The 57,671-nt window shown below is 53.5% G+C and carries 57 protein-coding genes and 1 tRNA gene (2 of these 58 cut by a window edge); 25 read left to right on the top strand and 33 right to left on the bottom strand.

Annotation, left to right across the window (positions count from 1 at the left end):
* Positions 1-301: the start of a sulfotransferase family protein gene (locus Q8A57_RS10980; RefSeq protein WP_305171155.1), read on the bottom strand. Its footprint begins 338 nt before the window's first position; the window shows 301 of its 639 coding nt (coding positions 1-301); the start codon lies at positions 299-301; its stop codon lies off the left edge, out of view.
* A 327-nt stretch (positions 302-628) separates the two neighbouring features.
* Between Q8A57_RS10980 and Q8A57_RS10975 the strand changes: the two genes are divergently transcribed.
* Positions 629-1,528: an SMP-30/gluconolactonase/LRE family protein gene (locus Q8A57_RS10975; protein WP_305171154.1), complete on the top strand. Its 900-nt coding sequence runs from the start codon at positions 629-631 to the stop codon at positions 1,526-1,528.
* Here the strand turns inward: Q8A57_RS10975 and Q8A57_RS10970 are convergent.
* Positions 1,522-2,070, bottom strand: coding sequence for a TetR/AcrR family transcriptional regulator (locus Q8A57_RS10970; protein ID WP_305171153.1), 549 nt, complete (start codon positions 2,068-2,070; stop codon positions 1,522-1,524). The two genes, Q8A57_RS10975 and Q8A57_RS10970, sit on opposite strands and share 7 nt — an antisense overlap.
* A 144-nt stretch (positions 2,071-2,214) precedes the next feature.
* Here Q8A57_RS10970 and Q8A57_RS10965 point away from each other — a divergent pair, with 144 nt between their 5' ends.
* Complete coding sequence (locus Q8A57_RS10965; RefSeq protein ID WP_305171152.1) at positions 2,215-2,625, top strand: VOC family protein; 411 nt, start codon at positions 2,215-2,217, stop codon at positions 2,623-2,625.
* A gap of 10 nt (positions 2,626-2,635) precedes the next feature.
* Complete coding sequence (locus tag Q8A57_RS10960) at positions 2,636-3,535, top strand: pyridoxamine 5'-phosphate oxidase family protein (RefSeq protein WP_305171151.1); 900 nt, start codon at positions 2,636-2,638, stop codon at positions 3,533-3,535.
* Between the two features lie 690 nt (positions 3,536-4,225).
* Here Q8A57_RS10960 and Q8A57_RS10955 read toward each other — a convergent pair.
* The 6 genes from Q8A57_RS10955 to Q8A57_RS10930 form a co-directional block, all read right to left on the bottom strand.
* Positions 4,226-4,846, bottom strand: coding sequence for a LysE family translocator (locus Q8A57_RS10955; RefSeq protein WP_305171150.1), 621 nt, complete (start codon positions 4,844-4,846; stop codon positions 4,226-4,228).
* 94 nt (positions 4,847-4,940) lie between these two features.
* On the bottom strand, positions 4,941-5,477 hold the full coding sequence (locus tag Q8A57_RS10950) for a hypothetical protein (protein ID WP_305171149.1): 537 nt from the start codon (positions 5,475-5,477) through the stop codon (positions 4,941-4,943).
* 413 nt (positions 5,478-5,890) lie between these two features.
* Positions 5,891-7,018 carry an NADH:flavin oxidoreductase gene (locus Q8A57_RS10945; protein WP_305171148.1) on the bottom strand — a complete coding sequence of 376 codons (1,128 nt, stop codon included), beginning with the start codon at positions 7,016-7,018 and terminating at the stop codon, positions 5,891-5,893.
* Between the two features lie 104 nt (positions 7,019-7,122).
* A complete protein-coding gene (locus Q8A57_RS10940) occupies positions 7,123-7,737 on the bottom strand; it encodes a TetR/AcrR family transcriptional regulator (RefSeq protein ID WP_305171147.1) in 615 nt (204 codons plus the stop codon).
* 92 nt (positions 7,738-7,829) lie between these two features.
* A complete protein-coding gene (locus tag Q8A57_RS10935) occupies positions 7,830-9,167 on the bottom strand; it encodes an APC family permease (protein WP_305171146.1) in 1,338 nt (445 codons plus the stop codon).
* A 27-nt stretch (positions 9,168-9,194) separates the two neighbouring features.
* Positions 9,195-9,572, bottom strand: a complete 378-nt coding sequence (locus Q8A57_RS10930; protein WP_439651677.1) for a YajD family HNH nuclease — start codon at positions 9,570-9,572, stop codon at positions 9,195-9,197.
* Positions 9,573-9,742: 170 nt separating this feature from the next.
* Here Q8A57_RS10930 and Q8A57_RS10925 point away from each other — a divergent pair, with 170 nt between their 5' ends.
* Positions 9,743-10,642, top strand: coding sequence for a hydroxymethylglutaryl-CoA lyase (locus Q8A57_RS10925; RefSeq protein WP_305171145.1), 900 nt, complete (start codon positions 9,743-9,745; stop codon positions 10,640-10,642).
* A gap of 6 nt (positions 10,643-10,648) precedes the next feature.
* Here Q8A57_RS10925 and Q8A57_RS10920 read toward each other — a convergent pair whose 3' ends face one another.
* On the bottom strand, positions 10,649-11,221 hold the full coding sequence (locus tag Q8A57_RS10920) for a phosphoribosyltransferase (protein WP_305171144.1): 573 nt from the start codon (positions 11,219-11,221) through the stop codon (positions 10,649-10,651).
* A gap of 115 nt (positions 11,222-11,336) precedes the next feature.
* Here Q8A57_RS10920 and Q8A57_RS10915 point away from each other — a divergent pair, with 115 nt between their 5' ends.
* The 5 genes from Q8A57_RS10915 to Q8A57_RS10895 all read left to right on the top strand — a co-directional run bounded on the left by Q8A57_RS10915 (position 11,337) and on the right by Q8A57_RS10895 (position 14,341).
* Positions 11,337-12,629 (top strand): glycerate kinase type-2 family protein, encoded by a 1,293-nt coding sequence (locus Q8A57_RS10915; protein ID WP_305171143.1) that lies wholly within the window; start codon positions 11,337-11,339, stop codon positions 12,627-12,629.
* Between the two features lie 81 nt (positions 12,630-12,710).
* On the top strand, positions 12,711-13,190 hold the full coding sequence (gene moaC / locus Q8A57_RS10910; RefSeq protein WP_305171165.1) for a cyclic pyranopterin monophosphate synthase MoaC: 480 nt from the start codon (positions 12,711-12,713) through the stop codon (positions 13,188-13,190).
* The gene (gene moaD / locus Q8A57_RS10905) at positions 13,187-13,435 is read left to right on the top strand and encodes a molybdopterin converting factor subunit 1 (protein ID WP_305171142.1); all 249 of its coding nucleotides are present in this window, start codon (positions 13,187-13,189) and stop codon (positions 13,433-13,435) included. Before moaC ends, moaD begins: the two co-directional genes overlap by 4 nt.
* A complete protein-coding gene (locus tag Q8A57_RS10900) occupies positions 13,432-13,890 on the top strand; it encodes a molybdenum cofactor biosynthesis protein MoaE (protein WP_305171141.1) in 459 nt (152 codons plus the stop codon). The genes moaD and Q8A57_RS10900 overlap by 4 nt, the downstream gene beginning before the upstream one ends.
* A 13-nt stretch (positions 13,891-13,903) precedes the next feature.
* Entirely contained in the window at positions 13,904-14,341 is a 438-nt protein-coding gene (locus Q8A57_RS10895; RefSeq protein WP_305171140.1) for an OsmC family protein, read from the top strand.
* On the opposite strand, the gene Q8A57_RS10890 is transcribed toward Q8A57_RS10895, so the two are convergent.
* The 12 genes from Q8A57_RS10890 to Q8A57_RS10835 all read right to left on the bottom strand — a co-directional run bounded on the left by Q8A57_RS10890 (position 14,342) and on the right by Q8A57_RS10835 (position 25,315).
* The gene (locus Q8A57_RS10890) at positions 14,342-15,724 is read right to left on the bottom strand and encodes an MBL fold metallo-hydrolase RNA specificity domain-containing protein (protein ID WP_305171139.1); all 1,383 of its coding nucleotides are present in this window, start codon (positions 15,722-15,724) and stop codon (positions 14,342-14,344) included.
* A gap of 115 nt (positions 15,725-15,839) precedes the next feature.
* On the bottom strand, positions 15,840-17,072 hold the full coding sequence (locus tag Q8A57_RS10885) for a molybdopterin molybdotransferase MoeA (protein ID WP_305171138.1): 1,233 nt from the start codon (positions 17,070-17,072) through the stop codon (positions 15,840-15,842).
* Positions 17,073-17,079: 7 nt separating this feature from the next.
* Entirely contained in the window at positions 17,080-17,616 is a 537-nt protein-coding gene (moaB, locus tag Q8A57_RS10880) for a molybdenum cofactor biosynthesis protein B (protein ID WP_305171137.1), read from the bottom strand.
* Positions 17,617-17,768: 152 nt separating this feature from the next.
* Positions 17,769-18,338 (bottom strand): carboxymuconolactone decarboxylase family protein, encoded by a 570-nt coding sequence (locus Q8A57_RS10875; RefSeq protein ID WP_305171136.1) that lies wholly within the window; start codon positions 18,336-18,338, stop codon positions 17,769-17,771.
* A gap of 89 nt (positions 18,339-18,427) precedes the next feature.
* Positions 18,428-19,015: a TetR/AcrR family transcriptional regulator gene (locus Q8A57_RS10870; RefSeq protein WP_305171135.1), complete on the bottom strand. Its 588-nt coding sequence runs from the start codon at positions 19,013-19,015 to the stop codon at positions 18,428-18,430.
* A gap of 70 nt (positions 19,016-19,085) precedes the next feature.
* Complete coding sequence (gene moaA, locus Q8A57_RS10865; protein WP_305171134.1) at positions 19,086-20,090, bottom strand: GTP 3',8-cyclase MoaA; 1,005 nt, start codon at positions 20,088-20,090, stop codon at positions 19,086-19,088.
* 79 nt (positions 20,091-20,169) lie between these two features.
* Complete coding sequence (locus Q8A57_RS10860) at positions 20,170-20,919, bottom strand: HesA/MoeB/ThiF family protein (RefSeq protein ID WP_305171133.1); 750 nt, start codon at positions 20,917-20,919, stop codon at positions 20,170-20,172.
* Positions 20,906-21,481, bottom strand: coding sequence for a molybdenum cofactor guanylyltransferase (mobA, locus tag Q8A57_RS10855; RefSeq protein WP_305171132.1), 576 nt, complete (start codon positions 21,479-21,481; stop codon positions 20,906-20,908). The genes Q8A57_RS10860 and mobA overlap by 14 nt, the downstream gene beginning before the upstream one ends.
* Before the next feature lie 120 nt (positions 21,482-21,601).
* On the bottom strand, positions 21,602-22,042 hold the full coding sequence (locus Q8A57_RS10850) for a c-type cytochrome (RefSeq protein WP_305171131.1): 441 nt from the start codon (positions 22,040-22,042) through the stop codon (positions 21,602-21,604).
* A gap of 110 nt (positions 22,043-22,152) precedes the next feature.
* Complete coding sequence (locus Q8A57_RS10845) at positions 22,153-23,106, bottom strand: alpha-L-glutamate ligase-like protein (RefSeq protein WP_305171130.1); 954 nt, start codon at positions 23,104-23,106, stop codon at positions 22,153-22,155.
* Entirely contained in the window at positions 23,103-24,629 is a 1,527-nt protein-coding gene (locus tag Q8A57_RS10840) for an inactive transglutaminase family protein (RefSeq protein ID WP_305171129.1), read from the bottom strand. Before Q8A57_RS10840 ends, Q8A57_RS10845 begins: the two co-directional genes overlap by 4 nt.
* Before the next feature lie 5 nt (positions 24,630-24,634).
* On the bottom strand, positions 24,635-25,315 hold the full coding sequence (locus Q8A57_RS10835) for an ATP-dependent zinc protease family protein (protein WP_305171128.1): 681 nt from the start codon (positions 25,313-25,315) through the stop codon (positions 24,635-24,637).
* Between the two features lie 323 nt (positions 25,316-25,638).
* On the opposite strand from Q8A57_RS10835, the gene Q8A57_RS10830 reads away from it, so the two are divergent.
* Positions 25,639-25,715: transfer RNA gene (locus tag Q8A57_RS10830), tRNA-Arg, on the top strand.
* Positions 25,716-26,027: 312 nt separating this feature from the next.
* On the opposite strand, the gene Q8A57_RS11155 is transcribed toward Q8A57_RS10830, so the two are convergent.
* On the bottom strand, positions 26,028-26,438 hold the full coding sequence (locus tag Q8A57_RS11155; protein WP_369427815.1) for a nucleotidyltransferase domain-containing protein: 411 nt from the start codon (positions 26,436-26,438) through the stop codon (positions 26,028-26,030).
* Positions 26,439-26,521: 83 nt separating this feature from the next.
* A complete protein-coding gene (locus tag Q8A57_RS10825) occupies positions 26,522-27,007 on the bottom strand; it encodes a DUF2059 domain-containing protein (RefSeq protein ID WP_305171127.1) in 486 nt (161 codons plus the stop codon).
* A gap of 262 nt (positions 27,008-27,269) precedes the next feature.
* Between Q8A57_RS10825 and Q8A57_RS10820 the strand changes: the two genes are divergently transcribed.
* The 8 genes from Q8A57_RS10820 (at position 27,270) to Q8A57_RS10785 (ending at position 39,172) form a co-directional block, all read left to right on the top strand.
* Positions 27,270-30,623, top strand: coding sequence for a transglutaminase family protein (locus tag Q8A57_RS10820; protein WP_305171126.1), 3,354 nt, complete (start codon positions 27,270-27,272; stop codon positions 30,621-30,623).
* Between the two features lie 2 nt (positions 30,624-30,625).
* Positions 30,626-33,031, top strand: coding sequence for a circularly permuted type 2 ATP-grasp protein (locus Q8A57_RS10815; protein ID WP_305171125.1), 2,406 nt, complete (start codon positions 30,626-30,628; stop codon positions 33,029-33,031).
* Positions 33,032-33,041: 10 nt separating this feature from the next.
* Positions 33,042-33,929, top strand: a complete 888-nt coding sequence (locus Q8A57_RS10810) for a transglutaminase family protein (RefSeq protein ID WP_305171124.1) — start codon at positions 33,042-33,044, stop codon at positions 33,927-33,929.
* Between the two features lie 237 nt (positions 33,930-34,166).
* Entirely contained in the window at positions 34,167-34,787 is a 621-nt protein-coding gene (locus Q8A57_RS10805) for a TetR/AcrR family transcriptional regulator (RefSeq protein WP_305171123.1), read from the top strand.
* 22 nt (positions 34,788-34,809) lie between these two features.
* Positions 34,810-35,430, top strand: a complete 621-nt coding sequence (gene cysC / locus Q8A57_RS10800) for an adenylyl-sulfate kinase (protein WP_305171122.1) — start codon at positions 34,810-34,812, stop codon at positions 35,428-35,430.
* A gap of 59 nt (positions 35,431-35,489) precedes the next feature.
* On the top strand, positions 35,490-36,680 hold the full coding sequence (gene sat, locus Q8A57_RS10795) for a sulfate adenylyltransferase (protein WP_305171121.1): 1,191 nt from the start codon (positions 35,490-35,492) through the stop codon (positions 36,678-36,680).
* 19 nt (positions 36,681-36,699) lie between these two features.
* A complete protein-coding gene (locus Q8A57_RS10790) occupies positions 36,700-37,665 on the top strand; it encodes a DHH family phosphoesterase (RefSeq protein ID WP_305171120.1) in 966 nt (321 codons plus the stop codon).
* A gap of 127 nt (positions 37,666-37,792) precedes the next feature.
* Positions 37,793-39,172 (top strand): FAD-binding oxidoreductase, encoded by a 1,380-nt coding sequence (locus Q8A57_RS10785; RefSeq protein WP_305171119.1) that lies wholly within the window; start codon positions 37,793-37,795, stop codon positions 39,170-39,172.
* A gap of 117 nt (positions 39,173-39,289) precedes the next feature.
* Here Q8A57_RS10785 and mce read toward each other — a convergent pair whose 3' ends face one another.
* The 5 genes from mce to scpA all read right to left on the bottom strand — a co-directional run bounded on the left by mce (position 39,290) and on the right by scpA (position 46,627).
* Positions 39,290-39,694, bottom strand: coding sequence for a methylmalonyl-CoA epimerase (mce, locus tag Q8A57_RS10780; RefSeq protein WP_305171118.1), 405 nt, complete (start codon positions 39,692-39,694; stop codon positions 39,290-39,292).
* Positions 39,695-39,729: 35 nt separating this feature from the next.
* A complete protein-coding gene (meaB, locus tag Q8A57_RS10775; RefSeq protein ID WP_305171117.1) occupies positions 39,730-40,701 on the bottom strand; it encodes a methylmalonyl Co-A mutase-associated GTPase MeaB in 972 nt (323 codons plus the stop codon).
* Positions 40,702-40,788: 87 nt separating this feature from the next.
* The gene (locus Q8A57_RS10770) at positions 40,789-42,777 is read right to left on the bottom strand and encodes an acetyl-CoA carboxylase biotin carboxylase subunit (protein ID WP_305171116.1); all 1,989 of its coding nucleotides are present in this window, start codon (positions 42,775-42,777) and stop codon (positions 40,789-40,791) included.
* A gap of 62 nt (positions 42,778-42,839) precedes the next feature.
* Entirely contained in the window at positions 42,840-44,372 is a 1,533-nt protein-coding gene (locus Q8A57_RS10765) for an acyl-CoA carboxylase subunit beta (protein WP_305171115.1), read from the bottom strand.
* 113 nt (positions 44,373-44,485) lie between these two features.
* Entirely contained in the window at positions 44,486-46,627 is a 2,142-nt protein-coding gene (gene scpA / locus Q8A57_RS10760; protein ID WP_305171114.1) for a methylmalonyl-CoA mutase, read from the bottom strand.
* A gap of 385 nt (positions 46,628-47,012) precedes the next feature.
* Between scpA and Q8A57_RS10755 the strand changes: the two genes are divergently transcribed.
* Positions 47,013-47,945 (top strand): AraC family transcriptional regulator, encoded by a 933-nt coding sequence (locus tag Q8A57_RS10755; protein ID WP_305171113.1) that lies wholly within the window; start codon positions 47,013-47,015, stop codon positions 47,943-47,945.
* 3 nt (positions 47,946-47,948) lie between these two features.
* On the opposite strand, the gene Q8A57_RS10750 is transcribed toward Q8A57_RS10755, so the two are convergent.
* Both Q8A57_RS10750 and Q8A57_RS11150 read right to left on the bottom strand, forming a co-directional pair.
* Positions 47,949-48,773: an SDR family NAD(P)-dependent oxidoreductase gene (locus tag Q8A57_RS10750; protein WP_305171112.1), complete on the bottom strand. Its 825-nt coding sequence runs from the start codon at positions 48,771-48,773 to the stop codon at positions 47,949-47,951.
* Positions 48,774-48,923: 150 nt separating this feature from the next.
* Positions 48,924-49,163, bottom strand: a complete 240-nt coding sequence (locus tag Q8A57_RS11150; protein ID WP_369427814.1) for a YdaS family helix-turn-helix protein — start codon at positions 49,161-49,163, stop codon at positions 48,924-48,926.
* Between the two features lie 111 nt (positions 49,164-49,274).
* Between Q8A57_RS11150 and Q8A57_RS10745 the strand changes: the two genes are divergently transcribed.
* The 6 genes from Q8A57_RS10745 (at position 49,275) to Q8A57_RS10720 (ending at position 55,141) form a co-directional block, all read left to right on the top strand.
* On the top strand, positions 49,275-49,586 hold the full coding sequence (locus Q8A57_RS10745; RefSeq protein WP_305171111.1) for a helix-turn-helix domain-containing protein: 312 nt from the start codon (positions 49,275-49,277) through the stop codon (positions 49,584-49,586).
* Between the two features lie 272 nt (positions 49,587-49,858).
* Entirely contained in the window at positions 49,859-51,322 is a 1,464-nt protein-coding gene (locus tag Q8A57_RS10740) for an NAD-dependent succinate-semialdehyde dehydrogenase (RefSeq protein WP_305171110.1), read from the top strand.
* A 49-nt stretch (positions 51,323-51,371) separates the two neighbouring features.
* Entirely contained in the window at positions 51,372-52,148 is a 777-nt protein-coding gene (locus Q8A57_RS10735; RefSeq protein WP_305171109.1) for an alpha/beta fold hydrolase, read from the top strand.
* A 795-nt stretch (positions 52,149-52,943) separates the two neighbouring features.
* Complete coding sequence (locus tag Q8A57_RS10730; RefSeq protein ID WP_305171108.1) at positions 52,944-53,540, top strand: hypothetical protein; 597 nt, start codon at positions 52,944-52,946, stop codon at positions 53,538-53,540.
* Between the two features lie 60 nt (positions 53,541-53,600).
* Positions 53,601-54,017, top strand: coding sequence for a VOC family protein (locus Q8A57_RS10725; protein ID WP_305171107.1), 417 nt, complete (start codon positions 53,601-53,603; stop codon positions 54,015-54,017).
* A gap of 290 nt (positions 54,018-54,307) precedes the next feature.
* Positions 54,308-55,141, top strand: a complete 834-nt coding sequence (locus Q8A57_RS10720) for a 23S rRNA (adenine(2030)-N(6))-methyltransferase RlmJ (RefSeq protein ID WP_305171106.1) — start codon at positions 54,308-54,310, stop codon at positions 55,139-55,141.
* Between the two features lie 21 nt (positions 55,142-55,162).
* On the opposite strand, the gene nhaA is transcribed toward Q8A57_RS10720, so the two are convergent.
* The 3 genes from nhaA to gcvP all read right to left on the bottom strand — a co-directional run.
* On the bottom strand, positions 55,163-56,368 hold the full coding sequence (gene nhaA, locus Q8A57_RS10715; protein WP_305171164.1) for a Na+/H+ antiporter NhaA: 1,206 nt from the start codon (positions 56,366-56,368) through the stop codon (positions 55,163-55,165).
* A 99-nt stretch (positions 56,369-56,467) separates the two neighbouring features.
* Positions 56,468-57,022 carry a lipocalin family protein gene (locus Q8A57_RS10710; RefSeq protein ID WP_305171105.1) on the bottom strand — a complete coding sequence of 185 codons (555 nt, stop codon included), beginning with the start codon at positions 57,020-57,022 and terminating at the stop codon, positions 56,468-56,470.
* Positions 57,023-57,584: 562 nt separating this feature from the next.
* Positions 57,585-57,671, bottom strand: partial view of an aminomethyl-transferring glycine dehydrogenase gene (gene gcvP / locus Q8A57_RS10705; protein WP_305171104.1) — the end only. The gene runs 2,769 nt beyond the window's last position; the window shows 87 of its 2,856 coding nt (coding positions 2,770-2,856); its start codon lies beyond the right edge, outside the window — the gene reads right to left on this strand; it ends in the stop codon at positions 57,585-57,587.

Genomic DNA, 57,671 nt, shown 5'->3' with positions numbered 1-57,671 from the left:
TTTCCCACCACAGTTCCGGAGGGCGCACACTCAACACCACTTTTGCCTCAGGGTAAAAGTCCGCCAGTTCTTTCCAGTAATGGGCACTGGGCCAGTCCACCGAGGCGCTATAGCCTTGAAAGACCTCGCTCCAATCCACTTTTTTACCCTTAGCCGCCCGTTCCCAGAAAAGTAACTGCCAGGGATTTTTGAACACTTCCTCCATATGATGGCAAGGCGACAGGCCCAATGTTTCCAGAGCTTTTTTCAGAGACATGGTGCCAGTGCGACCAAACCCGGCACCAATCACAGATAACGACATAGAACACTCCCGGTTGTTATTAGATAAATTCACAGCGCCCTGGAGCACCATCGTGGTAGGGTATTTTTGACCACCTCCCGTTAAAGTGACGACCATCCCTACTTGCCTGCTGTGTTGTAGGGGCAATCGCGACAGAGGTCTATGAAGCAAAGCTCATTACAGGCGCTTATTTTCGCTGCTATATTCATTTGATTGCCGATATCAACCCCTGGTCGAAGCGGAACCTATTAACTTGACTTAAACAGATCTGTTTACCTACTCTGATATGCGGTCTACAGACTTCTACTCTCTAACAATAATGACCTCATACAAAGACGAGGAGACATCATGAACCAAGCACGCAATCCGAAAGGACTTATCTGGCTATTACTTCTGGCGGTATCCTGGCCCTTGAATACCCTCGCCGGTGGCAATGAAACAACCGCCATTGTTGTTGAAGACGTAGGCTTTGCTACCCCGGAATCCGTTGAGTACTACGCCGATGAAGATGTCTACCTGGTGACCAATATCAATGGCAGCCCGTTTGATGCAGCCGGTAACGGCTTTATTTCAAAGATCAAACCCGATGGCACGGTAATTAACCTGAAATGGATTGATGGCGCGAAAGACGGCATCACCCTGCACTCCCCCAAAGGTGCCGCCATTGTCGACAACCTGCTGTTTGTCACTGATCGCAACCAGGTACAGATTTTTGAATTACCCAGCGGAACCCAGAAAGCCTCTGTCACCATTGAAAGCAGCGTGTTTCTTAACGGCATCACCCCCGCTGGCGATGGCAGTGTTTATGTGACAGATAGCGGTTACCTGGAGGAATTCAAAGCCTCCGGAACTGACGGTATTTACAAAGTCAGCGCCAATGGCGACCATCAATTGATCATCAATGATGCCGATATGGGACACCCTAATGGCGTGCTGGTAAAGGGAGACGAATTACTGGTGGTGAGCTTCGGCTCAGGGGAGTTGTACAGTGTTAATAGCTCCGGTGGTATCAACAAGCTGCCCACTCCACCCAGCGGCAATCTGGATGGGCTGGTTGAGTTGCACAAGGGCCAATACGCCATGTCCAGCTGGGGCGGCTCAGCCATTTATGTCTACCATCCCGACGGCAGCTTCAGCACCCTGACAGAAGCAGTAGATGCCCCGGCCGACCTCGGCATTGACACCAAGCGTCAGCGTTTGCTGATCCCCCTGTTCAAACAGGACAAAGTGATAATCCAACCCTACTGATTAGCCACCAGTAACTGCTTGGCCATCTTACGGGCCATCTTTGCGGCACTGCGATCACCGCGGGTCTGGGCGTAGACCACGGCCCCGTCGATCAGCAGCGCCAGTTCCTCTGCCAACGATCCGTCGGGGTCGTTGGTGAGATTTTCTCTAATCAACTGCTCCATATCCCGTTTGTGACGAGCAGCAAATTGGTGAATCACATCCCCCGCCCCACTGTACTCGGCACTGGCATTGATAAAGTTACAACCGAAAAAACCATCGCTGCTAAACCAGTTGTCCAGCACATCGAAAATGGCCAGTACCGGCTCCCGCCCTTCACTGCGCGCCTCATCAACCGCCTGTTCCAACGTATCCATCAACTGCTGGTGACGCTGCTCCAGCACCGCAAGAATCAGTTCCTCCTTGCTACGGAAATATTTGTACAGCGTGGCCTTCGACACCCCGGACTCCGCCAGAATCCAGTCTATGCCGGTGGCGTGGTAGCCGTGTTCATTGAACAAACGGTAGGCGGTATCAATCAGGTGCTGGCGGCGCGGTTGCATAACAACAAGGTCCTCTTACAACAATTTGTGAAGTATAGCGCCAACGGCTTGACATAAACAGATCTGTTCACCTACCCTTGGATGCAGGTATACAGATCTGTACACCCCAATTCTTTAAACGAAGAGAAACCAGAGGACAGCATTGTGAACCAGGCAACCAATATCACCCGGGGCATCCACCATCTCGGACTGACCGTGCGCGACATCCACCAGACCGGCAACTTCTTCAAGCAACAACTGAATTTCACCGAGGTGGGTGGCGATCCAAACTACCCGTCCATCTTTATCAGCGACGGTACCGTGATGCTCACCCTGTGGCAGGCAAAAGACCCTGATACCGCCACCCCCTTCGACCGCCACCACAATATTGGCCTGCACCATTTCGCCCTGGCGGTTCCCGATAAAGCTGCACTGGAACAGTTACACGGGCAATTAGCCGATGTGGAAGGTGTGAATTTTGAATTCAGCCCGGAAGCTCTGAAAGGAACGGACTTCAACCATATGATGTGTACCATCCCCGGTGGTGTGCGGGTAGAATTCTTTGCACTCAACTGAACCGGACACCATGAGCAGCGACAGGAACGAGGATCTCAACAACCCCTGGCACCGAGGCGAACTGGCCGCGCGGGCCCGTGCCACAGGCAACAAGATTGGCAATAACGGGGATAAAGTCACCGCCATGGGGGCTTTTCTGATCCGCGACCATATGCCCGACCAGCATCGGCAGTTGTTCGAACAACTGCCAATGTTGATTCTCGGTGCCGAAGATGAAGCCGGCGACCTGTGGGCCACCGCCCTGTTTGGTGAGCCGGGGTTTATCCAGTCACCCACCCCCACCCAACTGGATGTGAACTACAAACCTCTCCCTGGCGACCCCCTGGCCAACAGCCTGCAAACCGGCCGTCCTATCGGGTTGCTGGGCATTCAGCTCATCACCCGCCGCCGCAATCGTGCCAATGGTGTGATCACTGTGCGGGATGAACAGGGCTTCAGCGTCAACGTCTCCCAGAGTTTCGGTAACTGCCCCAAATACATCACCACACGCCCCCCACCACCAGCCACTGAACACGAGAAATTTACCTGTAAGGCCTTCAGCCAGTGGCCCGAACAAGTTATCGACCTGATTACCCGTGCCGACACCTTCTTTATTGCCAGCGCCTTTGACGACGGTCAGCAGTCACGCAACCGGGGCGTGGACGTTTCCCATAGAGGCGGAGAACCAGGTTTTCTTAAGTTCGATGACCAACAGCGGCTGCTGATCCCCGACTATTCCGGCAACAACTTCTTCAACACCATCGGCAACCTGACCCTGGATCAGCGGGTGGGATTACTGTTTATGAATTTTGATACCGGCGAAACCGTCTATCTGACCGGCTCGGCAGAAGTAGTTTGGGGAGAGGATGAAGTCCTACCCTTTGAAGACGTGGCCCGAATGATACGGGTGACGATGAAAAAAGGGCTGTGAGTGGTAAGTAAGCCCGGAGATGCCACCTAAGGCAGTATCAAGGACACCTCACCACACGAGTCGTCGTTGCTGGCCAGCACTCCCGCTGCACTCAAGCGGCAGTTTACTTCTTTACGTACCGAGTCATCGGCACATGCTGAAACGACTTACCACATTGTGTACAGACATAATCACCGGTTCTGGAACCAAAAAGATATTCATCTGTAAATTCGGGATGATCACAAGGTTTATCACCCCAAGCCTTGCGCAAGGCTAATATATCTTCATAGTGCATCTCTTCACCATCCAATCTTGCAATGTTCTGATCTGAGCCTTTATCTCAATGTTGTTGGTGAATACTTTAGCAAATGAATCGATAACCTTCCTACAAAAACCAACACCAAACTCAAGGTTTCACCAGGAAATACACAGCTATTTTACGCCCCAGAGCTGGGCCACCTGACACTGAATCAGCAGATGGGATTACTGTTTATGGACTTTGATACCAGCTACACCGCCTATCTGACAGATACGGCTGAAGTGGCTTGGAGGGAGGATGAAACCCTGCTCATTAAAGATGCGTAGAAAGTGATTCAGGTTTCCCTGAAAAGAGGGTGACTAGCTCAATTGGCTGTATAACGCTCATCACCGGCAGCAAAAAGCAGAGCGAGTAACGAGCGGCGCTTTTTGCTGACCTAATGCATGCGATTGTTAGGATTTTACGATTAAGTAACTACCTGCCCCAACCATAAACCCTCCTGCTGTTTTTCTGGCAGCATTCTCGAACTTGAGACTCCGAGCCAAAGAAGCAACCTTCGTTGCCGAAAGTGCATAGAGTATTTTCACACCGCCAACACTAGCCACCGTTACAAATACGATAAACATAATATCTGTTGCTTCTAGTGCCGACAAATCTATGAACACTGGGAATAAGCTAACGTAAAAATATATTGCTTTAATATCACCCAAGGTCAGAAAAAGGCCTGCAAGAAAACTGGCTATAAGACTGCCTTTTTCTCGGGCTTTATACGCAGTAATTGTAGTTGCGCTTTTTGCGGTAAACAGCGAAAACCCAAGCCAAAGCAAATAAATTGCCCCAAGGTACTTTATAACCATAAAAAGGCTACCCATATTTTCTGCCACTATGGATAGGCCAAGTATGGCTAACATGATAAAAACAAGATCACCTAGAACAATTCCAGCTGCAACTGCAATACCATTGGCTACGCCTAATGAAGCTGCGCGAGTTACAACGAGGGCCACGCTTGTACTTGGCAATGCCGCAAGTACAACCATAATTCCGAAAAGTGAAATTAATTCAATGATGTTCATTTTTCATAAGCCTAACGCTCGACTTAGCGGCGCGAACGCAGTGAGCGTCCAAGCCGCGTTTTTTGCGGCTGATGCTACAGCCGCTTGTTAAAAGTTACTTGGCACCGGCCTCGCGGAACCTTCGTAGTAAAGTGCTTAGACCCTGTGCCCGAAGACAAAGGTACACACCTATAGCAATTTCCATCACGGTGACTATTTGATTAATGACGTATTCGGCTTCCCCACCTTGCTCCCACATACCACTTATTTGGCTATGGGACGAATACCACCACCAGAGACCATTGTGAAAGAAGTCTGGAATTGCCCATGAAAGTATATATACACCTATGACAGCGAATAGCGATACCTCAATATCTTTAACTGACCCATTCAGAGCAACCTCGTTGTTTTTGGTTTTAGGCAAAATCAGTTTTGCTAGAGAAACGGGAAACTTAACCATGAATAATGCAGCTATAACCATCAAGACAACTTGAGCTAGACCTACATAGGTAAAGACTGCCATATCGTCTTGAGATATTGAACGGAATTGAACTACTGCTTGGTATTGAGTCGCCCCAGAGCCGATCGCGCTAAGAAAAACATATATACCAAGTAGTCTGATCCCTGTTGATAATAGTTCGATACTCTTCATAGCTTCCTTGTACTTTTAACAGCACGTTAATGATGGCTTTGCCATCATAATAATTATTAGAGTGCATTCCTTATAATTCCTGACCGCTAAACACCTGCACTCTAATAGATTGATTAACAAGATAAATTTATTCTTATAATCCAATACGGCGTATTAAAGAGGCCATGGCCTCTTTAATTTTCGGGTTTTTCAATAATGACTTGTAAATCTTCATAAGGCGGGCATCCCTGTATTTGTTCGCTGTTTCCCTATGGGCCAATCATAAAACCATAGTTCCTATGGTTTCTACCCTGCACATCAAGCTGCACAAAAAACAGTCCATAAAAAAAGCCCCGCCAAAGTTGGTGGGGCAACAAAAGCTGCGATGAAAAGTTATTTACGCAGTTTTGGGGAGCTTTAGGAGTGATGTAATTTCACACCACCAGTTCATCCAGTGCCGACACATCAAAATGTTTGATGTCTTCCAGCCGGTTTTCGCGCACTTTGTTAGTCCAATTGGGGTCGGCGAGAATGGCGCGACCCACGGCAATCAGGTCGTAGCGGTCATCCAGTACACCCTGTTCCAATTGCAGTAGATCAACGCTGCTGTTGGCATCGGGGTTTTCCTCACGGGTGAAGTGCCCCACACGGAATTCTTTATCGAGCCCCACGCTGCCGACGGTAATCACCGGCTTGCCGCTGACGCGCCTGGTCCAGGTTGCGAGGTTGTCTTCAGAACCCTCGAAGGCCGGTTCCCACATGCGGCGGGTGCTGGCGTGGAAGAAGTCCACACCGGCGTCGGCCAGGGGTTTGAGAATGGCTTCCAGTTCTTCGGGGGTATTGGCAATGCGGGCATCGTAATCGCCAAGCTTCCACTGGGAGAAGCGGAACACTACCGGGAATTCTGCGCTGACCACCGCACGCACGGCTTTCACCACTTCCAGCGCGAAACGGGTACGGTTTTCAAGGGAGCCGCCGTAATTGTCTGTACGGTGGTTGCTGCCGTCCCAGAGGAACTGATCAATCAGGTAACCGTGGGCACCATGGATTTCCACACCATCAAAACCGAGTAGCTCTGCATCCGCAGCCGCCTGGGCATAAGCCATCACCGCCAGATCAATATCGGTCTGGTCCATGGCTTTCACGGTTTGCACACCATCAACGAACACATCATCCGGCCCTGCACCCAAAAGTTCGGGGTTTGGCCAGCTACCGGGCATACGAGCAGCGCCTGTGTGCCATATTTGGGGAATCATTTTGCCACCGGCTTCATGCACGCCATCCACCACTTTTTTCCAACCGGCCAGTGCCGCTTCACCGTGGAAGGCCGGCACATCGGGATAACCGTTGGCCACGGGATGACCAATATAGGTACCCTCAGAGATGATCAGCCCTACCCCGCCCTCGGCACGGGCACGGTAATACCGGGCAACTTCGTCGGTGGGCACGCCATTGGGTGATTTGTTTCGGGTCATCGGCGCCATAACAAAGCGGTTTCTCAGACTACTCTTTCCAAAGGGAAATGGCTGAAACACGGTTAATGGTTGCTGGTTGTTACTCATGGTCATTTCCTTGTAGTTAAGCCGTTAAACACCAGTCATTTTACTAGACCGGTCGTATATTATTTATGACAAAAAAACCTGTCGTGGTTAATACAACGTTTCTGTTAGTGAATGCCGGTAGGGTTAAGGCGCCGCTTGGTCGCTGCCATACACAGCTGCAATGAGTCGCCGGTGCGGTTGACCTTGTTGATAAGCGTAGCGCCCATCCACATGGCATACAGTTCACGGGCCAGTTCTTCGGGCGTGACTTCCAGCTTGAGCTGACCGGCATCCACAGCTTCGGCGATACACTGGCCAATTCTCGCCTGAACACCTTTCATACCCTTCTCAAGCACTTCGCGCATCTGCTCGGACAGGTCCGACACTTCAGCACAGAGTTTGACCACTATGCACTTTTCTTCCAGGCAATCACTGGTCTGGGTTGCCAGCCAGTAATCAAACAGATTCATCAGGCGTTGCAGTGGCTCGACGTGCTGGTTACCCAGACAGTCGTTGATCATGACGTGGTAATCGTCGAAATATTCCTCCAGCAGCACCCGGCCAAAATCATCTTTGGATTTGAAGTAGTGGTAGAAGGAGCCTTTAGGCACCCCGGCGCTGTTAAGAATCTCATTCAGACCCACGGCGGCATAGCCTTTACCCAGAATGATATTCCGGGCGGAATCGATGATTCTCTGGCGAGTGTCGGCAAATCGGGCCTGTGTTTTTTCTGATCCCATGGGTGGGCACCTTAATACAGACTAGACCGATCGTCTAGTAACTTTTTTGATGGATGATATAGCGTTTTATTCCCTGCGATGAAGCCAGCCTTTTAGTCGCGGTGGTTGGCCCGCTGGCGTATTAGCGAATAGCCCCAGGAACCGAGCGACAGAATGACATACAGAGCAATAATAAACATCAGCTGCCGGGGCTGATGCAAGGCTTCATAAGCCAGAATTAGCACAGTGCCCAACGCCAGACCGACAATAGACGTCAATGTTAACCACCTGGAGGAGCCTGTTTCATGCCGCATTCGGTCATTGGCCAACGCCATCAGCAGCGAGACTAACAGGAAAGTGATACTGCCGAATTCCAGGATTTCCTGCAGGTCCCCCGCAAGTATCAGCACAAAGGCCAGGCAGGACATGGCAATAATGGCATTGACGGGAATATGACCAACGCGTTTTTTCAGTATGGCAGGAAAGTATCCATCCGAGGCAATCACGGCCATCTGCCGTGAGGCACCGAACACTGTGCCGCTGATGGCACTGCTGGTAGCTAACAACGCCCCCAGAATAATCAGCTCCGTACCCCAGTGGCCCAACACTTTATTGGCGCCAGCTGCCAGGGCATATTCCTTGTTGTCGATAATATCCTGAAAGGGAATGGCCAGAATGGCACCCAGTGAAATAACCACGTAGATGAGCGCCGCCAGGAAGATTGCCGAATAAATGGCTCGAGGGATATTTCTTTCCGGCTGGTCCATTTCATTCACGGCATTCACGACCAACTGAAACCCTTCATAGGCGACAAAGGTGATCGACGCAACCATCAGGATACTGAGCAGCCCCACATCCGTCGCCTCGGAAAACAGCACCGGCAAGGTAGTGTTGCTGTTGTTGATCAGCACAAAGGAGATCACCACCAGGATGACGAGCTTGCTGTACACCATCAGGTCTTCAATTTTTCCCATGCCCTTGACGCTCCAGACGTTAATCAGGGTAAAGACCAGCAGCACGGCCCCGGCAACGGCTTTTCGCAACCAAATGTTATCCGCCTCGGCAAACCCGCTAATGGCGTAGGACGCGAAGGTGTAAGCGTAGAGCGCCAAGGTGCTGATGTAACCGAAGATCACCCACCAGCCGATGAGCGAGGCGGCGAAGTGGGAGTCGGGATAGGTGCGTTTGTAAAACGAATAGGTGGCGCCCTCGTCCCGGTAGTAGACACCCAGCTTGATATAGGAATAAGCCGCCATGGCCGCCAGCACGCCACCGATACAAATGGCAATAGGCGTATACGGGCCCACCATCGCAACGGACAAACCGAGCACAGTAAAAATACCGCCACCCACCATACCACCCAGGGCGATAGCGATAAGCTCAGGAATACCGAGATTTTTACCTCTGGGCCGATGACATGAGCGATGTTTATGGTTGCCTAATCCCATCATGCTTTATCCACCAGGAGCGAACCTGCCTTATTCCCCGTCCTGGCGGTTTTTCATCATCGCCGCCAGATTTTCAAAAGGATTAAAGGTTGCTGCCTGCTTTTCCTTCTCCGGCATCACCTCACCGTAGCCCGCATCGAGGTATTTTGAATGCTCGTTGTCGTGACAGTAGAGGCAGAGTAACTCCCAATTGCTGCCATCGCCGGGGTTGTTATCGTGATTGTGATCGCGGTGATGCACCGTCAGCTGGCTGAGATTCTGGCGGTTAAATTCCCGACCACAGCGGCCACAGACCCAGGGATACAGTTTAAGCGCCTGTTCCCGGTAGCCTTTCTCTCGGGCCTCACGCGCCGCCCTGGCCTGGGCTACGGTTTGATCGAGTTTGCCTGAACGGTTGTTTGTCGACATGGTTATTCCTTGTAGTGTTGAGTCTGTGACGACCTCCGTAATTAATCAAGCACCTGCCTCTTTATCAACAAACTGTCAGCTGTCATCAATTATGCGAACTACAACTTTTCCCATCCCTGCAAACACGGTAATTTAGGTTCACCTGAACATAACCATAAAAGTGAGTCACCATGGCTTTGCCCACCCATGTTCGCATCGTTGAAGTTGGCCCCCGTGATGGGCTGCAAAACGAACCCCTCTCCATCAGCACTGACGTCAAAGTTACACTTATTGAAAAACTTGCCGCTGCCGGAGTGAGCTACATCGAGGCGGGAAGTTTTGTGAACCCCCAATGGGTGCCGCAAATGGCGGGCAGTGACGAGGTGTTTCAAAAGGTGTCCCGACAGCCGGGTGTGACCTACGCAGCACTCACACCCAACCTGAAAGGCTTTGAGCGGGCGCTGTCAGCAGGTGCCACCGAGGTAGCCATTTTTGCCGCCGCTTCCGAAACTTTCAGCCAGAAAAATATCAACTGCACCATCGATGAAAGCCTTGGGCGGTTTGAACCCGCAATGGCCGCCGCCAGGGATGCGAATATCCGCGTGCGTGGCTATGTTTCCTGTGTGGTGGGTTGCCCCTACGAGGGCGATGTTCCGCCTGACAAGGTTCGCCATGTGGCAGCTCAGTTGATGCAGATGGGCTGCTACGAAGTGTCCCTGGGTGACACCACCGGGGTCGGCACCCCCGCAGATATTCAGCGGGTAATTGATGCCTGCAGTGCGGAAATTCCCATCGAGCAGCTGGCCGTTCATCTGCATGACACCTACGGCCAGGCACTGGCAAATATTTATGCAGCCTTGGAAATGGGTATCTCTGTGGTGGATAGCGCCATCGCTGGCTTGGGCGGCTGCCCCTATGCCAAGGGAGCGTCCGGCAACGTGGCTACGGAAGATCTGGTTTATATGCTCAACGGCCTCGGCATTGAGCACGGTGTTGACCTTGGGGAATTACTGGAGGCCGGCAGTTACATCACCACCAAACTGGCCCGGGACACCGGATCAAAAGTGGCAGCGGCTCTGGCTGATCGTTAGTCATTATCAGGTAGTCGTTTCCCGCAGAGCCAGTTTTTCCCGCAGACTCTCAACACCGGGCTTATTGTCCAGTATTTCTTGCGCAGTAAGTCCCGCCAGCTCGTGCGGGAACACCAGCCATTTATCGGTTTTGTGCAGGTAATAATCCGGCTCCCGCCGGGTGCGATTGTTGCCGGGTTTGAAGTAAGGGGTGGCCAGGCGAATCTCCGGCGGGTTGTCGTCGCACTGCGCCAGAATATCGGCAACCACCTGCTGCAGGCTCAGGCCGGTATCGTAGACATCATCGACGATGAGAATGGAATCGGCCTCGCGCAGGCGGTCAATCACATACCCCAGCCCATGAACCTGTACCGTTTCGGCATGCTCGCCCATGGCTGTGTAAAACGAAGTGCGGATGGCGATATGGTCGGTGACGATGCCGAAGTACTCCAGCAGTTCCTGCACGGCTATACCTACCGGCGCACCACCCCGCCACACGCCGACAATGAAATGCGGGCGAAAATCACTTTCCAGCACCTGTAAGCCAAGCCGGAAAGCGTCATCCAGCAATTGCTGGGCATTGATGTACTGTTTGTCCAAGAAGCTACGTCCCCTTCACACGACTACTGCAAAAAACTGATTATCCACGTTCGCTGGCATGGCACCAGCGCTAACGCCATAATAAACACGTTGTCGTTACCAGTAAGCCCTGATCATGACTGATATCGATCCACAGCAGTTACTCATTGACCTGTTTAAAATTGCCGTTGCCACCGCCGACCCAGCGCTGGTGTTACCGCCATTTCTTCCCGCTTCGCCACTGCCCAACAACCGTCCTTTGATCGTGGTGGGTGCGGGCAAGGCCGCCTGTTCCATGGCCGCCAGCCTGGAACAGCACTGGAAAGGTCCGCTAAAAGGTCTGGTGGTAACGGCTTACGGACACAGTGAACCCCTGGAGCGACTGGAAGTGATTGAAGCCAGTCACCCGGTGCCGGATATGAATAGTGAACTGGCGGCAAAACGCATTTTGTCGCTGGTCAGCAACCTGTCAGTGGAAGATCAGGTCATCTGCCTGATCTCCGGTGGCGGTTCATCGCTGTTATCCATGCCTGCACCCGGACTAACCCTGGCGGACAAGCAGAGTATCAATCGTGGTCTGCTGAAATCCGGCGCCGATATTCATGAAATGAACTGCGTGCGCAAGCACCTTTCCGGTATCAAGGGCGGGCGACTGGCTCAGGCCTGCGCTCCGGCCAAACTGCTGACTCTGGCGATATCCGATGTGCCAGGAGACGACCCAGCGGTGATTGCGTCCGGCCCTACGGTGGCCGACCCGACCACATCCGATCAGGCCCTGGCCATTCTCGAAAAGTACAACATCGAAATTGGTGACGCTGTCACCAAGTGGTTGAAGTCCCCGGAGTCGGAAACCCCCAAACCCGGCGATACTGCCCTCGCCCACTGCCGCTTCAGAATGATCGCCGCTCCCAGCCAGTCGCTAATGGCAACCACCGTGCGCGCCAAAGCTGTAGGTCTGGAAGTATTGTCCCTGGGTGATGACCTGACAGGAGAGTCCCGTGAACTGGCGCAACAGCACGCCTCACTGGCCCTGGCCATCTCGCGGGGGGAAGGCTCAATTCAGGCACCCTGCGTGATTCTTTCCGGTGGGGAAACCAGCGTCACGGTACGAGGAAATGGCAAGGGCGGACGCAATGGCGAGTATCTACTGGCACTGGTGGATGCCCTCAAGGGAGCGCCGGGAATTTATGCCCTTGCGGCAGATACCGACGGTATCGACGGTGCCGGGGACAATGCCGGAGCCGTTCTCAATCCCGACACCTGGCAGCGGGCCATTGACCGAGGCTGGGATGCCGCGACCGAACTCGACAACAATAACTGTTACCCGTTTTTTTCGGACCTCGGCGACCTGCTGATCACTGGCCCCACGCGGACAAACGTCAATGATTTCCGGGCCATTCTGATCTTGCCGCCAGCACGGCATGATTGATTCCCAGTGATACGCCGGGCCCTGAGTTACGTTAGACTTCCACATTATCAATCCTGATCGCGGAGTACTGTTTTGAGCGACATGCGCAAACTGAGCCACCTGGATGAACAGGGCAATGCCCACATGGTAGATGTGGGCGGCAAAGCGGTCACCCATCGCGAAGCAACCGCCGAATCACTGGTGCGGATGCAACCGGAAACCCTGAACATGATCAGCAGTGGCGGCCACAAGAAAGGTGATGTGCTGGCCGTGGCCCGCATTGCTGGCATTCAGGCAGCGAAAAAATGTTCTGACCTGATTCCCCTCTGTCACCCACTGATGCTCACCTCGATCAAAGTGGAATTTCAATTGCTGCCGGACAGCAATCAATTGCGCATCACCGCCAGCTGCGGCCTGGATGGCAAAACCGGCGTGGAAATGGAAGCCCTTACTGCAGCCTCTGTGGCCGCACTGACCATCTACGACATGTGCAAGGCAGTGGACCGCGGCATGGTGATCGAATCCACTCGCCTGCTGGAAAAAGCCGGTGGCAAATCCGGCCACTGGAGCGCTGCCCCTTGAAGATTCTGTTTTTCGGCAGTCTACGGGAGCAACTGGGCACCGGTGAACTGGAGCTGACATTGCCAGACCATGTGCAGACTGTCAGCGATCTGGTATCGACCCTGAAACAGCGGGGCGAGCAATGGCAACAAGGGCTAGGCCAGGGCCAGTTTCTCTGCGCCATCAACCAGGTAATGACCGTTGACACTGCCAGCCTCAGCGATAACGACGAACTGGCACTCTTCCCCCCGGTGACCGGCGGATGATTTCCATTTCCGTACAGCGGGAAGATTTTGATGTAGGCGAAGAATACCAGCGCCTCAAGGCTGATTGCCGGACAGTGGGTGGCATCGCGCTGTTTACCGGCCTGGTGCGGGATATCACCGGCAACCCCCTGACGTCACTTCAACTGGAACACTACCCGGGCATGACCGAAAAGTCCTTGCAGGCCACCGCTGAAGAAGCCCTGCAACGCTGGCCGGTTGCCGATATTCGTATTGTGCATCGCATTGGCGAACTGAAGCCCGGTGACCAGATTGTGCTGGTGGCTGTGAGCGGCGAGCACCGGGCTGCAGTGTTCAGCGCCTGCGAATTTATTATGGATATTCTGAAAACCTCGGCACCGTTCTGGAAAAAAGAAGTTTACCGTGACGGTGAGGGGCACTGGGTGGAAGCCAAGACCAGTGACCAGCAACGCGCCCGCCGATGGCAGCAGGACTAAACGGAGATTCGTGATGAAACCATTACCCCACGCCTACTCTGCCAGTGCTTTCGGCACTCCCAACAGTCACATGGTTTCCACCTTGCAGAATGGTTGCACCCTGGAAGTGGCGCCTCCGGAAAATTTTGACGGCCCGGGCGACACCTGGACTCCAGAGGAGATGTTACTGGCCAGCGTCGCCAACTGCCTGGCACTGACCTTTAAAGCCATCGCCAAAGCGGGTCGACTGGAATGGCAGGAAATCCACTGTCACAGCGAAGGGGTCCTGGACAAAGTCGAACGCCATGTGAAATTTTCCCGCATTGAGACCACGGCGCGACTGGTAATTACATCCGAAGCAGACCGCAGCAAGGCGCAACAGTTACTCGAGAAAACCGAGGCCAACTGCTTTGTCAGTAATAGTCTCGACTGCGACAAACAATTCCACTTCGAGATAGAGACGGCGGACTGATCAGAGCTCAACCCTGTCGCCCATATCCGGCACCGAGGCTCTCCAGCCCAATTCTTCCGACAGGCTGATGCGGAACTGATCCGATGCACTCTCTTCACCGTGGGTGACAAAACAATGTTTCGGTGCCGCTGGCAGTTGCTGCACCCAACGCAATAATTCCAGGCGATCGGCATGGGCAGAGAGAAAGTCCAGGCTCTCGATGCGCGCCTTCACATCAAAGTAGCGGTTGAAAATCTTGATTCGCTTTTCCCCCTCCACCAACCGCGCGCCACGGGTGCCTGGGGCCTGATAACCGGCAAACATCACCGTATTGCGGTGATCCCCCACCATGCGCTGCAGGTGGTGCAGCACCCGACCACCGGTAGCCATACCGCTGGCGGACAGAATGATGGCCGGGACATTGACGTTATTAATGGCGATGGAATCCTGAACATCACGGGTAAAAGTCACATCCCGAGATAATTGCTGGCAGGACGCTTTGTTCAGACGGTGATAGCGGTGATGTCGCTGCATCAATTCCGTCACACTGATGGCCATGGGGCTGTCCAGAAAGATAGGCACATAAGGTATTTTCCCCCGGCGACGCAGCTCGGTGATCAGGTATAGCATGGCCTGGGCACGCCCCACGGCAAATGACGGAATCAGCAGTGAGCCACCCCCGGACAGGGTGTCATTGACAATTTCAGCCACCGCCTCCCAGACGTCTCGATTGTCATGCAAACGGTTGCCGTAGGTGGATTCCACCACCAGGTAATCGCAGTACAGCGGCAATTCAGGGGCGCGCATCACCAGATCATTACCACGCCCCAGGTCTCCGCTAAACAGGATGTGCTTGCCCGCAGCTTTCACATCCAGGTAGGAAGAGCCAAGGATATGGCCATTGGGGTAAAACCCCACCTCAATCTGACCCATAGTGATACCGGGATGGGGACTTTCCGGCATGCTGAAATCGACGACCTCGAAATGCTCCAACGCTTTGCGGGCATCATGCTGAGTGTAGAGGGGTAATGCGGGCTTGTGCTTGCTGTAGTTATGCCGGTTGCGAAATTCCGCCTCTTCTTCCTGCAACTTTGCCGAATCCAGCAGCAGTATGCGGCACAGATCCCGGGTGGCACGGGTACAGTAAACCGGCCCATCAAATCCATCTTTTACCAGCCGCGGAAGGTAACCGCTGTGGTCCAGGTGGGCGTGGGTGAGAAATACAGCTTCGATGGTGGCAGGGTCTACCGGAAAGGGTTTCCAGTTGCGTTCCCGCAAATGCTTGTAACCCTGAAACAGGCCGCAGTCGATCAGGACTCTCTGCTCCTCCACGTCAAGCAGATAACGTGAGCCGGTGACAGTGCCTGCCGCGCCGAAAAATGCCAATGATACCTGACTAGCCATAGCCCCTTCCTTCTTCAGACCAATTGCACCCGACGCAATCGCCTTATGCTTCTTTGAGCATAGAAGCTGTCAGCGCGGACACCAAGGTATCCAGATCAAAGGATGGTGAATTGGGTTAGTAAAGTAAATCCGGGAAGGGTAAAAACAGCACCTGATCCCCTTCGGAAATGGCCTCACCGAGCTTATGGATTACCAAGCCATCACCGCGGCAGACGCTGGACAGCACCCCACTGCTCTGGCTGCCTGCCAGCTCCGCCCGTTGGCGGCCCTGATCATCCGGTACCAGCCTGGCCCTCAGGTATTCCTGCCGTTTAGCGGAATTGGGACGGCTGAACCCGGCGACAACTGGGATAGTTAATGGCGAACAATCACTGGCACCCTGGGTTTTCAGTAGATAGGGACGCGCGGTAATAGCAAAGGTAACAAACACGGAGACCGGGTTTCCCGGCAAGCCAATAAAGGGAACGTCCCTAACGTGGCCATAGGCCAGTGGCTTGCCCGGCTTGATGGCCACACGCCATAAATCGAGGCTACCCAGTTTATCGACACAGGCTTTGACGTGGTCTTCTTCACCCACAGAAACCCCGCCGCTGCTGAGAATACAGTCTGCCTCTGCGGCAGCTTTCAGCAAGGCCTGTTCGGTGGCCTCGGAGTCATCCGCCACAATGCCGATATCCACGCAATCGAATCCCAATGCCTGCAACAGGCCCAGCAACATGTAACGATTTGAGTTATAGATATGGCCGGGGATAAGGGTTTCACCGGGCTCAACCAGCTCGTCGCCGGTGCAAAGCACAGCTACCCTGAGGCGGCGATACACCGGCAGTTTGGCAATACCTACCGAGGCCAGCAGCCCCAGGTCCTGGGGAGTTAAACGACGACCCTGTTGCAGAACGATGGCGCCTTTCTCAATGTCCTGCCCTCGGGGACGGATATTGGCCTGGGGTTTTGCCCCGGAAAAACGGACGGCTGATTCATCCCATTGACACTGTTCCTGAATTACCACGGTATCCGCTCCCGGCGGAACCTCTGCGCCGGTAAAAATGCGTGCAGCCGAAGCTGGCTGCAGGGGTTCGGGCACGGTACCCGCCGGAATCCGCTGACTGACAGGCAACGTAGCTTCTCCATCAGGGGTGCAATCGGAAAAGCGCAGGGCAAAACCATCCATGGCGCTGTTATCCGCAGGTGGTACATCTACCGGGGAATGCTGGTTCTCTGCCAACACACGACCCAGTGCCGCTGTCAGGGGTATGGTTTCAATGTCCGCAGTGGGCCGGGCGGCCTCGAGCAGGCGCTGGAGCGCCTCTTCTACAGTCAATAAACCGGGCTGTTGGTCACGGCTGCTCATCGTCTGTCTAGCCGCGGCTTTCGCAACGGTCTTTTGGGGTGACGTGGGGGACAAAATTACAGGGACGGGTGCGGGCATCCAGCTGCTCACCGACAATATTGTCCCAGGCCGTGCGACAGGCATTGGTGGAACCGGGCATGCAGAACACCAGTGTATGGTTAGCTATGCCGGCTACCGCCCGTGACTGTACTGTCGAGGTTCCAATTTCGTTAAAAGAAATCTGCCGAAACAGTTCACCGAACCCTTCCACCTGCTTGTCGAATAAGGGTAACAGTGCTTCCGGCGTCGAGTCGCGGTCGGTAAAACCAGTGCCACCGGTGACCAGCACCACCTGAACCTGGGGGTCGGCAATCCAGCGGGACACTTCGGCACGCAGCCGATAAATATCGTCAGGAATCAGAACCCGTTCCGCGAGCTGGTGTCCAGCCTCGGTGAGGCGGTCCTGCAACAGCTGGCCGGAGCTGTCCTCCTCCAGACTGCGGGTATCGGACACAGTCAGGACAGCAATAGTTAAGGGGACAAATTCTTTTGTGGCGTGGGACATGGGTTTCTCAATAATCAATGACTGTAGCAGTGTTTCAGGAGCCTGATTATACCGGCTCCATCCCCACCATAAATCAAATTCTCAACATTGATCATTCATACTGGCAACCCATATGAATATCTGTTCGTGACAGAATTGCCCCAGGTTTTGTATCACTCGGCCCAGGCGTAGTCAGAAAACACGTCATCCAGCTCGGTATGAAATAAGTGGTTGTTGTAGTTGCTCAATGTCTTCACCGCAATGGCTACAATCACCTCCAGGACCTGTTGTTCGCTGTACCCGGCATTCAAAAATATTCCTACATCACTTTTGGATGGTGCACCCCGAGTATTGATCATGGTGACAACAAAGTCGTGTAGCGCCTGTAGTTTCTGGTCAGCGATCGGGGCATTGTTTCGAATAGCCTCTGTGACCTCTTCAGGCACGCCCGACATTTTATCGGCAATCATGCTGTGTGCCCCAACACAGTAATCACAGCCATTTTCCCGGCTGATGGTTATAAAAATGACTTCCTGTTCAACCGAAGAAAATGTTCCTTCTTCCCGAAAAAGCCGATATCCATGCAAATAGATTTTCAGCAATGAAGGGGCGGTGGCCATCGCTGAATACATATTCGGCAGAAAACCGAAATTGTTTTTCTGTTCCACCAGAATACCTTTTACCGTTTCTGGTGCGTCACTGATTTCTACGGGAGACATGGATATTTTGTATTTTGATTTCATGGTCAGGTTCTCCTGTTTACATGGTTTAATGGTGAATATTTATTTAAGGACCGAACGGTCCTTAAATAGACAAAAATAGGCAAAAAAATTTAATTAAACTTTTCCATAATTAAGTTAACAACCGGGTGTAACTCTTCCTGACTGACACCAGCTTTTACCATGGTGCGTAAACCACTCACACCGGAAAAGTAGAAACTTGCCAGGGAGCTAATGGATGCCGGGGCCAGCATTTCACCGCGCTCTACAGCCAACTCTATAGCCCGGCGAAAAATCGCTATAAAGTGGTTGGCCCCATCTGACACAACCACTTTTATTTGTGGGTCACGCTGGGATAATTCATTGGCGGTATTAACCAGCAGGCAGCCCTTTCTGGGGCCCCTAGCCGCCGCTTCAGCAACAATTTCTTCCAGAAATTCTCTCAGGAATCCGACAGCAGAATCGCTTTCAACCAATTTCTGCTCTAACCGGCTGGCCATACTCTGTTCATAGTGGTTAAGGCATTGAATAAACAGTTGCTGTTTACTGCCAAATGTCTGATAGAGGCTGCTTTTAGATAACCGCATCACCTTGAGCAAATCCTGCAGAGAGGTCGCCGAATAACCCACCTTCCAGAATTGCTGGGTAGCAAGCTCCAGTGCCCGGTCGGTATCAAATTCTTTGGGTCTGCCCTGATTCATGACACAATTATGGACCACTCGGTCCAGATGTCAAAACAGCGACCCAAGACCAGCTTTTGCTCAAAGGTTGCTAACCGCCCGTAGCATTCATAAAGCGGACCATCTGCGGCTGATCGGCATCGTAAAAATGATGTTTTTCAGGTTTGATTTGCATGGCATCAGTGATGGCCTGTTTCAGAGCCGCCATGTCACCGGGTGAAGAGCGGATAACATGCCTCAGGTCGACGGAGTGCTCATTCCCCAGGCACAGCAGCAATCGCCCTTCACAGGTGACCCGCACCCGATTACAGCTTTCACAGAAGTTATGGCTGTTGGGCGAGATAAACCCGATACGACTGTCACTGCCTTTTATCTGGTAATAGCGGGAAGGCCCCGGTGTGACCACCGCACTTGCGGAAAGGGAATAGACAGAGGAGATCTGTTGCCGGATTTCCTCACTGCTCACCAGTTGACCGTGGCGATCCTCACGACCGGTATCACCCAGCGGCATCTCCTCAATAAAGCTGATATCCAGACCACGTTCGAGGGCAAATTCCAGCAGAGGAATAACCTCATCATCGTTCTGACTGCGCATGATCACGCTGTTGATCTTGATACGCTCTACACCTGCCTGCTGGGCAGCTCGGATTCCCTTCAACACGCTCGACAGGTCCCCTGTCCGAGTAATCGCCGCAAAACGTACAGGATCGACTGAATCAAGACTGATATTGATGCGCTGTACACTAGCAGCTACCAGGTCATCCGCCACACCCGCGAGCTGAGAACCATTGGTGGTCAACAGTAATTCATTCAGACCAACCAGCTGACCGAGTTGATGGATGAGCTCGGTGACGTTGCGCCTGACCAGTGGTTCACCACCAGTCAGCCGAATACGACTGACCCCCAGCTCAACAAAGGCTCTGCCCAGAAAAGCCAGCTCTTCCAATGTCAGCAATTGCTGGCGGGGAACAAACTCCATTTTATCCGACATGCAATAGACACACCGGAAGTCACAGCGGTCCGTTACGGACAGGCGCAAGTAGTCAACCACCCGTCCAAAGCGGTCGACAAGCTGTGGTGATGGTATCTGTGACATAGGAATTCAAATGGATTGCTTATTCGGAGCGTACCCGAACAGCCTGGCAGGTCAAGCCCCCTCGCCGCAATCGGCCATATCACGGGCCACAAGTCGGGCAATCTGGTCGTTTCGTAATGGCAAAGTGCCGCCACTCGTGGTGTCGTCCGTCGAAAATACGCAGCTGGCCATTAATTGCTGATGGCAGACCCAGCAAGAGTTTCATGCCCTCAAGGGCCTGCAGGGAACCCAGTACACCCAATACCGGGCCAACCACGCCACTGGTGCTGCAATTTAATACGGGCTCAGTACTTTCCGGCGGGTACAGGCACTCATAGCAGGGAGTCTGTCCATCGCGGAAATCAAACACCATCAGGTGCCCTTCCCAGCGGATGGCTGCAGCGGAAACCAGAGGAACGCCTTGCCGGGCACAGACGGCATTCACGTTTTTGCGGGTTTCCAGATTATCTGAACAGTCCAGCACCAGATCCACATCCTGGATACAGAGGTTGAGATCATCCAGAGTCAGAGGTTCGTCAAAAACATTGAGTTCAATATCGGGGTTCAGCGCCGACAATCGCTGCTCGGCAAGCCGTACTTTGGACTCACCGGCACCTGCCGTGTCGTATAGAATCTGCCGTTGCAGGTTGCTTACTTCCAGAGCGTCGCCATCGGCAATCAGCAACTGGCCAACACCTGCCGATGCCAGGTAGAGCGCAACGGGTGATCCCAGCCCACCAAGCCCTACAATCAGGACTCGGGAGCGCAACAACCGTTGCTGACCTTCTTCGCCGATATCTCCCAGCAACAGGTGACGGCTGTATCGTTGCCGCTCACTATTGCTGATCATGACCACCTGCCAGTAACGCCATAGCGCTCTGCCATTCCTCCGGGGTATTGGCATTGATCAGTGGTTGCCGGTCAGACAATGGCAACTGCTTTCCACCCAGTGCAGACAGCATTTTTTTGATCGAGCGGGGTTGTTGCGAGCCCTCGGCAAACACCTCGTCAAGATAATTGCGAAGCCCGGCGTTGACTGGCAAGTACAGGGGCAGATAACAGTCTTCATAACAGACGGGAACACCCAGGCGTTCACCGACATCCATCAACTGGTGCAGCAACTTCGGGGTTAACAACGGCATATCCACGGGCAGCACCAGCAGCGCGTCGGATTGCAATGTTTTGAGTGAAGAATAAATGCCCCCCAGGGGTCCGGCCTGTGGCGTCACGTCAGCCATGCCCTGCCTGCCGCCGCTGATATGGGTATCCAGGCCCAGTGTCGAGAGCAGTGAGCGCGAAAACGTCAACATGGTCTGCTGCTCGCGCCGCAACAGTGACTTGTCGATTCCCATCCGGGTCGAACCACCACCGGCCAATATCAGCCCCACGCATACAGGCTTTGTGTCTGACACCTGATTCTATGCTCCGTCATACTTCGGCAAACTGGATTAACAGCATACCCCAGAGCACCGGATAGCCATAAAAAAACCGCGCACGAGGCGCGGTTTTCATGGTGCTGCGGCAAATTGAAATTATTTACTGTTTTCCAGAATGTAATCAACAGCGGCATGGATTTCATCAGCAGAACAGTCCATACACAGGCCTTTTGCCGGCATACCTCGAATACCGTTAACAGCATTGCTGTAGAGAGCATCAACGCCCTGTGCAAGACGAGGCTCCCAATCGCCAGCGGAACCCAGTTTGGGGGCACCTGCTGCGCCACTGGTGTGACAGGCGGTACACTTGCTGTTGTAGATTTCTTCACCGGAGCGCGGACCGGATGCGGCCGCTACAGGTGCTGCAGGGACATCTTTCTCGAGAACGACTTCACCTTCGGGGGCAAGACGCTCAGTCATGGCCTTTTCCTGTGCACTGGTGAGCTTGACCTCTTCGCTTTCAGAACCACAACCCGCAATGCCCAACGCCAGCAGCAGTGCAACAGCAGCCAGACCCGTTTTTTTCAATTGGCTCATTCTCGCCTCCATCAAATTCGTATTAGCGGCCAAAGACAGTCGCGCATTATAGCGACATAAGCCGCTACCGTGAACGCTGTTTTCGGGAAAGTTTTCAGAGACTAGAACATTCACGGCTGGCGACCAAAAAGTTGCCGGGATAGCGCCACTCGCTCCGCAACCGTTTCCGGCATGCTTGGGAGCTTATCAATGGTCTTCAGGCGTTTGCCCAACCCCGACAGATTGGCAATCTGGATGGCCAGCCCCGGCCGGGCATTCAACTCCAGAATCATCGGACCACGGTGTTTATCCAGCACAATATCGGCGCCGAAATAGCCCAGCCCAGTCATTTCATAGCAGCCACAGGCCAGCATCAGCAATTGCTCCCAGTGCGGCAACTGCAGGTCTTCGAAGCCATAGCCGGTATCCGGGTGCCGGTTGACCTTGATGTTGTTCTGTACCGCGCACACGCTGTGGCCCGTTTCAATATCCAGCCCGACGCCCACGGCACCCTGGTGCAGGTTGGCCTTACCATCTGATTCGTGGGTGGCACAGCGGATCATCGCCATCACCGGGAAACCTCGATACACAATCACACGAATATCGGGCACGCCTTCGTAGCTGTAATGACTGAGCACCGGATCAAAAATGATCATGTCTTCAATCATCGCCACATCCGGCTTGCCGCCGAGGCTGTAGAGGCCACTCAGAATATTGGAGGTATGGCGCTTGATATCCCTGAGACCAAGCACCGCCCCGGAGGACTTGGTAAACGACAGGCCATCACGCTCGGAAATCACCAGAATCCCTTTGCCGCCACTGCCTTGCACAGGCTTGATCACAAAGCGCTGCAACCCCTCCAGCATTTTTTCTAGAAACTGGATCTCATGCTGAATTTCCACCACACCGTACAGCTCTGGCACAGTCAGGCCGTGCTCCTGGGCAATGCGTTTTGTCTTCAGTTTGTTATCCACCAGGGGAAACAGCCGACGGGGATTACGGCGGCCGATAAATTCAACATTGCGGCTGTTCATACCGAGAACGCCGTGCTCGCGCAACTCCCGTGGAGAGATAAACAGTTTCACTGCCAGTCTTTCCTCAGGTAGCGAAACCGGTACAGTTCGGTCAGCCTGTAACCGGTGTATTTACCCAGCAACAGGACCACGCCGAGCAACGCGATCATCAGCTCCGGAAAATTAAAGGTCAGGTGCTCGATCAGCTCCACGGTCATTACCAGGTAGGCCAACACCGCCGCCAGCAGACTGCCACCGCCCTGAATCAGCACTTCGCGTGGGCCCTCCTCTTCCCAGAGAATAGACATGCGTTCAATGGTCCAGGAAAGAATAATGGTGGGCAGGAAGGTGACCGTGAGTGCCTGGTTGTAGCCCAGCTTGTAGCTGACAATACTCAGTGCGGCCATCAGCAGGATGACCAGTATCACCACCGCCGTGATCCGCGCCACCAACAACAGGTTGAGGTGGGATAGATAGGAGCGTATCCACAGGCCGGCACCAACCACCAGCAGGAAAATAAACAAACCCGTGAGCAGCGTCGTCTGGATAAACGCCAGTGCGATCAGAATGGGCATAAAGGTTCCGGATGTGCGAATTCCCACCAGAACCCGCATGATCACCACCACCAGCGCACCGACAGGAATCAACAGTAATCCCTTGAACATGCCCTGCTGTTCCACAGGCAGGGCATAAATGGAAAAGTCGAGCATCAGCTTGTCACTCGACTCCTGCTCCATGGAAAGCACGGTCTTTACCGGTAGGGTATTTTTTACGAGGGCAAATTCCAGCTGCGAACTTTTACCGCCAATAACATCCAGAATGAAACGTTCACCCCGCTCCCAGACAAAGAAATTATCCGGCAAACCCGGCTGTGCTGTGCGTGGGTTGAACAGGTACCAGCGGCCACCATCAAATACTTCCACCAGCGTCGACATTTGCTGACGTCTACGCCCGTCTTCAAGAAACACACCCTTCACCCGCTGCGCCGGAATCCCTGCGAATGCCAGTACATCCATGATCACCCCGAAGCGACCTGCTTCGTAGTCGGCAAACAGGAAGGCCGCATCCTGATCCATGTTGTCGTTCACCAACTGCTGAAGTAACAGGGACGTAAAACTGACCGGGCCGGAAGAACGCTCTCTCAGGTTGGCAACCACCCGGGTCATCGCGGCGCGACGGTCATCGGCCAGTTCCGGTAACACAATGTCGGGCACCGGGCTTGCGCCGAGGCCAAACTCATCCGCCCGATAGGTCTGCAGTTTGTAATAAAGCGTGGTAGGCCGATCCAGAGACTGACGGGTCCACTTTGCCTGACGACTGCCATCGGCGGCACGCTCGATAGAAAACCCGAACCCGGAAGAAGCGTAGTGCTCATCCAGCAGAATCCATCCGGCCCGCTGCTCAGGTAAAGCCATGGAAATTTCCACCGGCCCCGCAGTGGGACTGAAGGTAATTTTCGATTCCAGCGTCCACACATCCTGACGCTCACCCGGCAACAGGGGGAAACCCAGCTCAAAACGCTTGTACAGGGTCAGCCCCAGGCCAATGGCAATAAGGATTCCAGCGACCAGGGTAATTTGCATTCTCGATGACATAGGGGTCACTTCAGTGTGTGTTTACGGCTGACATCGACGATAGCGGTATCCGTCAGCAGGTTGCGGCCAATCAGCAGCGGGAACTCGAAGTCTGAGCGGTCCGTCAGTGTCACCTCGACCATTTCCTTGATATTACCCATGGAGAGCCATAGTTTGATCACGTAACGTCGCTCGAAATCGCCGGTCTGGCGCTTGATTCGCACCGTTCTCTGGCGCTTGCGCTCCATCTCTACCTGTTTGTTGGTTTTCGGGTCCAGCACCGTAAAGCGCACGTAACTAATACCGTCCCGCTCGACCATGTGGATATTTTCCGCATGCATGGAAGAAGACTCGGCCCCGGTATCGATGCGGGCCTCCAGAATCATGCCGGGCGGTTCAACCATCACATCTTCCACCTCACCGATGATCGGCAGATTGAGCTCACCCCCGGTCTTTGCAGGGGGTGGAGTCTTATACACCACTTTCTCAATCACTTTCGGAGGCGGGCACTCCACAGGCTCGGCCAAGGTGCATGGCGGTGGCAACGGGCACACCTGGTCCGGGGGAGATACGGACTCTACCGGGGGGCTTTCGCCCGAAACAGCCGGGCTTTCAGCCTGCTGAGATGTTGGCCCCTGAGGCTGCACCTGGGCACAACCTGACAACATTAACCAGACCAAGGCAGATATCACTAACCCCGCTTTCACTAACGCAGAACTCCTTAAACAGACAGGGCCGACCAGGCCACTCATTTTTATGTTCGCCGCCTGAATATTTGGCGGAATAGGGCTGCATGTCACGTCAGCCATTCAATAGACTAATAGCGGAGGACGCTATATCATTGCGCCCTCTCAAGCAACGTCTGCCGCTTCGCACGTACTGAAGACACGCAGTTCAAGTGTAGTTTCCAGAAAATGAAGTTGCCAAAAAGGCCTTCTTCACCTGTACTCAACCTCAGGACAGCAACACTGGAAATCGCAACGGTAACGACTTGATGATGCCATGCCGCCACAACAAGGCGCATTCTAAAGCACCCGTAGCTCAGCTGGATAGAGCGCTGCCCTCCGGAGGCAGAGGTCAGAGGTTCGAATCCTCTCGGGTGCGCCATTTCAAACAAAAAACCCGGCCTTGCGCCGGGTTCTTTGTTTGATACGCCCAAAAGCGTTCGAACCGGTAAGAGGTTCGACAAACGCGTCAGCGTTTGGACCAAGCCGCATCGCGGCGCAGCCCCAAAGGGGACAAAACGGCCAGAAGCCGTTTTGAGTCAATCCTCTTGGGTGCTCTATTTCCTTATACAGCAATAACCACCAAAGCGTTAAACCTTAGAATTAATGCCAAAATTCAACACTCACAATAAAGCGCAGCATTAAGACGATTCGGTTCTGGAACTTCAGGCCCGTAATGTACTGGAGTAACTGGTTATGTATTTCGCCGCCAAACATATATCCCTCGAAGTTCAACAAACCTAATTTTTTCATTATCGAATAATCCTTCCCCTCCACACTCAGGAATTACTCGGACCGTATACACTGATCGACCAGGTTCTATTTGACGCCATTGCCAAGTTTTAAATTGTCCCGAGAGTTCCATAGGTTGACCTTCTAACAAGTAATTCCCACTTCGGTCCACTCGAATAATATCGACCTGACTATGACGTGCAGTACGTTCCGATAGCTGATTGCTAACAAAAACTATGAAATCCCAATCCGAATCTGTGTGCTCAGTTCCGTTTGCACGAGAGCCTACCAACCAAATTGAATCTGTTTCTTTCTCTTTTATCAGGCGATTAAGCACCTCAACGACCTGTTCTGGGAATTCATTAATTCTCATTGAATGTAAAAGCTTCCGAGAGGGAGGGGGTGCACTTATGCGTACCTCGACAAGAAGCGACCTTACTGTCTTGCCTTGTTAAGCTATTGATAAGCACTGAGCTTGACTTTTAGTTCTTCCTGCAGCTTTAAGACCTCTGGCTGTATTCTCATGACATAACCTTCAGCCACTTTCAATATGGCAGTATTTAACTCCGGAGTTTTCTCTAGCATCTTTTTTCCTGCTGGAGAGTCATAGAAAGCAACAATGTCTTCCAGCTCCTGGTGGGAATAAACGTTCATATATGCCTTGGCATAATCGACACGCATTTGGTCAGACTTCAAGACTGAAAATAGAAGGCTTAGCTGTTTATCAAGATATTCATTTACAGCAGGCATCGCTTCAGCGGGCAAATTGAGCTGAGCAATCTGCCTTGCTTGTATATCTCTCATATTTTTTGCCATGACTTCCGATTGAACGTCTACATTCAATTGCTCTATAAGCTTTGTAGCAAGCTGCAATGGGGTCAACTCACCACCAAATGTGTTTACGCTTAATAAAAATACTGAAACGAACAATATATTTTTCATGATTCCTCGATATTGTAGCCCGACAGAAAATTCAAAAGCCTAAGTCTTTATAGCACTCTAACCCTATAGCACAGAAGCTATCAGCACCCTCCTCCCTCTCTCTCTCCCTCCAAACCACCCTATTCCACCACTCAAATTACCCACAGGAATACCACCCAGAAACCCCAGTAATAACGCGGCCTTCAAACCAGATTGCAATTGTGCATCCACGGGAAATGTGTAAGTCTCTTCAGGTCCCCCGCCAGAGCTTTGAGAACCCGTTATGTCCATTAAGGCTGCTGTTCACCACCTCACCCACTACATCTATGACAGGCCCGTCACCGTCGGCCCGCAAATCATTCGGCTACGACCAGCGCCTCACAGCCGCACACGGGTGATATCTCATTCCCTGAAAATCAGCCCAGCCGAGCATTTCGTGAATTATCAGCAGGACCCCTACGGCAACTGGCAGGCTCGTTATGTGTTCCCGGAGCCGATCACGGAATTAAAAATCGAAGTGGATATGGTGGCCGATATGACGGTCTACAACCCCTTCGATTTTTTCGTGGAAGAAAGTGCAGAAGAGTGGCCATTTCACTACAACACCGATATCCGGCCAGACCTGGTTATTTATCGCGTGCCGGGACGGGCCGGGCCACGACTGAAGGCGTTCCTGGACAGCATCGACAGGTCGCCCAAAAATACCGTGGATTTCCTGGTGGAGCTCAACGCCCGTCTGGCCAAGGAAATCAACTACGTAATCCGCATGGAGCCCGGCGTTCAAACTCCCGAAGAAACCCTGGAACTGGGCATAGGCTCCTGCCGGGATACCAGCTGGCTGCTGGTGCATGTGCTCCGACACCTGGGCTTTGCGGCCCGCTTTGTGTCTGGCTACCTGATTCAGCTGAAACCGGACCTGGTGTCTCTGGACGGCCCCGCTGGCACGGATCACGACTTCACGGACCTGCACGCATGGACCGAAGTTTACATACCCGGCGCAGGGTGGATCGGGTTTGATCCCACCTCAGGCTTGCTTACAGGGGAAAGCCACATCCCCCTGGCGGCGACCCCCCATTACAAGAATGCCGCGCCCATTTCCGGCATGGTGGGTTATGCCGAGGTAGAGTTCGATTTCGATATGACTGTCGAGCGAGTGTCGGAGCACCCCCGTATCACCAAGCCCTTTTCTGAAGAATCCTGGGCGGCCTTGGATAAGTTGGGTCAGAAAGTGGATACCGTGCTTGGAAAAAGCGACGTCCGCCTGACCATGGGCGGTGAGCCCACTTTTGTGTCCATCGACGACTTTGAGTCCGCGGAGTGGAACACCGACGCCATTGGCCCCACCAAACGCATACTCGCCGACCAGCTTATCCGTCGTTTTCGCGATCGCTTTGCCCCGGGCGGTTTTCTGCACTACGGGCAAGGCAAATGGTATCCCGGCGAATCGCTGCCACGGTGGACGTTTTCCCTATACTGGCGCGGCGATGGCAAACCGATCTGGCGTGATGCTGACTTGATTGCCAAGGAAAATGGCCCCGGAGACAAGGCCACACCCGAAAATGCCGAGCGCATTCTCAAGGATATGGCAAAAAGGCTGGAACTGAGCCCCGACTATGTACAGCCAGCTTTTGAGGACCCGGCAGAATGGATTATCAAGGAGGGCAACCTGCCGGAAAATGTTACCGCCGCCAACTCCAAGCTGAAAAACCCGGAAGAGCGGCACCGCATTGCCAGGGTCTTTGGGCGCGGACTCAATGTGCCGTCAGGTTATGTACTGCCCATTCAGTGCTGGCAATCCCGCGCCAAAGGTGGCGGCCACAAATGGCGGTCAGAGCGCTGGAAAACCCGGCGCGAACATTTATACCTGATTCCCGGCGATAGCCCGGTAGGTTTCCGCTTACCGTTGGAGACCCTTCCCTATTTGACGGCGTCCCAGTACCCCTACACCAATGTTGCCGATCCCACGGAACACCGGGAACCGTTACCGGAATTCAAGGACGAGGATATGCCGGAGGCCGAACAGCCCGGCAGGCCGCAACCCAGGGCCTCATTTTCACCCAACGAACCCCATTCCGATCGAGTAGAACAACATGCCATGGGTGAACTGGAAGGTGGCTTTGTGCGCACCGCCATGTCCGTTGAACCCAGGGATGGTCGACTCTGTATCTTCATGCCCCCGGTGGAACGGATTGAGGACTACCTTGAGCTGGTGGATGTGGCTGAGAAATCCGCCAAGAAGTTAAAACTACCGGTACATATTGAGGGTTACTCACCCCCAGATGATCCGCGCATGAACGTTATCAAGGTGACGCCAGATCCGGGAGTTATCGAAGTTAACATTCATCCTTCCCACAACTGGGAAGAATGTGTGGCAACCACCGAAGCGATCTACGAAGAAGCCCGCCAGACGCGATTGGGGGCAGAGAAATTCATGATTGATGGCCGCCACACCGGTACCGGCGGCGGCAACCATGTGGTTGTCGGCGGTGCTACGACCATGGACAGCCCGTTCCTGCGCCGACCCGACTTGCTGAAAAGCCTGATCCTGCAATGGCAGCGGCACCCGAGTCTTTCCTATCTGTTCTCGGGCCTGTTCATAGGGCCAACCAGCCAGGCCCCGAGAATTGACGAGGCTCGCCACGACAGCCTGTATGAGTTGGAAATTGCCCTGTCGCAAATCACCAGCCCTGAAGAAGGAGTACCACCACAACCCTGGCTGGTGGACCGGCTGCTACGCAATATCCTGATTGATGTCACAGGCAATACCCACCGGGCAGAAATCTGTATCGACAAGCTCTATTCTCCCGATGGACCCATGGGACGGCTTGGCCTGGTGGAATTCCGCGGCTTTGAAATGCCGCCGGACCCACGGATGAGCCTGGCCCAGCAGGTGCTGATCCGGGCACTGATTGCACGTATGTGGGAGTCCCCCATTGGCGGCGAACTGACCCGCTGGGGCACCAGTCTGCACGATCGCTATATGCTGCCCCACTTTATCTGGGAGGATTTCCTGGAGGTACTTCGCGACCTTAAAGAGCACGGCTTTGATTTCCGTTCTGAATGGTACGAAGCACAGCAGGAATTTCGATTCCCCTTCTGCGGCGAAGTGGAGTATGAAGGCGTGCACCTGGAATTACGGCAGGCTCTCGAACCTTGGCATGTGCTCGGTGAAACCGGTGCCATTGGTGGCACAGTGCGCTATACCGACAGCTCTGTTGAACGGCTGCAGGTCAAACTTACTACCTCTGATCCCGGTCGATATGTGATTGCCTGTAACCAGCGCCGTGTACCGATGACCAAAACCACGTCGTCGGGTGTTGCCGTCGGCGCGGTTCGCTATAAGGCCTGGCAGCCTGCGATGGCTCTGCATCCGGTATTGCCCGTCAATGCGCCATTGACCTTCGATATCTTCGATACCTGGAGCGGCCGGGCGCTGGGAGGTTGTGTCTATCACGTCGCCCATCCCGGTGGCCGCAATTACGAAACATTCCCGGTGAATGGCAACGAAGCAGAGGCCAGACGCCTTGCACGATTTGAGGCAAATGGCCATACTCCCGGCACGTATATGCCCCAGCCGGAAGTCCCCCACCGTGAGTTTCCGATGACGCTGGACCTGAGACGGCCTCCCGGACTGTAGAAATGTCGCAACAAGGCAAAAGAGCCACGAATGATCCGGTAGCCAGCTTACTCGCCGGCTACCGGGCCATGAAGGACGTGCCCGACGAGCTGATTGGCCCAGACGGAGCCATTCGTCCTGTCTGGAGCAGCTTGATCGACGCAGTGGCACGGATGACGCCAGAAGAAATTGCCTTGCGTAAGTCCCGCGGAGATCAATACCTGGCCGATGCCGGGGTTTTCTATCGTCAGTACGGCACTAAAGATGCCGCCGAGAGAGACTGGCCCCTGAGTCACATGCCGGTGCTGATCGACGAAGAAGAATGGAAGCACATTAGCGGCGGGCTGATTCAAAGAGCCGAACTACTCGAGCAGGTAGTGGCCGATATCTACGGCGAAAACAAGCTGGTGGCCAACGGTCACCTACCCGCCGCCCTGGTCGCCAACAACCCCGAATGGCTGCGCCCCCTGGTTGGTGTCAAACCGGCATCTGGTCATTTCCTGCATTTTGTAGCGTTTGATATCGGGCGTGGCCCCAACGGAGAGTGGTGGGTCATCGGCGACCGTACCCAAGCCCCGTCCGGTGCTGGCTTTGCACTGGAAAACCGTATCGCCACCACCCGGGTATATGCAGACCATTATGCACGGGCAAAAGTTTTCAGACTGGCAGGGTTCTTTCGCGCTTTCCGCGATGCCCTGATGGGGCTCCGAGAGGATGAGGGTAGCCGTGTAGGTATCCTGACACCTGGGCCGATGAACGACACCTACTTCGAGCACGCCTACATTGCCCGCTACCTCGGCTTTATGCTGTTGGAAGGTGAAGACCTGACCGTGCGCAATGGTCAGTTGATGGTCCGCACTGTCGCCGGGCTTCGTCCGGTCAGCGTGCTCTGGCGCCGCCTCGATGCCAACTGGGCCGACCCCCTTGAGCTCGATGAAAGTTCCAGGCTGGGAACTGCGGGCCTGCTGGGGGCCGTACGCTCCGGAAATGTCACCATGGTCAATGCCCTGGGTTCCGGCGTGCTGGAAACCCGCGCCCTGCTCGCCTTCCTGCCCCGTATCTGTAGAGCCCTTACCGGGCAACCACTGATGCTGCCGAATATCGCCACCTGGTGGTGCGGGCAAGCCAAGGAACGGAATTACGTTAAGGAAAATGCTCAGCGAATGACCATTGGCAGTGCCTATGCCACCCGTCCGCCGTTTGACCTAGACGATGTGTCCGCTGTAGCCGGAACATTCAATCGCGACATCAAACAAACCATTGACTCATGGATTGATGATGGTGCACAGCATTTGGTTGGCCAGGAAGCCGTCACACTCTCCACCACCCCCGCCTTTGATGGCGACCGGCTGGTGCCAAGGCCAATGAACCTGAGGGTTTTCCTGGTGCGAACCCCGGACGGCTGGCAGGTGATGCCCGGGGGCTTCGCCCGCATTGGGCCATCCAGTCACTCTGCGGCCCTGGCGTTGCAGAGAGGCGGTTCAGTCGCCGACGTCTGGGTAATGAGTAAGGAGTCGGTGCCAACGGAAACCATGCTTGGCTCCTCTACTGGGCCTTTTACCCGCCAACAACCCGGCGTACTGCCCAGTCGAGCCGCTGACAACCTCTTCTGGCTCGGTCGCTATGTGGAACGCGCCGAACACACCATTCGTCTGTTGCGGGCCTATCATATTCGTCTGGCTGAGTCCGGCACTGAATTGACCCCCCTGCTGGAGCACCTGGCTGAGTTCCTGGAAGAGATGGACACTGATGTCGAAGAAGGGCTGCCCACCAGCGTGGTTAACACCCTGGCATCTGCCAATTATGCTGCAGGCCAGGTCCGGGACCGTTTCTCCGTGGATGGCTGGCTGGCACTGCATGACCTGGTGAAAACTGTCCGCAATATGACCCAGACTGTGACCCCGGGCGATGATATGGCAAGGGCCATGAGCATACTGCTGCGCAAACTGTCAGGGTTCTCCGGCCTGATCCACGAAAACATGTACCGGTTCACTAGCTGGCGCTTCCTCAGCATTGGTCGAGGTCTCGAAAGAGCCCTCTCACTGACCAACATGCTGTCGTCCTTCACCCATGAACATGCACCCGATGGCTGCCTGGACATGGCCATTGAAGTGGCAGACAGTGCTATGACCCACCGCCGCCGTTACGCCGTTGCCACCAACCGCGAAACCGTCATCGACCTGCTGGCCCTGGACCCACTGAACCCCAGAGCCATCATTTATCAACTCAACGATATGTCCAGCCATATCAACTTTCTACCCAACAGTGACCAGAATAGGCAATTAAATCCCTTGCAGCGCACCATGCTGCAGACCCATACCAGCCTGGAACTGCATACTCCGGAAACCCTGAGCAGTTCGGCTCTGTATGATCTGGGGGGTGAGATTGCGAGCCTGTCTGATCACCTCAGTGCGTCATACCTGCGTTAAGGCAATAGGAATGCTCTACGACATCAGCCTGAAAATCACCTACAAGTACGACAACGACGCCAATGCCAGCCGCCATATCGTTCGACTGGTTCCCGCCGACCTGCCCGGCGAACAGCGACTGGTAGCCGGCACGTTGACCGTGCGTCCAAAACCGGATGAATGGATCAATCGGGTGGATTTTTTTGGTAATAACAATGTGGAACTGGCATTTCTCGACCTGCACCGGGAGATCACCTTTTCCGTCCAGGCTCGCATCGAACGCATGGACAGCATCGCCTACCTGAATATGTCCCCTCGCCTTTCGGAGCTGAACAAGGAAATTGGGGCGTATCAGGATGTGGGCCCCTGGTCACCCCACCATTTTCTGGGACCATCCCTGAGAGTGCCCATAGAAGCCTTAACCACCAAATATGCCAAAGAGTTGCTGGCCAATGATGTCAGCGTCCTCGATGCGATCAAGATCATCGGTAAGGCTCTCTACAAAGACATGCGCTATGATCCTGAGGCCACTACCGTGGAAACACCCATGCTCGAGGCATTCCAGAATCGTCATGGCGTATGCCAGGATTTTTCACACGTGATGATTGCCTGCCTACGCGGCATAGGCATACCTGCGGGTTACGTCAGCGGTTTTCTGCGCACTATCCCCCCGGAAGGCAAAGAGCGTCTTGAAGGTGCCGATGCCATGCATGCCTGGGTAAGGGCCTGGTGTGGCAGCAACATGGGCTGGGTTGAGTTTGACCCAACCAATGACATGATGGCGAGCAGCGATCATGTCGTGATCGCCCGCGGACGCGATTACTCCGATATAGCACCTATCAAAGGGGTGATGCGTACCCATGGCGAACACACCAGCAAACAGTCTGTGGATGTCTTGCCCGTCTCTGAAAAAGCATAAACCCAAGACAGCCCTGAGCGGACAAACAGCCCTGAGCGAGCAAACAGCCCTGAGCGGACAAACAGCCCTGAGCGGACAAACAGCCTTGAGCGAGCAAACAGCCCTGAGCTGACATAAGGCCCTGAATGGGTCAGAAAGTTTCTGAATTCCAAACCCTGTCGCAAAATCTCACTGTACCTCCTGGTATTTTTCTATACACTTATAGATTCTATAGCCTTATAGAATTTGAATTAACGAATGACGACAAGCCGTGCCACATCAACCCGCTATCAACAACAGCATCAACGCGCGATAGCTGCTGCTGCCTCGGTGTTTGCCAAAAAAGGGTTTCATGGTGCCACGACGCAGGATATTGCCAACGAAATGGGTATCCAGCAGGGAAGTCTCTACTACTACTTCGACAGCAAGGAAGCAGCGCTGGAAGAGGTTTGTCTGTTTGCACTGCGGGATTACCTATCTCGCATGGAGGTACTGGCGACACAGCCGGGTTCAATTACCAACAAACTTGGCAAAGCGATCCAGTCCCACCTGGCGAGCTATCGAACGCACCATGAGGCCATGAAAGTTCACAATGAACAACGACTATATCTGGCGGATACCCGGCGCGAACAGCTCAAGACTCTGGGGTCAAGGTACCGTGAGCTTCTGGAACAATTGTTCAGTGCAGGGGTTAAAGATGGCTCCCTGAACCCCCAGCTCGACTGTCGTTTCAGTGCCCGCTCATTGATAGGGCTCTGCAATTACTGGGGTGTCATGTTACTGCGTGACACCCGTCTCGATATTGAAGACATTGGCGCACGGTGCCTGGAGCTAACGCTCCAGGGTTCCTTGCCACCCAGGATAGAACAACATCTATAAACCACGACAAAAGGACTGACAGATGACCCAGCAAATCGCTACAAATGTTCATTGGCACCACGGAGAAGTCACACGTGAAGACCGCAACCGCCTCATGGGTCAGAAAGGCGCGACTCTCTGGTTTACCGGTCTGTCCGGCAGTGGCAAAAGCACGGTGTCCGTTGCACTGGAAAACACGCTTTTCGAGCACGGCAAACTGGCCTACCGCCTGGACGGCGATAACATCCGCCTGGGCATCAACAAAAACCTGGGGTTCAGCGCCGAAGACCGCACGGAAAATATCCGGCGTATTGGTGAAGTGGCGAAACTGTTCGCCGATTCAGGCATCATTTCCCTGTCGAGTTTTATCAGCCCTTACCGGGCCGACCGGGACCAGGTCCGTAAGCTCCACGAAGATGCCGGCTTTGATTTTATTGAAGTCTTTGTAGACTGCTCTTTGGCCGAAGCTGAAAAACGCGACCCGAAAGGACTCTATAAAAAAGCCCGGGCCGGTGAGATTAAAAACTTCACGGGTATTGACGACCCCTACGAAGCTCCGGAAAATCCCGAAATTCATTTGCGCACAGCCGAAATGACCCTGGAACAGGAAGTCGACACCATTATCGAATTCCTGAAAACCCGCAAACTGCTGGCAGTAGACTAAACTGCCCCGGCTATCGGCCCAAACACTCTCGATTGCATTACATCACAGGAGACTCCATCGTGATCAAGCCACACGGCTCAGACACATTGAACCCGCTTTTTGTCTACGACACAGAAAAACACCACCAACTCTTGAAAGAGGCAGAAGGCCTTCCTTCTCTGTTGATTAATTCAGCGGCTGCAGCCAACGCAGTGATGCTCGGTGCAGGTTACTTTAACCCCCTCCGCGGCTACATGAACCTGGCAGATGCGCTCAGTGTGGCAGAAACCCTGCACACCACAGATGGTCTGTTCTGGCCGGTACCAGTGATCAACCTGACCGATGATATCAGCACTATTCAGGGTGCATCGCGCATTGCCCTTCGCGACCCCAATACCGAGGGCAACCCGGTGATGGCCATTATGGATATTGCCGCCATCGAAACCGTCAGTGACGAGCAGATCCAGTCCATGGCTCAGCAAATTTTTGGCACACTGGACCCTGAGCACCCCGGTGTGGCCACATTCAGCGGGCTGGGCAACAACCTGATCTCAGGTGATATCCAGGTGTTAAGCTTCAGTTATTTCCAGAATGATTTTCCTGATACCTTCCGCACCGCAGTGGAAATTCGCAATGAAATCAGCGAGCGTGGCTGGGAAAAAGTGGTTGCCTTCCAGACCCGCAACCCGATGCACCGCGCCCACGAAGAACTCTGTCGCATGGCCATGGAGCGCCTCGATGCCGACGGCGTCGTAGTGCACATGCTGCTCGGCAAGCTGAAGAAAGGCGATATTCCAGCCCCCGTCCGTGATGCCTGCATCCGTACCATGGTTGAACACTATTTCCCAAAAAATACTGTCATGGTCACCGGTTATGGCTTCGACATGCTCTACGCCGGACCTCGCGAGGCTGTACTACACGCCGTATTCCGCCAGAATATGGGTGCTACCCACCTGATTGTTGGCCGTGATCACGCTGGCGTTGGTGATTATTACGGCGCCTTCGACGCGCAGACCATCTTCGATGACAAAGTACCGGCTGATGCCCTGGATATTCAGATTTTCCGCGCCGATCACACCGCCTTTTCCAAAAAGCTGGGCCGCGTGGTGATGATGAACGAGGCCGAAGACCATGAAAAAGACGATTTCATTCTTCTTTCCGGCACCAAGGTTCGGCAAATGCTTGGAGATGGAATTGCTCCTCCTCCAGAATTCTCCCGCCCTGAAGTGGCTCAGATTCTGATGGACTATTACCGTTCCGAAAACGCTTAAACCACGAATTGGCAGACACATGGCAGTGATCGACGTTTTTAATGGCGATGCCGATGGCATCTGCGCGCTGAGCCAACTGCGCCTGGCCAACCCCTGTGACAGTGTGCTGGTCACAGGGGTCAAGCGGGATATCGCCCTGCTCAAAAATGTCACTGCCGGTGCCGGTGACTGCGTGACGGTGCTGGATGTTTCTCTGGATAAAAACCGCGAACCACTGGCGGAAATACTAGAAGCAGGGGCCGAGGTGTTCTATGTGGACCACCACTACCCTGGTGTAATCCCCGACTCAGACAAACTGACAACGCTCATCAATGAAGCACCTGAAATCTGTACTAGCTTGCTGGTAAACAGCCACCTTAAAGGTGCTCATGCGGACTGGGCCGTTGTCGGTGCTTTTGGAGACAACCTCAACAAAAGTGCTTTAACGCTGGCGAACTCTCTGTCACTCAATGCCGCAGATACTGAACAGTTAAAACACCTGGGTATCTATATCAATTACAACGGCTATGGGTCCGCCCTGGAAGACCTTCATTTTCATCCGGCAGAACTGTTTCAGCTGTTAAGCAGCCACAAAAATCCGCTGGGTTTTATTTCTGAAAACCCCGATGCGTTTTCCCGTCTCGAGCAGGGTTACAAACAGGATATGGCCGCCGCTGCGTCTGTTCAGCCGGAAAAAGCCGACGCCCACAGCGCGGTATTTATCCTGCCGGACCAACCCTGGGCGCGCCGGGTCAGTGGCGTATTCAGTAACGACCTCGCCAATCTGAACCCCGATCGCGCCCATGCGGTACTCACAGAAAAAGCAAATGGCAATTTTCTGGTCAGCGTCAGGGCACCCCTCACCAACCGCACGGGTGCAGCAGACCTCTGCCGCCGTTTCCCCACCGGTGGTGGACGGGAAGCTGCTGCCGGCATTAATGACCTGCCCGCGGACCAGCTCACCGACTTTATTGACGCCCTCCAATCCTCCTACGGGAAAGTGTAAATCCTGTACTTCTGGTTGCCTGACTCTGACAGAGTGACTACTGTTAACAGGCTGCAAAGGCAAGCCGCGTACACCATACTGGCTGACCAAAACAATAAAAAACCACATCTGTAACAGGCATCAGGATATGTCACCCGACTTACTGCAACAGTTATATCAATTGCTTGGCCCCAAGGGAGTCGTGACAGAGGGTATTGAGCAGCGAACCACCGATGGCTGGGGAAATAATGATTGTCTGGCTAGCGTCATTTTGCGCCCAACCACTACCCAGCAAGTCAGCGATATTATGAGGCTCTGCAGCGCTGAGGGACAAAAGGTCGTCACTCAAGGCGGTTGCACCAATATGACCCATGCCTGCGATACCAGTCGTGATGAACTGGTGATATCGATGGAACGGATGACGGTCATCGAATCGGTGGATAACAGTAACCGCACCATGACTGTTCAGTCCGGAGTGCCATTGCAACACATTCAGGAACGCGCCGAGTCGGAGGGACTATTCTTTGCGCTGGACCTTGGTGCCAGAGGTAGCGCCACGATTGGTGGAAACATTGCCACCAATGCCGGTGGTAATCAGGTTATTCGTTACGGGATGGCTCGCGAGCAAGTATTAGGACTTGAGGTCGTGCTGGCGGACGGGCGCATACTGAGCAGTATGAACCAGATGCTGAAAAACAATGCAGGGTATGATCTCAAACATCTGTTCATCGGCAGCGAGGGCACGCTGGGGATTGTCACCCGTGCGGTACTGCGCTTGAGGTCCAGGCTTCCCGTCGCCACCACGGCCCTGGTAGCGACAGACCAGTTCTCAAAAATGCCGAGATTGTTGAATCATATGGAAAGTGCCCTGGGGGGAAAACTCGGGGCATTTGAAACCCTGTGGCAGAGCTATTACCGCATAGCCTATGGAGGTGAACAACAAACTTCACCGCCGCTGCCAGTGGATTATCCCTTTTACATACTGCTTGAAAGTACCGGCATCGACGCACAGCAGGACCGTGAGCAATTTCTGGCAGCACTGGAAACAGCCATGGAGCAGGAACTGATCTGTGATGCGGTACTGGCGGAAAGCCAGCATCAGCAACAGGGGCTGTGGGCCGTGCGCGATAACATTCCCTCCCTACAACCTTACCAGCCGATAATCCTGTTCGACATCAGCCTGCCCTTGAGTGAGATGGAAAATTACCTGGAAGAAATGGAAGCAAATATCCGTGAAATAGACAGCTCCCTGTTTATCGCCACCCTGGGACACTTAGGGGACGGGAACCTGCATGTAGCCGTGCAACTGGGCAACGATCAGCCGGAACGCCGTAAAGCCGTGGAATTGGCTGTATACGGCCCATTGCAGCAACGTGGTGGATCAATATCGGGAGAGCACGGTATCGGGCTGGAAAAGAAGCCCTACTTGCACCTGTGCCGCAGTGAGGTGGAAATCCAACTGATGGAGCAGTTGAAGAAGCTGCTTGACCCACAATGCCTGCTTAACTGCGGCAAGGTGATCGAATAAAACAAACAGCCTACTGAAAAATGTTTTCGGGGCCGACTATATCAGTCATCACCAGACAAAAAAGGGAGGGTAACTACAAAACGGTTCAATCTCTCTGGCAAGGCTTGATCACTCTTGTTAAACCTGCTCGATTTCCACCAATGTCCCACAAAAATCCTTGGGGTGCAGGAACAGCACGGGTTTTCCATGGGCGCCGATCTTTGGCTCACCATTGCCCAACACACGGGCACCGCTGGCAACCAATTTATCCCTGGCAGCGAGAATATCATCCACTTCATAGCAGATATGGTGCATGCCACCATCCGCATTCTTTTCCAGGAATTTAGCCACTGGTGAGTTTTCGCCGATGGGCAGCAACAGTTCAACCTTGGTATTGGGCAGCTCCACAAACACAACCCTGACACCGTGTTCGGGCAAATCCGTGGCGTCCGATACTTTGGCGCCCAGGGCATCCCGATAAGTGGCAACCGCCTTATCCAGGTCGGGTACCACAATGGCAACGTGATTCAGCTTTCCAATCATCGACTCATTCTCCTGCTTATTACCCAGCGTCCGTCTCAGTGACGAAACGCATCAATTAATTTTTTCGCGGCAACCGTGGCCGGCAGTTTTCCATTTGTCACGTCCTGCTCCAGCGTGTGGACCAGCGCCTTCACCGAATCGCTTTCCTTTAACTCCGTGAGCAGGCTGTCCGCAGTTTCACTCCACATCCAGGCCCTTGCCTGTGCCGCGCGGCGGGCATCGATCTCATCGGCTTCGCTCAACGCCTTCCGGTAACTTTCCACGGTTTCCCAGACTTCGTTGACGCCCTGCCCCTTGAGGGCGGAGAGCGGTTGCACCTGTACCTGCCAATGCCTGCTGCGAGGATGCAAAAAGTGCACAGCCATACGGTAATCCGCCACGGTGCGATTGGCCGCAGCCTGTTGATCGCCGTCGGCCTTGTTGACCAGAATCAGGTCGGCAAGCTCCATGATGCCGCGTTTGATACCCTGCAACTCATCGCCACCTCCTGGCAACAGCAGTAACAGGAACATATCGGTCATCTGAGCCACGGCAGTCTCTGACTGCCCTACACCCACGGTTTCCACAATGATCACATCAAAGCCGGCCGCTTCGCATAACAGCAAGGTTTCACGGGTGCGGCGAGTAACGCCGCCCAATGTCTCCCCTGCGGGTGAGGGCCGAATAAAGGCATCTACATTGCGTGACAGGGTTTCCATGCGGGTCTTGTCACCCAAAATGGAGCCGCCACTGAGAGCGGACGTAGGATCGACCGCCAGCACGGCAACCCGGTGCCCCTGCTCGATAACATAATTCCCAAAGGATTCGATAAAGGTGGATTTGCCCACGCCGGGAACACCGGAGATACCCAACCGGATGGAGTTGCCGGTATAGGGCATCAACAGTTCCAGCAGGCTGGCAGCCTGCTCCCGGTGATCAGCTCGGGTCGATTCCACCAGGGTAATACCCTTGGCCAGAGCTCGACGATCACCTTGCCGAATTTTTTCAGCGAGTACTTCCGGGGTCATCTGCAAACGGTGTCTCCGACATTCCGGTTATGGCAGTGGCCATTGTAACTGTCGAGAAACCACTGCCAACCTCAGAAACACTCCAGTCTATTCAAATTCGACGATGGGTTGATCCACCATCAGGCTATCACCCGCTTCGGCAGTCACGGCTTTGACCACACCATCAGAAATGGCGCGCAGACTGTTCTCCATCTTCATGGCTTCGATCACAGCCAGCTCTTCACCGGCCTTAACTTCGTCACCCACTTTGACATTCAGTTTCACCAGCAGGCCAGGCATCGGCGAAATCAGGAACTTGGACAGGTCCGGTGGCTCTTTGATTGGCATGTGCTGGCTCAGTTCAGCCGTCTGTGGTGTGACCACGTAGACTTCTTTTTCAGCACCGCGATGGAACATCTTGAACAACCAGCCATCTCGATCTACCTGGATACAGACCGGCTTGCCGTTAATAGTGGCCTTAAACAGCGGTTCTCCGAGTTTCCAGTCGGTATCCACCAGATATTCCTTACCCTCCGTCCGGGCGATCACAGGAGTAACCGTAGTATCGACGGATACGCTGAAATTGGCCTCGCCGTTATCAGTCATCACGATCCAGTCATTGGAAGGACGGTATTCATGGCTGGGCAGCTGGCCGGAAATATTGGCGCAACGATCACGGAATTTCTTGTTAATCACGGCAGCGGCGATCACGCAAATAGCGGGATCATCCTGGGGCACCAGGTCGGGACTGAAACCGTCCGGATACTCCTCGGCAATAAAATTAGTCGTCAGCTTTCCGGCGACAAAGCGCGGATGCATCATCAACGCATTCAGGAAACTAATGTTGTGGCTGACGCCGCGTATGTAATAGGCATCCAGGGCATCCACCATACGCCCAGTGGCTTCTTCACGGTCTTTACCGTAGGTGATCAGCTTGGCGATCATGGGATCGTAGAACATGGACACTTCGCCACCTTCGTAAACACCGGTATCCACACGAACTCCCTCACCAGTGGGCGGGCTGTAACGCACCAGACGACCAATGGATGGCATGAAGTTGCGGAAGGGATCTTCGGCATAAACGCGGGTCTCAATGGCCCAGCCATTGAGTTTGACTTCGTCCTGAGTCAGCGGCAGCTTTTCCCCAGCGGCAACACGAATCATCAACTCCACCAGATCCTGGCCAGTCACCAATTCAGTGACCGGATGCTCCACCTGTAGGCGGGTATTCATTTCCAGGAAGTAGAAATTCATGTTGGCGTCGGCAATGAATTCCACTGTGCCCGCCGATTTGTAGTCCACAGCCTTGGCCAGGGCAATCGCCTGCTCGCCCATGGCCTTGCGCACTTCCGGGGTCAGGAAGGGCGATGGTGCCTCTTCAATCACTTTCTGGTGACGGCGCTGAATGGAACATTCACGCTCACCCAGGTAAATGGCGTTGCCATGGCTATCCGCCATCACCTGAATTTCAATGTGGCGCGGCTCCTGGATAAATTTCTCAATGAACACGCGGTCATCACCAAAGCTGGAACGGGCTTCATTGGTGGCGCGCTCGAAACCGTCGCGACATTCCTCTTCGTTCCAGGCGACCCGCATACCTTTACCACCACCGCCGGCAGAGGCTTTCAGCATCACCGGGTAGCCAATGCCGTTAGAAATTTCCACGGCGTGCTCGGCATCTTTGACCACGTCGGTATAACCGGGAATGGTATTCACACCCGCTTTTTCAGCGATCAGTTTGGAGGTGATCTTGTCACCCATGGATTCGATCGCCACAACACCGGGGCCAATGAACGCGATACCGGCCGCGTCCAGGGCTTCACAGAAGGTTTTGTTTTCTGACAGGAAACCATAGCCTGGGTGCACGGCATCAGCACCAGTCTGCTTGCAGGCATCGATAATCTTGTCGATCACCAGATAACTCTCTGCCGAAGCAGAGGGCCCGATGTGAACGGCTTCATCCGCCATGGTGACGTGCAAGGCATCACGGTCGGCATCGGAAAAGACAGCCACCGTGCCAATACCCATGGCCTTGGCGGTACGGAATACTCGACAGGCGATCTCGCCCCGGTTTGCTACAAGAATCTTCTTAAACATAATCTGATCTTCTTCTTGAAATTCTGTTATCCAATGTGTGCAGTCAATTCAACATCCGCCTGTTACAGGGGAATGTTGCCGTGCTTGCGCCAGGGATTTTCGAGTTTCTTTTCACGCAGCATCGACAGTGAACGCGCCACCCGCTTGCGCGTGTGGTGCGGCATGATGACATCGTCGATAAAGCCGCGTTTGCCTGCGATAAAGGGGTTGGCAAACTTTTCACGATATTCCAGTTCGCGGGCGGCAATTTTCTCGGGATCGCCAATATCCTTGCGGAAAATAATTTCTACCGCGCCCTTCGGCCCCATCACCGCGATCTCCGCCGTTGGCCAGGCGAAATTCACATCGCCGCGCAGGTGCTTGGAAGACATCACGTCATAGGCACCGCCATAGGCCTTGCGGGTAATGACCGTGACTTTCGGCACAGTACATTCCGCATAGGCGTAGAGCAGTTTGGCGCCGTGTTTGATGATGCCACCGTATTCCTGACTGGTGCCTGGCATAAAGCCGGGTACATCCACAAAGGTCAGCACGGGAATATTGAAGGCATCACAGAAACGGATGAAGCGAGCACCTTTCTTGGAAGCATCGATATCAAGACAGCCCGCCATCACCATCGGCTGGTTGGCGACAACACCAACGGTAGAGCCTTCAACACGGATAAAACCAATCACCAGGTTGGCGGCGTAGTCCGGTTGCAGTTCGAAGAAATCGCCCTCGTCCGCGACCTTCACGATTAATTCCTTCATGTCGTAGGGCTTGTTCGGGTCATCGGGGATCAGCGTGTCCAGAGACATCTCAGCCCGATCCGCCGGATCTTCGGTAGGCCAGACAGGTGGCTTTTCCTTGTTGTTGGCAGGAAGGAAACTGATGAAACGGCGCAGCTTTACCAGCGCCTCCACATCGTTTTCAAAGGCCAGGTCCGCCACACCAGATTTGCTGGAGTGGGTCACCGCACCACCTAGCTGCTCGGCAGTAACCGTTTCATGGGTCACGGTCTTCACCACTTCCGGGCCGGTAACAAACATGTAGGAGCTGTCTTTTACCATAAAGATGAAGTCGGTGATCGCGGGCGAATACACGGCACCACCGGCACAGGGACCCATGATCATGGAAATTTGTGGCACCACGCCGGAAGCCATTACATTGCGCTGGAACACATCCGCATAACCGCCCAGGGAGGCGACACCTTCCTGAATACGTGCACCCCCGGAGTCATTCAGTCCGATAACGGGCGCACCGACCTTCATGGCCTGATCCATCAGCTTGCAGATTTTTTCCGCGTGGGTTTCAGACAGCGAGCCACCGAACACGGTAAAGTCCTGGCTGAAGACAAACACCAGACGACCGTTGATGGTGCCGTAACCGATCACAACACCATCACCCGGAGTGTGCTCTTTTTCCATGCCGAAGTCGGTGCAACGGTGTTCGACAAACATGTCCCACTCTTCAAAAGAACCGGGGTCCAGTAACAAATCAATACGCTCGCGCGCTGTCAGCTTGCCCTTGGCGTGCTGGGCGTCAATACGCTTCTGGCCACCACCCATGCGGGCCTTTTCACGCTTTTCATCCAGTTGCTCGATAATTTCGTGCATGGTGCTCTCCTGTTTCTAAACCGCCAGTGTGGATGGACTGGCCGTGTCTGAATCTTTTTTCGTTGTTTCAGGCAACACCGCCCGGATCGGATAGTGTTGCCTGGCAAATAGAATTAGTGCTGGCTAAGCAGGTCTATGACTTCCGCAGCCGCCTTGGGAATATTGGTGCCGGGCCCATAAACAGCCGCCACTCCAGCGTCATACAGCGCCTGATAGTCCTGCGGTGGAATCACGCCACCACACACCACCTTGATCTCACTGGCACCCTGCTCTTTGAGCGCGGCGATCAGTTGAGGCACAAGCGTCTTGTGTCCGGCAGCCTGAGAAGACACACCAACCACGTGAACATCGTTCTCCACCGCCATGCGGGCGGCTTCTTCCGGCGTCTGGAACATGGGGCTGATATCCACATCAAAACCGATATCGGCAAAGGCTGTGGCAATGACTTTTGCACCGCGGTCATGGCCATCCTGGCCCATCTTTGCCACCAGCATGCGCGGACGACGACCCGCTTCGCTGGCAAACTCTGCGACGCTGGCCTGAATGGCCGCAAAATCTTCATCGCCTTCGTAAGCAGAACCGTAAACACCGCTGATGGTGCGTGTTTCTGCTTGATGACGACCCCAGATTTTTTCCAGCGCCATGGAAATTTCACCTACGGTTGCGCGGGCGCGTGCAGCGTCCACAGCTAGTGCCAGCAGGTTACCCTCTCCGGATTCTGCGGCTGCTGTCAGTGCATCCAGTGCTTTATCGCAAGCTGCGCTATCACGCTGGGCACGGATTTTTTCCAGCCGTGCCACCTGGGATTCGCGAACTGCCGTGTTATCGATATCGAGAATATCTACGGGGGGCTCTTCCGCCAGCTGGTATTTGTTGACGCCAACAATAACTTCTTCACCGCGGTCGATACGGGCCTGGCGCAATGCCGCCGCCTGTTCGATACGCAGTTTCGGCATACCAGACTCAACGGCTTTGGTCATACCGCCCATTTCCTCAACTTCATCAATGAGTTTACGGGCTTCCTTGACCAGCTGATCAGTCAGGCTTTCCACATAGTAGGAACCGGCCAGCGGGTCCACCACGTTGGTAATACCGGTTTCTTCCTGAATCACCAACTGGGTGTTACGGGCGATCCTGGCAGAGAAGTCGGTGGGCAGAGCCAGCGCCTCATCCAGGGCATTGGTGTGCAGTGACTGGGTACCACCCAGCACCGCAGACATCGCCTCAATGGTGGTACGCATGACGTTGTTGTAGGGGTCTTTACTGGTCAGGCTGACACCGGAGGTCTGGCAGTGGGTACGCAGCATCAGTGAGCGCTGATCCTTGGGCGCAAACTTCTCTTCCATAAGAGTCGACCACAGGATACGAGCCGCACGCAATTTGGCGATCTCCATAAAGAAGTTCATGCCAATGGCAAAGAAGAACGACAGTCGCGGTGCAAATTTATCGACATCCAGACCGCTGGCAATGGCGGTACGAACGTATTCAATGCCGTCGGCAATGGTGTAAGCCAATTCCTGAACATTAGTCGCACCGGCTTCCTGCATGTGGTAACCGGAAATGGAAATGGAGTTGAACTTGGGCATATTTTCCGCGGTGTAGCCGATGATGTCGGCAACAATGCGCATGGAGGGCGCAGGCGGATAAATATAGGTATTGCGGACCATGAATTCCTTGAGAATGTCATTCTGCAGGGTGCCCGCCAATTTGTCCGGGGTAACCCCTTGTTCTTCCGCAGCAACAATGTAATTGGCCATCACCGGCAGCACCGCGCCGTTCATGGTCATGGAAACGGATACCTTGTCGAGGGGTATGCCGTCAAAAAGGATTTTCATATCTTCGACGGAATCAATAGCCACACCGGCTTTACCGACATCGCCGACTACGCGCTCATGGTCAGAGTCGTAACCACGGTGGGTCGCCAGGTCAAAGGCAACAGACAGCCCCTGTTGTCCAGCCGCCAGGTTGCGACGATAAAAGGCATTGGAAGCTTCCGCTGTGGAAAAACCGGCGTACTGGCGCACCGTCCAGGGACGCCCTGCATACATGGTTGCCTTGGGTCCTCGCTTGAAGGGGGCAAAACCAGGGAGATTGTCCTGGTAATCCAGATCAGCGACGTCTTCCGCTGTGTAGATTGGCTTGACGGCAATGCCCTCTGGGGTCTGCCACACCATATCTTCCGGCGACTTGCCTTTGGTTTCTTTACTGGCCAGATTGGCCCAGTCGCTTAAAGATGGTTTTGAATGATCGGTCATGGAAAGCTGCCTCAAGTAAACTCAACCCAGCGCTACCTTATCTACCTTAATAAGGGTGGCTGCTTTTTTCGATATAGTTGGGTATAGCTGAATTTCCCGCCAGGCACCACAAATGGGCTCTGACTGCCACCAAAATGCGCTTTTTAGCCGAGCGCTATTAAGGTGGGAGTGCACTATGACGGAGCATACAGGTTGAAACAAGGGCAAAATAATTCGGCAAAACTCACAAAATATTTCATTATTTCTGAATAAAAACAGATATTTTTGCTACCCTATACCCCAAACTCACCATACATAGCAGAGACTCGTCATCGCTACCATTTCACACCATCATGTTGCATCCAGTCTGCTCGGCATCCAGCGCAAGCAACAAGACCACCACGTATTGCTGGCCAGAGCCGGCATTAACCCGGCCATCGTTGAAGGCTCCACAGATCGCGTACACACCGACCAGGTCGCCCGTCTGTTCCGCTTGGTGCAGCAGCAACTTAACGACGAGTTCATGGGCTTCACTGCCCGCCCCTGTAAATACGGTGTTTTTGCCATGGTCTGCGACCTGGTCAGGCACTGCAAAACCCTGGGTGAAATGCTGGAAAAGGTGGTGGAGTTCTACAACCTGATCACTGATGAAATCCACATGCAGCTGGATTACACAGACACCAGTGTCTGCCTGAATATTGCCCTGAGGCAGCCGACGCTGGACAGCGACCATTTTCTCACCGAGTTTCTGCTGGTTATCTGGCACCGCTTCCCGAGCTGGTATATCGGTGAGGCGATCCGGCTTCGGGAAACCCGCTTTATCCATGCAGCACCGGAACACCGCAACGAACTGCGCATCATGTTTCCCGGCAACGTACTGTTTAACCAACCCGGCAATGGTTTGCTGTTTGACCAGCAGTACCTGGACAAACCCCTGGTAAGAACCAACCGCGAACTGGAAACGTTTCTGGCCAACAATCCTGCCGACATCATGACCATCCCCGGCGAAGACAACAGCCTGGAAGCCCAGATTGAACGGATGCTGTTACGCTTTAATCACTCACGTCTTGTTTTTCCCAAAACGGAAGAACTGGCACAACAGATGGGCGTACTGCCGCTGACCCTTTATCGCCGCTTACAGCGGGAAGGCACCAGCTACCAGAAAATCAAGGACAATATTCGGCGCGAGGTGGCCATCGACAAGCTGGTCAATGACAACCTCTCTGTGGATGAAGTATCGGATATTGTCGGCTTTGAAGAACCGCGCTCATTTACCCGGGCCTTTAAGCAGTGGACGGGGTTATCCCCAAGAAATTATTGCAAATACCACCGGGGCTGATAACTACAGCTCAAGCCCGCCACCAACAACGATCGTCTGCCCACTGATGTAGTTGGATTCCGGCAGGCAAAAAAGAAATACGGCATCGGCGGCTTCTTTGGGTGTTCCGGGGCGGCCCAGAGGAATCAGATCTGTCATCAGGTCGCGGATCTGGTCACTGACCCCGACCCGAATGTCCTTGCCCTCAATATTGATGGTTGGCTCATCACTGGCAGCGCCTGTGAGACGTGTCTGAATAAAGCCGAAAGCCACGGTATTAACATTCACCTTGAAGCGGCCCCATTCCTTACAGAGGGTTTTAGTCATGCCAACCACTCCAGCCTTGGCCGCCGAGTAGGCCAGTTGCCCGGCATTACCGCCCAATCCCGACACCGAAGAAATGTTGACCACCTTGCGGAATACCTCGCGCCCGGCCTCTGATTCAAGCGCATGGTAGGACTTGATATAGGACTGAGCGGCTTTGAGGATACGGTAAGGGGCAGTCATGTGAACATCGATCATGGCGTACCACTGCTCGTCGTCCATTTTCTGGATCACGTTATCCCAGGTGTAACCGGCGTTATTGATGACGATATCCAGACCATCAAAAGCATCCACGGCCTGTTTGACGAACCGGGTGCCAAAATCCGGTTCGGTGACACTCCCTATCACAGTAACCACCTGACTTCCCAAAGCTTCTGCATCCGCGGTTAATTGAGCCAGCAGCTCACTGTCCAGATCATTCACCACCAGATTACAGCCCTCGGCGGCCAGCTTCAGAGCGATCTCTCGACCTATTCCTCGACCCGCGCCGGTGACCAGCGCGACTTTACCCGCCAATTTTTTCATTCGGCTATCTTCTCAACTTTATTATTTCAACATAGTGTTAAAACGGGAGAACAAAGTCTTCTCGCGCCGATTAATCATGCCCCCCGTATGGTGGAGCATCTGCACAAGCATAAAGACTTTACCCTGATTTAAAGCCTCCGCTGAGCAGTATCAGGCATCTGGGTAAAAGGCCGGACAGAGTAAGGCACAGGTTATGTGCAACCCCCGCTTCTCGCACAGTTTAACAATAAGCGGCGCATAGGCAGGTGGTATACCGCCATCTCGATTCAACCAGTTCCAAATATGTTGTTGACGAACACTTCGTCCGGTTTGTTGTGACAGGGCTCTGGCCAAAGCTGTTTGCCCACCCAATGCTTCTACAACTGATTGCAAGGCTTCTATTGGGGTCATCCATTTCACTCCCTGATCTTAGGAAAACAATAACGCGAACCAAGTCGCACTACAACTATGGTTGTCTACACATTTACAACATATGTTGTAATATTGCTCGCCATGAATGACATGGCGTATCGCATCAGAACCACCCGGCAGCAATCGGGCCTCTCTCAGGCCCAACTAGCCACCGAAACCCGCTTGACCCAGCAGATGATCTCAAAGCTGGAAAGCGGGCAATCTCGCTCTACATCCGCTATTTTTGCAATTGCCAGGGCCCTGGGCGTCTGTGCAGAATGGTTGTGGCTTGGTGGAGATAAAACCATCAGCCAACCTTTCGATCATGATCTCGCCCGCGCCTGGCAAAATCTTTCCGAGGAACAACGCGCAGAAATCAGCGACCACATCATGAGCCTTAGCACCGAGCTCCCAAGCAAGTAAAAGCCCACAACGGCCTCCAGAACGATTTATTGAGAAACCAGTTATTTTTCTTGCCTCGTTCAATTCTTAATATCGATCTTGCCAACAACGTATTTAGCCCCTTTTTATACCTACCGAATCAGAAAACGGATCACCTCGGCCAATTGCACCAGGCTATTCTTGTGCTGGGAAAAGGGCTGGCGGTTTCCCGCTCCCCTATACCCCTTGCTCACTATCCGCATTACACTTTCAGCGACTTGTCCTCTGCCTGCAGGCTCTACTAGGCTTACCCTATGACCCTAACACTGAATAATCCCGACTTACTGAGAAACCTGGCCCATATTGACGGGCAATGGGTATTCGCCAAAAGTGGCGAAACATTCCCCGTCCACAACCCCGCTGATGGCACACTAATCAGTGAAGTGGCTTACTGCGGTGCAACCGAAGCCGCACAAATGGTGGACGCCGCACATCGCGCCCAACAGCAATGGGCAAAAACCACTGCCAAGGAACGCGCCGCCTTTCTACGCGACTGGTACAACCTGCTGCTGGAAAACCGCGAAGACCTCGCCAGAATTCTCACCGCCGAACAGGGCAAACCCCTGGCGGAAGCTCGCAATGAAATTACCTACGGCGCCAATTTTCTGGAGTGGTTTGCAGAAGAGGCCAAACGCATATACGGCGATTTGATACCCGCCCCGTCCAGCGACAAACGGCTGATGGTGATCAAACAACCCGTGGGTGTGGTCGCTTGTATCACCCCGTGGAATTTCCCCAGTGCCATGTTGGCGCGCAAAGTGGCACCGGCTATTGCCGCGGGCTGTGCCGTTGTCTGCAAACCCGCCAGTGCCACCCCACTTTCGGCACTGGCATTGGTCGCACTGGCAGAACAGGCAGGCGCTCCTCCGGGACTGATTAATATTGCCGCCGGTGATACAGCCGCTATCGGCGATGAACTGACCACCAACCCGCTGGTGCGCAAAGTGACCTTTACTGGTTCCACCGAGGTGGGCAAACAGCTGATGGCGGCCTGTGCCAGCACTGTTAAACGCACCTCCATGGAACTGGGGGGCAATGCACCCTTTATTGTGTTTGATGATGCTGACCTGGATGCTGCCGTGGCCGGGGCCATGGCCTCCAAATACCGCAATGCCGGTCAGACCTGCGTCTGCGCCAACCGCATTTTGGTGCAGGCCGGGGTTTACGATGCCTTTGCCGAGAAACTTCACACCGCCGTCAAAGCACTACAGGTGGGCCCCGGCGATCAGGACGATGTCACCCTGGGACCACTGGTGGATAAAAAAGCCGCGGAAAAAGTCTGCAACCTGATCGACGATGCCGTCGCCAAAGGTGCCCAGGTAATGACCGGCGGCGGGCTGGATGCTCTGGGGGGCAGTTTTGTCCAACCCACTATCCTGACCGGCGTTAACAACAGAATGCGGGTATTTACTGAGGAAATTTTCGGGCCGGTGGCCCCGCTGTTCAAATTCAACAGCGATCAAGAAGCCGTCCAGATGGCCAACGATACCGAATTCGGCCTGGCCGCTTACTTCTACTCCCGTGATATCGGCCGTATCTGGCGGGTAGCGGAACAGCTCGAGTACGGCATTGTCGGCATTAACGAAGGCATTATTTCCAATGAAATGGCGCCCTTTGGCGGCGTCAAACACTCGGGCCAGGGGCGTGAAGGCTCCAAGTATGGCCTCGACGATTATCTGGAAATCAAATACCTCTGTGTCAGCGGTATCGACGCGTAACCGCCCCGCAACGTTATAATCATCCGCCGCACAACAAGGGGCTTTTACCGTGAAGTTGAACTACCAGATACAGGGTGCCGGAGCACCGGTAATACTGATGCACGGCATGTTCGGTTCCCTCAGCAATCTTGGGCTGGTGGGCCGGGCACTGATCGACCACTATCAAGTGATCTCCGTCGACCTGCGCAACCACGGTGAATCCCCCCATGCCATGGAAATGGATTACCCCTCCATGGCCGATGATATTGTCGAATTAATGGAAAACCTCGGCATTCCCAAAGCCCACCTGCTGGGCCATTCCATGGGTGGCAAGGTGGGTATGCAGGTGGCACTCAACCGACCCGAGAAGGTGGACAAACTGATCGTGGCCGACATCGCCCCGGTGGACTACACACCCGATCGCCACGGCGGTGTGCTGGAGGGCCTGAAAGCCCTGGCGCAGGCCCGCCCTACTTCCCGACAGCAAGCAAACGAATTGCTGGCAGAACATGTGGAAGACTCTTGGGTACGCGCCTTTCTGCTGAAAAACCTGTTGCGTGCCGACGACGGTCATTTTGATCTGCGGCTGTATCTGGAAGGTATTCTCGCCAACTACTACGACACCCTGACGCTGGCACCAACAGGCACGCCCTTCAACGGCCCCACCCTGTTTATCAAGGGTGCCGATTCCGCCTATATACAGGACAAGCACCGGGAAACAGTCATGCGACTTTTCCCCAACGCCCAACTGAAAATCATCAACAATGCCGGCCACTGGCTGCATGCGGAAAAACCCGACACCTTCAACCGCATCGTCACCCAATTTCTGGCGGGTAATCGCGACTAGGCGACACTAACCTCACAAATGTTTATAACCATTTGTGAACAATTCATCTGATTGCCGTTACCCTTTTTCAGAAGCCACAGGCTTTATAACATCGTAGAACTCAGGCCAAGCCATTGAATTTTATCAAGGGTGCGTTATATTCAATGGGCCAAAGGATTTGCCTTTCAACACAGGGAGTGGCTTGTTTTGTCTCCAATAGTATTCCCATCAAAATCCCTTACACACCGCGTGGTTAAAGGCTTTCAGCCGAACCACAGAGTTGAGCGTTCCCGTGTTATAAGGCCAACCTGTTATAAAGCCATAGGCTTTTGAATTTACTGTTAAATTTCTATGAATAAAAATCTTACGATTGCCAAGAAACTAACTTTTATCGCATTAGTTCTTTTTCTAACTTTCTATATTTGTATTGATCTAGCGACATACTTAGTTATTTATGTTCTTGAATCCTATACAGACTACGTATTCAGCGAAATAGTAATGTGCACAACTGATCTATTCATTACATTCATTCTGCTGACCGCTGGACTCACTACGTCTTATAAAATTGCCAAAGAGAATAGGCTTCTATCAACTATTTCGTTTATTTTGATTTTTGTAATTTGGCTCACGCAAGACAGGTACTTTTATGGAAACCCGTGGCCTTGGTGGTACACGCCATCTCTATATTTAGAGTTTGTTTTAATCCCTATTATTGTCTATTGGGCAAGTAAAAAATTTAACAAGCAAGTGGTGCAGGACTCCGGTGCTGTCGCACCTTCGCCTCACACTTAGGCGTTAGGCAACAAAAGGAAAATTATGGTTCGTTCAATATTCACAATATGCTTATTTTTCGTAATGGTCGGTTGCGCATCAAAGCAAAGCTTTGAACTTGCACAATATGATCGCTATCAAAACCCCCAGTATCCGTCTGTATCCTTTACTCTAAACGATGGCTATGTGGCATCTGATTCCGGATGCAACCAGCATGGTTGCTATTCCTATAGAGATAACAATGACTTTTTCCTTATATCTGCGCTAAGAAATACAGGATTATTTGAACGCGTAGATATAAATAATGCTTATTCTGAATATACCTTCGACATAAAATTTTACGACACATTTAAGGGGTCTGATGGTGCTGAGTTTTCCAAGGTAATGCTTGGTGCCGCAACTCTTTTCTTAGTGCCAACTGTCAGTGATAAAAAGGTCCACTTTTCTGTATCGCTCCGACATAAAAACGAGATCATAAAAAAATACTTATACGAAGATGAATACACAGAAACATCTTCACTCTTTATCGACCCTCAGAGCGGCAGCAAAAATGCGGTTGAATATTTCGTTTCATTGTTAATGAGAGATCTGCAAAAAGATGAAATATTTACTAGAGGGCTGCCTAACAAAGCCAGCCCGTAGGACGCAGAAAAATTACGCGACTCCCGGCGGCGTTATGCGTAAAAAGGGGCCGTTTGAACCATGAAGCCAAGAATCAGCATGATCACTCTCGGGGTTCGCGATCTGGACGCAGCGATAACTTTTTATGAGAAAGGACTGGGCTTCCCTAGAATGGATTCTCCACCCGAAGTAGCCTTTTTTACGCTGAATGGCACCTGGCTTGGTTTATATGATCGCAAAGCATTGGCAGAGGATGCCCAGGTCGCAGCAAAAGGTAATGGGTTCGAAGGCTTTTCACTGGCCCATAACGTGGCATCAGAAAATGAAGTTGATGAGGTAGTGGCACAGGCCGTGGCTGCCGGAGCAACACTGGTAAAAAAGCCTCAGAAGGTATTTTGGGGCGGCTACAGTGGTTACTTCAAGGATCTTGATGGCCATCTATGGGAAGTGGCCTATAACCCGCTGTTCTGGGTCGGCCCAAACGATGAAAGCGAATAGCAAGACTCTAATTATTGAGCCGTGACTGTTACGGGCCCCAGCCCTTCGAACTGCGCCCGGCTTGCCTGCGTGTTAGCTGTTTTTTTAAGCGACAGCCACACAAATTCCTTTTATGATTTCCGCGCTCACAGTGAAGCCGATAATCCGTCGTCCTTTCGGACCCTGATACCCCCGACTGCCCTGGAGTGCTGCTTTTTTTTGCCGCAGCCTGAACCCGGGAAAGGGGCTTCTCCTTAACCGATAGTATCCCTCGGCCTTTTGCGCCAAACGATGTTGTGTGGGTGACATCCATGTTGAGTTATCGCCACGGTTTTCATGCGGGCAATTTCGCTGATGTGCTGAAGCACATTGTACTGGTGGAATTGCTGGAATACATGACCCTCAAGGGTAAACCCTTCGAGTACATCGACACCCATGCCGGTGCGGGCATGTATCGTCTCGATACTCCGCAGGCTGGTAAGACGGCAGAATATCAGGATGGTATTGCGCGGCTCTCTGCAGAGAACTTTCCGCAGCTTCAGAAGTATCTGTCACTGGTTAGCCGGGCCAACGGTGGCAACAGCCTTAACTGCTATCCCGGCTCACCCTGGCTGGCACAACAATACCTGCGGGAAAAAGACCGCGCCTGGCTTTATGAAGCCCACCCGGCGGATTTTGCAGCCCTACAACAACTGATGGCAGCTGATCGACATGTTCGTTGCGATTCCGGCGATGGCTTTAACGGTCTGCTGGCCCACCTTCCACCCACCGCTAAACGGGGGCTGGTACTGATGGACCCGCCCTACGAAATCAAAAGTGATTACCAGAAGGTGGTGGAGTTTCTCGGCAAGGCCCACCGAAAATTTGCCAACGGTGTGTACGCCTTGTGGTACCCGGTGGTGGAACGGTCGCGGATCGAGACTCTTGAGGGGCAACTAAGTAACAGTGGCATTCGCTCCATCCAGTTATTCGAACTGGCAGTTCGGGCAGATAGCCCCGAGCGGGGCATGACCGGGTCGGGCATGATTGTGATCAACCCGCCCTGGACCCTGTTCCCCTGGATGCAGCAACTGCTGCCGGAGCTGCTCAACACCCTGGGCGAACCGGGCGGCTTTTATCGCTGTGAGCAGCTGGTGGCGGAATAATCCGTATTTAGAACAACGAAATTAAGAGGCGTTGGCTTCTAATTCGTCTGGATTGGAAGCCCGCAGCGACCGACGCAGCACCAGGTAGCCCACCACACCGGAAAGCAGGGAGCCGACAATAATCCCCAGGCGCTCGTCAAACAGCCTGTTCACAGCCGAAGGCTCAAATGCCAGGGAGCCGATAAACAGGCTCATGGTAAAGCCGATGCCACACAATGCGGCAGTGCCATACAACGCTGACCAGCTGACTTTTTCAGGCAATGCGGTAATACCCAGTTTCACCGCCAGCCAACAGAAGCCAAACACACCTATCTGCTTGCCGACGAAGAGGCCCAGGGCGATCCCCAGAGGAACCGGGTGTAGCAACTGCTCCATGCCGACGCCACTAAGGTTGAGACCGGCATTGGCAAATGCAAACACCGGCAGAACAAAAAAGGCCACCAGTGCATGCAGGTCGTGCTCCATAATTTTCAGAGGCGACACACCGGCAGGTGTCCTCAGCGGGATAAAGATGGCCATTAACACGCCGGCCAATGTGGCATGTACCCCGGACTTCAACATCGCCACCCACATAATGGTGCCAGCGGCGATATACAGGCTTTTTGACTCTACGTTAAAACGGTTTAACAGAAACAGCACCGGCAGGCACAGGCCAACCACCACCAGCGCGGTAAAGGAAATATTGTCCGTATAGAACACCGCAATAATCAGGATCGCGCCGACATCATCAAAAATGGCCAGTGAGGTGAGGAAAATCTTGATAGACACTGGCACCCGGGAGCCCAGCAGTGACAACACCCCCAGAGCAAAGGCGATATCGGTGGCTGCCGGTATGGCCCAGCCACGCAGCCCGGCCTCATCGCCCTGATTAAACAAAAGATAAATCAGTGCGGGAACCGCCATGCCACCAATCGCGCCCACACCGGGCAGCACAATGTTGCGAACCTCTGCCAGCTCTCCTTCCATAAGCTCGCGCTTGAGTTCCAGGCCCACCAGGAAGAAGAAGATGGCCATCAAACCATCGTTGACCCAAAGCAACAGGGGTTTGGAAACAAGCAGCTCGCCAACCTGCACGGCTACGGGCGTATCGAGTATCAAGTCGTAGTAGGGTTGCAGCGGCGAATTGGCGCAGATCATGGCAGCCACTGCCGCCAGGATCAGCACAATACCACCGGATGACTCCATTCTCAGAAACCGGGAGAGAACAGACTCCTCCCTATCCACCATCACTTCCTCTACATGATTACCCATCGTGCACTCCGCAATATTTCACTCACTTTATCCATTGAGCAACCACTTGTCATTGCCTAACCGGCTTGTTGAAAATCAATCAAGCTTCGGAGATGAAGGTATGGGCTGATGATCCGGGAAAATTAACTGCCCAGTATCGAACCCCAACTGTTGCGCCTTTTCTGTGAAAGTCGATAGCACACCGTCATCCACCTCGGGAGATCGCGCCAGCAGCCATAAATAATTTCGGTTGTAACCGGAGACAAAGGCGTATTGATAGTTTTCATGGTCCAGCCCAAACACCACATAAGAGCTGAAAAAGGGGCCAAAGAAAGAGACTTTGAGGTGTGCCACCTGGGGCTCATCGGTGAAATATGCCCTGCCCTCGGCAGACTTCCATTCCTGAGCATCAACATCGTAACCCCGGTTGATCACCCGTATGCCCCCGTCGTCCCTGAGGCTGTATTCAGCGGTCACGTGGGACAGCCCCCGTTCGAAGGAATGATCCAGGCGGGCTATTTCATACCACTGTCCCAGGTAGGCTTGCCGGTCAAAATTTTCCACTGGCTTGACGCCATCGGGCATACCCAGGCAACCACTCAACATCAATAACACGGGCCACCAAATTAGCCTGACTAATCGCTGCGACATTCGTCTCTCCATTATTCGTGACGGTTAGCATTGAGCAAATACAAAACTACGGCAAGTGTTTACGCGGGAACAAGCGGGCTGGTTTTCTGCCTGACCGAAAAATAGTCCTCTAGTGCATCAACACGCATCACAACCAAGGGCCACATATTTTGAAAACCCTGGCACGTCGGGAGGATGCTCTAGTTCGGTGCAAAATGTGCGGGCCAAAAAAAACGCCCCAAATTGGGGCGTTGGAAGAGTAGGTTTTCCGAAGAAAATAGTGAGAGTTGGGGCAGACAGGAGGATGGATTGCCTGTGCAGAATGAAAAATGGCGTGGTAATCAAGAAGTAAACAGCTGATAGTCCAGACCGGGAATTCTGTAGGCCTGAAACCGGCCTGCACCCACTTAGATACTGTGCAAAAAGTGTGACAAAAATGTGTAAGTGGAGAATTATTTTTCCTCCGCTCAACACTGCTGTGTATTCTGGAGATTGGCGGGAATACCTATTTTTCAGCAGGATTCTGACACAACAAAAAAGCGGGCCCATTGGCCCGCTTGGTTCTTTCGCGCGCTGATCGTCGTTACAGGTAATCAGACACCGGTAGGCAGGCACAAACCAGGTTGCGATCGCCGTACACATTGTCGATGCGACCCACCGGTGACCAGTA

The organism is Porticoccus litoralis (assembly GCF_030676955.1).
Taxonomy (GTDB): Bacteria; Pseudomonadota; Gammaproteobacteria; order Pseudomonadales; family Porticoccaceae; genus Porticoccus; species Porticoccus litoralis.
The sequence above is the reverse complement of the archived record's forward strand: the minus strand, read 5'-3'. Positions and strand labels throughout refer to the sequence as shown.

Excerpts from the sequence above, each read along its gene's own strand:
- cysC (WP_305171122.1), top strand. The coding sequence starts at position 34,810 with ATGACCCAGCAAATCGCTACAAATGTTCATTGGCACCACGGAGAAGTC.
- Q8A57_RS10975 (WP_305171154.1), top strand. The coding sequence starts at position 629 with ATGAACCAAGCACGCAATCCGAAAGGACTTATCTGGCTATTACTTCTG.
- Q8A57_RS10935 (WP_305171146.1), bottom strand. The coding sequence starts at position 9,167 with ATGATGGGATTAGGCAACCATAAACATCGCTCATGTCATCGGCCCAGA.
- Q8A57_RS10710 (WP_305171105.1), bottom strand. The coding sequence starts at position 57,022 with ATGTCGCAGCGATTAGTCAGGCTAATTTGGTGGCCCGTGTTATTGATG.
- scpA (WP_305171114.1), bottom strand. The coding sequence starts at position 46,627 with ATGACCGATCATTCAAAACCATCTTTAAGCGACTGGGCCAATCTGGCC.
- Q8A57_RS10730 (WP_305171108.1), top strand. The coding sequence starts at position 52,944 with ATGGTTCGTTCAATATTCACAATATGCTTATTTTTCGTAATGGTCGGT.
- Q8A57_RS10890 (WP_305171139.1), bottom strand. The coding sequence starts at position 15,724 with ATGGCTAGTCAGGTATCATTGGCATTTTTCGGCGCGGCAGGCACTGTC.
- Q8A57_RS10810 (WP_305171124.1), top strand. The coding sequence starts at position 33,042 with ATGCTCTACGACATCAGCCTGAAAATCACCTACAAGTACGACAACGAC.
- mce (WP_305171118.1), bottom strand. The coding sequence starts at position 39,694 with ATGATTGGAAAGCTGAATCACGTTGCCATTGTGGTACCCGACCTGGAT.
- Q8A57_RS10785 (WP_305171119.1), top strand. The coding sequence starts at position 37,793 with ATGTCACCCGACTTACTGCAACAGTTATATCAATTGCTTGGCCCCAAG.
- Q8A57_RS10740 (WP_305171110.1), top strand. The coding sequence starts at position 49,859 with ATGACCCTAACACTGAATAATCCCGACTTACTGAGAAACCTGGCCCAT.
- meaB (WP_305171117.1), bottom strand. The coding sequence starts at position 40,701 with ATGACCCCGGAAGTACTCGCTGAAAAAATTCGGCAAGGTGATCGTCGA.
- Q8A57_RS10960 (WP_305171151.1), top strand. The coding sequence starts at position 2,636 with ATGAGCAGCGACAGGAACGAGGATCTCAACAACCCCTGGCACCGAGGC.
- Q8A57_RS10825 (WP_305171127.1), bottom strand. The coding sequence starts at position 27,007 with ATGAAAAATATATTGTTCGTTTCAGTATTTTTATTAAGCGTAAACACA.
- Q8A57_RS10940 (WP_305171147.1), bottom strand. The coding sequence starts at position 7,737 with ATGGGATCAGAAAAAACACAGGCCCGATTTGCCGACACTCGCCAGAGA.
- Q8A57_RS10875 (WP_305171136.1), bottom strand. The coding sequence starts at position 18,338 with ATGAAATCAAAATACAAAATATCCATGTCTCCCGTAGAAATCAGTGAC.
- Q8A57_RS10860 (WP_305171133.1), bottom strand. The coding sequence starts at position 20,919 with ATGATCAGCAATAGTGAGCGGCAACGATACAGCCGTCACCTGTTGCTG.
- moaB (WP_305171137.1), bottom strand. The coding sequence starts at position 17,616 with ATGTCCCACGCCACAAAAGAATTTGTCCCCTTAACTATTGCTGTCCTG.
- Q8A57_RS10790 (WP_305171120.1), top strand. The coding sequence starts at position 36,700 with ATGGCAGTGATCGACGTTTTTAATGGCGATGCCGATGGCATCTGCGCG.
- Q8A57_RS10915 (WP_305171143.1), top strand. The coding sequence starts at position 11,337 with ATGACTGATATCGATCCACAGCAGTTACTCATTGACCTGTTTAAAATT.
- Q8A57_RS10820 (WP_305171126.1), top strand. The coding sequence starts at position 27,270 with ATGTCCATTAAGGCTGCTGTTCACCACCTCACCCACTACATCTATGAC.
- Q8A57_RS10895 (WP_305171140.1), top strand. The coding sequence starts at position 13,904 with ATGAAACCATTACCCCACGCCTACTCTGCCAGTGCTTTCGGCACTCCC.
- Q8A57_RS11150 (WP_369427814.1), bottom strand. The coding sequence starts at position 49,163 with ATGACCCCAATAGAAGCCTTGCAATCAGTTGTAGAAGCATTGGGTGGG.
- nhaA (WP_305171164.1), bottom strand. The coding sequence starts at position 56,368 with ATGGTGGATAGGGAGGAGTCTGTTCTCTCCCGGTTTCTGAGAATGGAG.
- Q8A57_RS10970 (WP_305171153.1), bottom strand. The coding sequence starts at position 2,070 with ATGCAACCGCGCCGCCAGCACCTGATTGATACCGCCTACCGTTTGTTC.
- Q8A57_RS10850 (WP_305171131.1), bottom strand. The coding sequence starts at position 22,042 with ATGAGCCAATTGAAAAAAACGGGTCTGGCTGCTGTTGCACTGCTGCTG.
- Q8A57_RS10925 (WP_305171145.1), top strand. The coding sequence starts at position 9,743 with ATGGCTTTGCCCACCCATGTTCGCATCGTTGAAGTTGGCCCCCGTGAT.
- Q8A57_RS10885 (WP_305171138.1), bottom strand. The coding sequence starts at position 17,072 with ATGAGCAGCCGTGACCAACAGCCCGGTTTATTGACTGTAGAAGAGGCG.
- Q8A57_RS10955 (WP_305171150.1), bottom strand. The coding sequence starts at position 4,846 with ATGAACATCATTGAATTAATTTCACTTTTCGGAATTATGGTTGTACTT.
- Q8A57_RS10745 (WP_305171111.1), top strand. The coding sequence starts at position 49,275 with ATGGCGTATCGCATCAGAACCACCCGGCAGCAATCGGGCCTCTCTCAG.
- Q8A57_RS10930 (WP_439651677.1), bottom strand. The coding sequence starts at position 9,572 with ATGTCGACAAACAACCGTTCAGGCAAACTCGATCAAACCGTAGCCCAG.
- Q8A57_RS10900 (WP_305171141.1), top strand. The coding sequence starts at position 13,432 with ATGATTTCCATTTCCGTACAGCGGGAAGATTTTGATGTAGGCGAAGAA.
- Q8A57_RS10815 (WP_305171125.1), top strand. The coding sequence starts at position 30,626 with ATGTCGCAACAAGGCAAAAGAGCCACGAATGATCCGGTAGCCAGCTTA.
- Q8A57_RS10750 (WP_305171112.1), bottom strand. The coding sequence starts at position 48,773 with ATGAAAAAATTGGCGGGTAAAGTCGCGCTGGTCACCGGCGCGGGTCGA.
- Q8A57_RS10720 (WP_305171106.1), top strand. The coding sequence starts at position 54,308 with ATGTTGAGTTATCGCCACGGTTTTCATGCGGGCAATTTCGCTGATGTG.
- Q8A57_RS11155 (WP_369427815.1), bottom strand. The coding sequence starts at position 26,438 with ATGAGAATTAATGAATTCCCAGAACAGGTCGTTGAGGTGCTTAATCGC.
- Q8A57_RS10945 (WP_305171148.1), bottom strand. The coding sequence starts at position 7,018 with ATGAGTAACAACCAGCAACCATTAACCGTGTTTCAGCCATTTCCCTTT.
- Q8A57_RS10725 (WP_305171107.1), top strand. The coding sequence starts at position 53,601 with ATGAAGCCAAGAATCAGCATGATCACTCTCGGGGTTCGCGATCTGGAC.
- Q8A57_RS10765 (WP_305171115.1), bottom strand. The coding sequence starts at position 44,372 with ATGCACGAAATTATCGAGCAACTGGATGAAAAGCGTGAAAAGGCCCGC.
- Q8A57_RS10770 (WP_305171116.1), bottom strand. The coding sequence starts at position 42,777 with ATGTTTAAGAAGATTCTTGTAGCAAACCGGGGCGAGATCGCCTGTCGA.
- Q8A57_RS10870 (WP_305171135.1), bottom strand. The coding sequence starts at position 19,015 with ATGAATCAGGGCAGACCCAAAGAATTTGATACCGACCGGGCACTGGAG.
- moaC (WP_305171165.1), top strand. The coding sequence starts at position 12,711 with ATGCGCAAACTGAGCCACCTGGATGAACAGGGCAATGCCCACATGGTA.
- Q8A57_RS10805 (WP_305171123.1), top strand. The coding sequence starts at position 34,167 with ATGACGACAAGCCGTGCCACATCAACCCGCTATCAACAACAGCATCAA.
- moaA (WP_305171134.1), bottom strand. The coding sequence starts at position 20,090 with ATGTCACAGATACCATCACCACAGCTTGTCGACCGCTTTGGACGGGTG.
- Q8A57_RS10950 (WP_305171149.1), bottom strand. The coding sequence starts at position 5,477 with ATGAAGAGTATCGAACTATTATCAACAGGGATCAGACTACTTGGTATA.
- Q8A57_RS10840 (WP_305171129.1), bottom strand. The coding sequence starts at position 24,629 with ATGTCATCGAGAATGCAAATTACCCTGGTCGCTGGAATCCTTATTGCC.